This is a genomic window from Gemmatimonadota bacterium, from assembly GCA_016714015.1.
GTDB lineage: Bacteria > Gemmatimonadota > Gemmatimonadetes > Gemmatimonadales > Gemmatimonadaceae > Pseudogemmatithrix.
The window spans coordinates 54,704-112,019 of record JADJNZ010000011.1 but is presented as its reverse complement, the minus strand read 5'-3'; the positions used below and the strand labels follow the sequence as shown (position 1 = coordinate 112,019).

Annotated in this window: 52 protein-coding genes (1 of these 52 only partly in view); 34 read left to right on the top strand and 18 right to left on the bottom strand. The window is 71.5% G+C overall.

The features are described from left to right. Both IPJ78_18790 and IPJ78_18785 read left to right on the top strand, forming a co-directional pair. Positions 1-1,835, top strand: partial view of a response regulator gene (locus tag IPJ78_18790; protein MBK7908583.1) — the 3' portion only. The gene continues 1,171 nt to the left of window position 1, outside the view; only the last 1,835 of its 3,006 coding nucleotides appear in the window; its start codon lies off the left edge, out of view; its stop codon occupies positions 1,833-1,835. 75 nt (positions 1,836-1,910) lie between these two features. Further along, positions 1,911-4,589 carry a PAS domain S-box protein gene (locus tag IPJ78_18785; protein ID MBK7908582.1) on the top strand — a complete coding sequence of 893 codons (2,679 nt, stop codon included), beginning with the start codon at positions 1,911-1,913 and terminating at the stop codon, positions 4,587-4,589. 49 nt (positions 4,590-4,638) lie between these two features. Here the strand turns inward: IPJ78_18785 and IPJ78_18780 are convergent, their stop codons facing one another. From IPJ78_18780 to IPJ78_18770, 3 genes are all read right to left on the bottom strand, one after another. Beyond that, positions 4,639-6,732, bottom strand: a complete 2,094-nt coding sequence (locus tag IPJ78_18780; GenBank protein MBK7908581.1) for a HAMP domain-containing protein — start codon at positions 6,730-6,732, stop codon at positions 4,639-4,641. A 140-nt stretch (positions 6,733-6,872) separates the two neighbouring features. After that, complete coding sequence (locus IPJ78_18775; GenBank protein ID MBK7908580.1) at positions 6,873-10,805, bottom strand: response regulator; 3,933 nt, start codon at positions 10,803-10,805, stop codon at positions 6,873-6,875. Further along, complete coding sequence (locus tag IPJ78_18770) at positions 10,805-12,076, bottom strand: EAL domain-containing response regulator (GenBank protein MBK7908579.1); 1,272 nt, start codon at positions 12,074-12,076, stop codon at positions 10,805-10,807. Before IPJ78_18770 ends, IPJ78_18775 begins: the two co-directional genes overlap by 1 nt. 148 nt (positions 12,077-12,224) lie before the next feature. Between IPJ78_18770 and IPJ78_18765 the strand changes: the two genes are divergently transcribed. Next, positions 12,225-14,537, top strand: a complete 2,313-nt coding sequence (locus tag IPJ78_18765) for a PAS domain S-box protein (GenBank protein MBK7908578.1) — start codon at positions 12,225-12,227, stop codon at positions 14,535-14,537. 1 nt (position 14,538) lies between these two features. Here IPJ78_18765 and IPJ78_18760 read toward each other — a convergent pair whose 3' ends face one another. The 15 genes from IPJ78_18760 to flgL form a co-directional block, all read right to left on the bottom strand. After that, positions 14,539-15,111, bottom strand: coding sequence for a hypothetical protein (locus tag IPJ78_18760; protein ID MBK7908577.1), 573 nt, complete (start codon positions 15,109-15,111; stop codon positions 14,539-14,541). Between the two features lie 11 nt (positions 15,112-15,122). Further along, positions 15,123-16,199 (bottom strand): chemotaxis response regulator protein-glutamate methylesterase, encoded by a 1,077-nt coding sequence (locus tag IPJ78_18755; protein ID MBK7908576.1) that lies wholly within the window; start codon positions 16,197-16,199, stop codon positions 15,123-15,125. 14 nt (positions 16,200-16,213) lie between these two features. Next, positions 16,214-16,744, bottom strand: coding sequence for a chemotaxis protein CheD (locus IPJ78_18750; protein MBK7908575.1), 531 nt, complete (start codon positions 16,742-16,744; stop codon positions 16,214-16,216). Next, positions 16,741-17,598: a protein-glutamate O-methyltransferase CheR gene (locus tag IPJ78_18745; GenBank protein MBK7908574.1), complete on the bottom strand. Its 858-nt coding sequence runs from the start codon at positions 17,596-17,598 to the stop codon at positions 16,741-16,743. The genes IPJ78_18750 and IPJ78_18745 overlap by 4 nt, the downstream gene beginning before the upstream one ends. Positions 17,599-17,653: 55 nt before the next feature. After that, complete coding sequence (locus tag IPJ78_18740) at positions 17,654-18,133, bottom strand: purine-binding chemotaxis protein CheW (protein MBK7908573.1); 480 nt, start codon at positions 18,131-18,133, stop codon at positions 17,654-17,656. 76 nt (positions 18,134-18,209) lie between these two features. Next, positions 18,210-20,333: a chemotaxis protein CheA gene (locus tag IPJ78_18735; GenBank protein MBK7908572.1), complete on the bottom strand. Its 2,124-nt coding sequence runs from the start codon at positions 20,331-20,333 to the stop codon at positions 18,210-18,212. A 10-nt stretch (positions 20,334-20,343) separates the two neighbouring features. Beyond that, positions 20,344-21,033 (bottom strand): hypothetical protein, encoded by a 690-nt coding sequence (locus tag IPJ78_18730; protein ID MBK7908571.1) that lies wholly within the window; start codon positions 21,031-21,033, stop codon positions 20,344-20,346. Between the two features lie 18 nt (positions 21,034-21,051). Beyond that, complete coding sequence (locus IPJ78_18725; protein MBK7908570.1) at positions 21,052-21,429, bottom strand: response regulator; 378 nt, start codon at positions 21,427-21,429, stop codon at positions 21,052-21,054. A 35-nt stretch (positions 21,430-21,464) separates the two neighbouring features. Continuing rightward, complete coding sequence (locus IPJ78_18720; GenBank protein MBK7908569.1) at positions 21,465-21,707, bottom strand: hypothetical protein; 243 nt, start codon at positions 21,705-21,707, stop codon at positions 21,465-21,467. A 132-nt stretch (positions 21,708-21,839) separates the two neighbouring features. Continuing rightward, positions 21,840-22,250, bottom strand: coding sequence for a hypothetical protein (locus IPJ78_18715; GenBank protein MBK7908568.1), 411 nt, complete (start codon positions 22,248-22,250; stop codon positions 21,840-21,842). Then, positions 22,247-22,648, bottom strand: coding sequence for a flagellar export chaperone FliS (gene fliS, locus IPJ78_18710; GenBank protein ID MBK7908567.1), 402 nt, complete (start codon positions 22,646-22,648; stop codon positions 22,247-22,249). The genes IPJ78_18715 and fliS overlap by 4 nt, the downstream gene beginning before the upstream one ends. Before the next feature lie 139 nt (positions 22,649-22,787). Continuing rightward, positions 22,788-25,460, bottom strand: coding sequence for a flagellar filament capping protein FliD (gene fliD / locus IPJ78_18705; GenBank protein MBK7908566.1), 2,673 nt, complete (start codon positions 25,458-25,460; stop codon positions 22,788-22,790). A gap of 120 nt (positions 25,461-25,580) precedes the next feature. Then, the gene (locus tag IPJ78_18700; protein ID MBK7908565.1) at positions 25,581-26,705 is read right to left on the bottom strand and encodes a flagellin; all 1,125 of its coding nucleotides are present in this window, start codon (positions 26,703-26,705) and stop codon (positions 25,581-25,583) included. A 78-nt stretch (positions 26,706-26,783) separates the two neighbouring features. Next, a complete protein-coding gene (fliW, locus tag IPJ78_18695; GenBank protein ID MBK7908564.1) occupies positions 26,784-27,386 on the bottom strand; it encodes a flagellar assembly protein FliW in 603 nt (200 codons plus the stop codon). Then, positions 27,383-28,285, bottom strand: a complete 903-nt coding sequence (gene flgL / locus IPJ78_18690; protein ID MBK7908563.1) for a flagellar hook-associated protein FlgL — start codon at positions 28,283-28,285, stop codon at positions 27,383-27,385. The genes fliW and flgL overlap by 4 nt, the downstream gene beginning before the upstream one ends. A gap of 151 nt (positions 28,286-28,436) precedes the next feature. On the opposite strand from flgL, the gene IPJ78_18685 reads away from it, so the two are divergent. The 31 genes from IPJ78_18685 to IPJ78_18535 all read left to right on the top strand — a co-directional run bounded on the left by IPJ78_18685 (position 28,437) and on the right by IPJ78_18535 (position 57,198). Then, complete coding sequence (locus IPJ78_18685) at positions 28,437-29,867, top strand: sigma-54-dependent Fis family transcriptional regulator (protein MBK7908562.1); 1,431 nt, start codon at positions 28,437-28,439, stop codon at positions 29,865-29,867. 266 nt (positions 29,868-30,133) lie between these two features. Further along, positions 30,134-30,436, top strand: coding sequence for a hypothetical protein (locus IPJ78_18680; GenBank protein MBK7908561.1), 303 nt, complete (start codon positions 30,134-30,136; stop codon positions 30,434-30,436). Positions 30,437-30,537: 101 nt separating this feature from the next. Next, the gene (flgC, locus tag IPJ78_18675; GenBank protein MBK7908560.1) at positions 30,538-30,963 is read left to right on the top strand and encodes a flagellar basal body rod protein FlgC; all 426 of its coding nucleotides are present in this window, start codon (positions 30,538-30,540) and stop codon (positions 30,961-30,963) included. 23 nt (positions 30,964-30,986) lie between these two features. Continuing rightward, entirely contained in the window at positions 30,987-31,334 is a 348-nt protein-coding gene (locus IPJ78_18670; GenBank protein ID MBK7908559.1) for a hypothetical protein, read from the top strand. 7 nt (positions 31,335-31,341) lie between these two features. Further along, complete coding sequence (fliE, locus tag IPJ78_18665; protein MBK7908558.1) at positions 31,342-31,701, top strand: flagellar hook-basal body complex protein FliE; 360 nt, start codon at positions 31,342-31,344, stop codon at positions 31,699-31,701. Between the two features lie 14 nt (positions 31,702-31,715). Beyond that, entirely contained in the window at positions 31,716-33,344 is a 1,629-nt protein-coding gene (gene fliF / locus IPJ78_18660) for a flagellar M-ring protein FliF (protein ID MBK7908557.1), read from the top strand. 44 nt (positions 33,345-33,388) lie between these two features. Continuing rightward, complete coding sequence (gene fliG, locus IPJ78_18655; GenBank protein ID MBK7908556.1) at positions 33,389-34,420, top strand: flagellar motor switch protein FliG; 1,032 nt, start codon at positions 33,389-33,391, stop codon at positions 34,418-34,420. Further along, positions 34,417-35,106, top strand: a complete 690-nt coding sequence (locus tag IPJ78_18650) for a hypothetical protein (protein ID MBK7908555.1) — start codon at positions 34,417-34,419, stop codon at positions 35,104-35,106. Before fliG ends, IPJ78_18650 begins: the two co-directional genes overlap by 4 nt. A gap of 182 nt (positions 35,107-35,288) precedes the next feature. Further along, entirely contained in the window at positions 35,289-36,674 is a 1,386-nt protein-coding gene (locus tag IPJ78_18645) for a FliI/YscN family ATPase (protein ID MBK7908554.1), read from the top strand. Further along, entirely contained in the window at positions 36,671-37,147 is a 477-nt protein-coding gene (fliJ, locus tag IPJ78_18640; protein MBK7908553.1) for a flagellar export protein FliJ, read from the top strand. The genes IPJ78_18645 and fliJ overlap by 4 nt, the downstream gene beginning before the upstream one ends. Beyond that, positions 37,144-37,773, top strand: coding sequence for a hypothetical protein (locus IPJ78_18635; protein ID MBK7908552.1), 630 nt, complete (start codon positions 37,144-37,146; stop codon positions 37,771-37,773). Before fliJ ends, IPJ78_18635 begins: the two co-directional genes overlap by 4 nt. After that, a complete protein-coding gene (locus tag IPJ78_18630; protein ID MBK7908551.1) occupies positions 37,770-39,809 on the top strand; it encodes a flagellar hook-length control protein FliK in 2,040 nt (679 codons plus the stop codon). The genes IPJ78_18635 and IPJ78_18630 overlap by 4 nt, the downstream gene beginning before the upstream one ends. A gap of 23 nt (positions 39,810-39,832) precedes the next feature. Continuing rightward, the gene (locus IPJ78_18625) at positions 39,833-40,096 is read left to right on the top strand and encodes a hypothetical protein (GenBank protein MBK7908550.1); all 264 of its coding nucleotides are present in this window, start codon (positions 39,833-39,835) and stop codon (positions 40,094-40,096) included. 61 nt (positions 40,097-40,157) lie between these two features. Continuing rightward, the gene (locus IPJ78_18620; GenBank protein ID MBK7908549.1) at positions 40,158-41,498 is read left to right on the top strand and encodes a flagellar hook protein FlgE; all 1,341 of its coding nucleotides are present in this window, start codon (positions 40,158-40,160) and stop codon (positions 41,496-41,498) included. A gap of 405 nt (positions 41,499-41,903) precedes the next feature. Beyond that, positions 41,904-42,422 (top strand): flagellar basal body-associated FliL family protein, encoded by a 519-nt coding sequence (locus IPJ78_18615; GenBank protein ID MBK7908548.1) that lies wholly within the window; start codon positions 41,904-41,906, stop codon positions 42,420-42,422. A gap of 7 nt (positions 42,423-42,429) precedes the next feature. Continuing rightward, a complete protein-coding gene (locus IPJ78_18610; GenBank protein ID MBK7908547.1) occupies positions 42,430-43,830 on the top strand; it encodes a FliM/FliN family flagellar motor switch protein in 1,401 nt (466 codons plus the stop codon). Between the two features lie 4 nt (positions 43,831-43,834). Next, positions 43,835-45,187, top strand: a complete 1,353-nt coding sequence (gene fliP, locus IPJ78_18605) for a flagellar type III secretion system pore protein FliP (GenBank protein ID MBK7908546.1) — start codon at positions 43,835-43,837, stop codon at positions 45,185-45,187. Between the two features lie 10 nt (positions 45,188-45,197). Then, the gene (gene fliQ / locus IPJ78_18600; GenBank protein ID MBK7908545.1) at positions 45,198-45,467 is read left to right on the top strand and encodes a flagellar biosynthesis protein FliQ; all 270 of its coding nucleotides are present in this window, start codon (positions 45,198-45,200) and stop codon (positions 45,465-45,467) included. Further along, entirely contained in the window at positions 45,467-46,258 is a 792-nt protein-coding gene (gene fliR / locus IPJ78_18595) for a flagellar biosynthetic protein FliR (GenBank protein ID MBK7908544.1), read from the top strand. Before fliQ ends, fliR begins: the two co-directional genes overlap by 1 nt. Before the next feature lie 5 nt (positions 46,259-46,263). Beyond that, complete coding sequence (locus IPJ78_18590; GenBank protein MBK7908543.1) at positions 46,264-47,355, top strand: EscU/YscU/HrcU family type III secretion system export apparatus switch protein; 1,092 nt, start codon at positions 46,264-46,266, stop codon at positions 47,353-47,355. A 192-nt stretch (positions 47,356-47,547) separates the two neighbouring features. Next, positions 47,548-49,623, top strand: a complete 2,076-nt coding sequence (gene flhA / locus IPJ78_18585; GenBank protein MBK7908542.1) for a flagellar biosynthesis protein FlhA — start codon at positions 47,548-47,550, stop codon at positions 49,621-49,623. Continuing rightward, a complete protein-coding gene (locus IPJ78_18580; GenBank protein MBK7908541.1) occupies positions 49,610-50,308 on the top strand; it encodes a hypothetical protein in 699 nt (232 codons plus the stop codon). The genes flhA and IPJ78_18580 overlap by 14 nt, the downstream gene beginning before the upstream one ends. Next, a complete protein-coding gene (locus IPJ78_18575) occupies positions 50,305-51,201 on the top strand; it encodes a FliA/WhiG family RNA polymerase sigma factor (protein MBK7908540.1) in 897 nt (298 codons plus the stop codon). Before IPJ78_18580 ends, IPJ78_18575 begins: the two co-directional genes overlap by 4 nt. Further along, positions 51,198-51,908, top strand: coding sequence for a flagellar hook basal-body protein (locus IPJ78_18570; GenBank protein MBK7908539.1), 711 nt, complete (start codon positions 51,198-51,200; stop codon positions 51,906-51,908). Before IPJ78_18575 ends, IPJ78_18570 begins: the two co-directional genes overlap by 4 nt. 31 nt (positions 51,909-51,939) lie before the next feature. After that, on the top strand, positions 51,940-52,725 hold the full coding sequence (gene flgG, locus IPJ78_18565; GenBank protein MBK7908538.1) for a flagellar basal-body rod protein FlgG: 786 nt from the start codon (positions 51,940-51,942) through the stop codon (positions 52,723-52,725). After that, positions 52,722-53,351 (top strand): flagellar basal body L-ring protein FlgH, encoded by a 630-nt coding sequence (locus IPJ78_18560; protein ID MBK7908537.1) that lies wholly within the window; start codon positions 52,722-52,724, stop codon positions 53,349-53,351. Before flgG ends, IPJ78_18560 begins: the two co-directional genes overlap by 4 nt. Then, a complete protein-coding gene (locus tag IPJ78_18555; GenBank protein ID MBK7908536.1) occupies positions 53,348-54,460 on the top strand; it encodes a flagellar basal body P-ring protein FlgI in 1,113 nt (370 codons plus the stop codon). Before IPJ78_18560 ends, IPJ78_18555 begins: the two co-directional genes overlap by 4 nt. Next, entirely contained in the window at positions 54,457-54,795 is a 339-nt protein-coding gene (locus IPJ78_18550) for a rod-binding protein (protein MBK7908535.1), read from the top strand. The genes IPJ78_18555 and IPJ78_18550 overlap by 4 nt, the downstream gene beginning before the upstream one ends. Before the next feature lie 39 nt (positions 54,796-54,834). Next, on the top strand, positions 54,835-55,353 hold the full coding sequence (gene flgN / locus IPJ78_18545) for a flagellar export chaperone FlgN (protein ID MBK7908534.1): 519 nt from the start codon (positions 54,835-54,837) through the stop codon (positions 55,351-55,353). Between the two features lie 4 nt (positions 55,354-55,357). Beyond that, entirely contained in the window at positions 55,358-56,791 is a 1,434-nt protein-coding gene (gene flgK, locus IPJ78_18540; protein MBK7908533.1) for a flagellar hook-associated protein FlgK, read from the top strand. A gap of 17 nt (positions 56,792-56,808) precedes the next feature. Beyond that, on the top strand, positions 56,809-57,198 hold the full coding sequence (locus IPJ78_18535; protein ID MBK7908532.1) for a carbon storage regulator: 390 nt from the start codon (positions 56,809-56,811) through the stop codon (positions 57,196-57,198). Positions 57,199-57,316: the final 118 nt, after the last annotated feature.

The window sequence follows — 57,316 nt, the reverse complement described above, 5'->3', positions numbered from 1 at the left end:
TCGATGGCAGCGGTCGCGAGGCGCACGCCCGCCGCGCCGATGGCGACGAGCAGCCGGTGGAGGTGCGGGTGGGGACGGGACACTCGCTCGACGCGCGGATCCACATCGTCGTGCTCATGGACCGGACCGCCCAGCATGGCGCGGACAAGGCGCTGAAGGACGCGAAGACCGAGACGGCCCGCTCGCGCGAGGCGCAGCAGCAGCTGCTCACGGTGATGCACCAGGGCATCCGCACGCCGATGAGCCGCGTGATGGGGATGGCGCACATGCTCAAGGACACCTCCCTTTCGCCGGTGCAGCAGGGGTACGTCGAGTCGATGATGCGGTCCTCGCAGACGATGATGACGTTCGTGACCGACGTGCTCGACCTCGCGAAGATCGAGTCGGGGGCCCTGCAGCTGGTGGAGGCGCCGTTCGACGTGCGCGCGGCGGTCACGGAGGTCGCGGGCCTGAGCGCACCGCAGGCGGACGCCAACGGGACCGCGCTCTCCACGCGCATCCACGAGCGCACGCCCGCCTGGGTGATCGGCGACGCGAGCCGTTTCCGGCAGGTGCTGATCAACCTCCTGGGGAACGCGATCAAGTTCACGCCGGGCGGCCGCGTCGAGATCCGCCTCGAAGGGGAGCGCGACGACGCCGACGTGACGCTCCGCGTGGAAGTGCGCGACAATGGCCCCGGGATGGACGCCGAGACGCAGCGGCGCCTGCTCGCGAAGGACCACACGACGGTGAGCAAGCTCGCGGGCGGCGGTCTGGGGATCAGCATGGCGAAGCACCTCGCCGAGCTGATGCGCGGCAAACTCGAGGTGAAGAGCCTCCAGGGCGAGGGCACGACCTTCAAGTTCACCGTCAAGCTCAAGGTGGCGGACGTCGCCGAGGCGCCCGATGCGGCGCATGTGTCGACGCTGGCCGGGCAACGCGCCCTCGTCGTCGACAGCTCGGCCGCCGACGCGCAGGTGACGCGGGAGGTGCTGCGCGGCTTCGGCATGCGCGTGGAGACCACGACCACGCCGGAGGAGGCGATCGGCCACCTCAAGCGTGCCGCGGCGGACGGCGACCCGGTGGAGGTGGCGCTGATCGACCGGCAGACGGTGGGCGAGCATGGCGACGCCTTCGCTCGTCGGCTCCGCGCCGACCCGGCGATCGCCGGCGTGGGCCTCCTCATCGCCAACAGCGGCCTGGCCGCGGGCGAGGCCGACCGCCTCGGCGCGGCGGGATGCGACGCGGTGCTCGCCAAGCCGTTCGGCGCGCAGTCGCTCTCGCGCACGCTGGCGGCGGTGGTGCAGAAGCCGAAGCCCGAGCGCGGCAAGGGCCCGATCATCCGCGGCGAGACGCTGTCGGTGACGCATCAGCACCGGCCGGCCGGCGAGAAGGTCGATGGGCACATCCCGATCGTCGAGGAGTCGTCGGCGCGCCGGCACCAGGCGCCGGCGCCCGTCATCGACAACCGGATCCGGGTGCTCCTGGCCGAGGACAACCGGGTGAACCAGATCGTCGCGACCAATCTGCTGCAGCGCCTCGGCTGCCGAGTGGAGGTCGTGGGGGACGGGGCCGAAGCGGTCCGGCAGGCGAGCCGGCACGAGTTCGACATCATCTTCATGGACATCCAGATGCCGCAGCTCGACGGGCTCCACGCCACGCAGATGATCCGGTCGCTCCCGGCGCCGCACGGCACGCCGCACATCGTGGCGCTCGGGACGTCCGCGTCGCCGGACGAGCGGGACAAGTACCTCGCGGCGGGGATGAACGACGTGGTGATCAAGCCGATCACCCCCGAGGCGATCCAGGGCGCGCTGGAGCGCCGGCCGGCGGGGATGGAGCGGATCGCGGTCTGAGGACGGACCCTCGCCCGCCGCGACGGGGCGACTCGCGGTAGCGCAATCCGGCGCGCGAGGGCAAGTTCGAGGGGCATGGACGACCTCTCGCGGACCGCGGAGTACGGGCGCTTCTACGACCTGCCGTTCATCGGCATGGCCGTGGCCTCGACGTCCACCCGCCGCTGGTTGCGCGTCAATGACGCGCTCTGCGACCTGCTCGGCTACACGCGGGAGGAGTTGCTCGCGCGCACCTTCACCGAGCTGACGCACCCGGACGATGTCGCCGCCGACTTGGCGGCATTCGACGAGGTCGCGCGCGGCCTGCGGGATGGCTACCGGAAGGACAAGCGCTTCATCGCGAAGGACGGGCGCGTGATCCACGCGATGCTCGACCTCGTGGCCGAGCGGCGACCCGACGGCACGATCGACCGGTGCTACGCGACGATCGCGGACGTGACCCGGCGCACGGTGATGGAGGAACGCCTGCGCGCCGGCTCGGCGCTGCTCACGAACCTCGCGCGCCAGGTGCCCGGCGTGATCTACCAGTACCTGCTGCGTCCCGACGGCAGCAGCTGCTTCCCGTTCGCGAGCGAGGCGATCGCGGAGATCTACGAGGTCACGCCCGCGGAGGTGCGGGAGGATGCGACGCAGGTCTTCACGCGGCTGCATCCCGACGACCTCGCGGAGGTCGCGGCGACCATCCAGGAGTCGGCGCGCGCGTTGTCGCCCTGGAACCACCGATATCGCGTGCAACTCCCCGAGCGCGGCGAGCGCTGGCTCGATGGTCGCGCGCGCCCGGAGCGTCTCGCCGACGGGAGCACGCTCTGGCACGGGTTCATCACCGACGTGACGGAGCAGCAGCGAGCGCAGCAGCGGCTCATCGAGAGCGAGGAGCGTTTCCGCGTGCAGATCGAGACGGCGCCGGAGGCGATCGTGGTCTTCGATGTCGATTCCGGGCACTTCACGGATGCGAACCGCCACGCCCTCACGCTCTTCGGGCTCGACACCACGGCGATCCTCGCGAGCTCCCCGCTCGACGTGAGCCCGCGGCTCCAGCCGGGCGGTGCCCGGTCCGACGAGCTCGCCGGTCGGCACATCGCCGCGGCGCTCGAGGGGGAGACGCCGGTGTTCGAGTGGGTGCACCGCGCGACCGACGGTCGCGAGATCCCCACCGAGGTACGCCTGGTCCGCCTCCCCTCCGCGTCGCATCGCCTGGTCCGCGGGAGCATCACCGACATCAGCGAGCGCAAGCGCGCGCAGGCGGAGCTGCTGCGGCTGAACGCCGCGATCGCGTCCTCGCTCAACGGCATCGCCATCTCCGAGCTCGACGGACGGCTCACGTACGTGAACCAGGCCCTCCTGACGATGTGGGGGTACCGGCACGCCTCCGAGGTGCTCGGCCGCTTCGCGCGTGAGTTCTGGGCCTCGGGGGCGCAGGCGGACGCGGTCCACGCCCGACTGCTGGCGACCGGCGGCGACAGCGGCGAGATGACGGCACCCCGGGTCGGCGGGAGCATCGGGACCTTCCAGTACAGCGCCAACGTGTTCCACGACGCGGACGGGACGCCGGCGGGCCTGCTCGCCTCCTTCGTGGACGTCACGGAGGCCAAGCGGATGCAGTCCCAGCTGCTCCAGTCGCAGAAGATCCAGACCGTGGGGCGGCTGGCCGGCGGCGTCGCCCACGACTTCAACAACCTGCTCACGGTCATGAAGGGCTACCTCGACCTGGTCCGCCTCGAGCTGGGGGCCGGGCACGCGGTCTACCCCGACCTCGCCGAGGTGGACCGGGCCATCGAGTCGGCCACCGGCCTCACGCAGCAACTGCTGGCCTTCTCGCGCAAGCAGATCATCCACCCGCGCGTGCTCGACCTCAACGAGTCGGTCACGCGCATGCACGCGATGCTCTCCCGGCTCCTCGGCGAGGACATCGAGCTCCGGCTGACCACCGCGCCGGACCTCGGCCTGGTGCGGTTCGACCCCACGCAGGCCGAGCAGATCCTCGTGAACCTCGCGGTCAACGCGCGGGATGCGATGCCGAACGGCGGCGTCCTGACCATCGAGACGTCGAACGTCATCCTCGACACGCGGTATCGCGAGCGGCACCCCGAGACGGACCCGGGGGAGCACATCCTCCTTGCGGTGTCGGATACGGGGAGCGGGATGACGGAGGAGGTGCGCTCGCACCTGTTCGAGCCCTTCTTCACCACCAAGGAGCCGGGGCGCGGGACGGGGCTCGGCCTGCCGATGGTCTTCGGCGCCGTCTCGCAGAACAAGGGCCGCATCGAGGTCTACTCGGAGCTCGACCACGGCACGACCTTCAAGATCTACCTGCCACGCGTGAACGCGGACGAGTCGCCGCGCATCTCCCCGTCGACGGGGACGCTGCCGCACGGGACCGAGACGATCGCGGTGGTGGAGGACGAGGATGCGATCCGAGCGCTCGCGGTCCGGGTGCTCTCGGGCCTCGGCTACGAGGTGCTCGCCTATCGCACCGGGGCCGCGGCGCTCAAGGCGCTCGAGCCGATGACCGAGCGGATCGACCTCGTGCTCACCGACGTCGTGATGCCGGAGATGAAGGGGCGCGAGCTCGCCGACCGCCTGCGCGCGATCCGCCCCGACCTCCGGATCCTCTTCGCCTCGGGCTACACCGAGGACGTGATCAGCAAGCACGGCGTGCTCCACGCCGATGCCGATTTCCTGCCCAAGCCCTACTCGCCGGCTATCCTCGCGCGGCGCGTGCGCGCCGCGCTGGACCGCCCGGCGTCGACCTGACCTGTTCCCGCTCCGTCACGCGCCGTGAGCGGCGCGGAGACGGAGGGGATCAGAACCCGCCGAGGACGTCATCCGTCTCGTCGGCCTCGAACGGGATCGCGCGGGCGGCTGCCGTGGCCGACGGGGCAGGACGTGACGCGCGCTTGGCCGGTGCCGAGACGGACCGCGGGAGCGGGCGCGCAGGCGTGGCGGACCGGGCGGCGCCGCGGGGGCGCGCGTTCGCCGGACGCCCGGCCGCGGTCGAGACGCGGAAGTTCTGCGCGAGCACCTGCATCTCGCTCGCCTGCGCCGACAACTCGGCGCTCGCCCCGGCGAACTCCTCGGCGTTGGCCGCGGTGCGCTGCGTCAGCGTGCCGATCTGCGACATCGCCGAGGTGATCTCGGCGAGGTCCTGCGTCTGCTCGACGGTCTTCTGCGCGATGTTCGCCATCATGCCGCTGGCGGCCTCGACACCCTCGCGGATCTCGCCGAGACGGCGCGAGACTCCCTGGTTGAGCGTGACGCCCTGCTCCGCCTTCTGCACCGACTCCTCGATGAGCGTGGCGGTGTTGCGCGCGGCATCGGCGGCGCGGATGGCGAGGGAACGGACCTCGTCGGCGACGACGGCGAACCCGCGGCCGGCGTCACCGGCGCGCGCCGCTTCCACGGCGGCATTGAGCGCGAGCAGGTTCGTCTGGAAGGCGATCTCGTCGATCGACTTGACGATGCGCGCGGTGTCGTCGGCGGACTTCTTGATCTCGGCGACCGCGGCGGCGAGGGCCTGCATGCGCTGCACGCCCTCCTCGGTCACCGTGCGCACACGCTCCATCGTCGCACGGCCCTCGTTGGCGTCCTGCGCGTTGGCCTTGATGCGCTCGTCGACGGCCTGCAGGCGGTGCGTGACCTGGTCGAGTGCGCCGGCCTGGTCGGAGGACGAGCTGGCGAGTTCCGAGCTGCCGGCACCGATCTCGGCCCCGGCCGCGTTGACCTGCGTGATCGTCGCGGACAGCGAGGCGAACGCGCCCTCGATGTGATCGAGCGCCGTGTTGAGCGCCTGCGTCACCGCCGCATGCTCGCCCTGGTATTCGCCCTCGACGCGGACCGTGAGGTCGCGCTCGGCGACGCGCTCGAGGACCTCGCGCGCGGCCCGCACCGGCTCCACCACGGCGTCGAGCATGGCATTGGTCCCGCTGATCAGCTCGCGATACGCTCCTTCGAAGCGAGCGGCATCGCCGCGCACCTGGAGCTTGCCGGCGCGGCCGGCCGCGATGAGTTGCTGCGCCTCACCGATGATCGCGCGCAGCGTGTCGGCGGCACGGTTCATGTTGCGGCTGAGGACATCCTCGGGCGAGCGCGGCGCGACACGCGCCTCGAGGTCGCCGGCGGCGAGGCGATCCGCGGCGTGCGCGATCCCGCCGACGTACTCGATCATGCCCCGGAACGCGTCGGCCAGCTGCCCGATCTCGTCATTGGCGCGGACGGTGACCTGCTGCTCGATGCGGCCCGCGGCGATCTCGCCCGCCACCGTCGAGAGCTCGCGCATGGCGCTCGTGATGCTGCGGACGGTGCCGATGGCGAGCACCGCCAGCGCGACGAACGCGATGACCAGCACGATGGTCGCGGCCCAGAGGGCGCTCGACTGCGCGGCGCGGGCGCTCGCGAACGCCGCGGCGATCCGCTCCTGCTCCATCTGCGTCCGGTCCTTGAGGCGCGTCTTCATCTCGGCCGCGCCGGCGCGCATCGCCTGCATCGCTTCCATGGAGATGTCGCCGCCGATCATCGCGATGGTGGTGCGCTTGGCGAGCGTCGTGTACGAGCGCCACGGGGTCGCGATGGAGTCGAGCGCGGGGGCGGCATTCACCGGCAGGCGCCGGAGCGAGTCGATGCCGGCATCGAAGGTCGAGACGAGGGTGTCCGCCGCCGTGACCGCGGCCACGTCGCTCGCCCCCACCGCGTCCTGGAGGGCGCGCTGGTACGCGTCCAGCACGACCTCGAGCCGCTGGCTGTGCGCCAGCGACGGGGAGTAGCTCGTCTCGACGAGCCGTTGCTGCTGCTGCGCGTGGCGCCCGTAGCCGATGGTGACGGCGAGGGTGACCACGAAGCCAAGTGCCGCGACGCCGGGGAGGGCGAGGATGCGCGTGCGCAGGGCGAGGGAGTTGAACATGGGGGATCGAGGCGATGAGAGGGCACGAGACGTGACCCATCCCGGTCTGGACCTGCGGCCCGGACCGAGGGCGTCACACTGTCACTCTGTGGTATCGGCGCGGGGCGCATCGACTTGAGCCCCGTGACCGGCCCGTTGCCTCAGCCGTTCGCGCCCACCGTCACGCGCTCGAACCAGTCGCGCGTGGTGTGCAGCCACGTGCGCAGGCGTTCCCCCTCCTGCTGCAGGAGCTGCACCGCCTCGGCCCGCTCGGCGGCGTCCTGATCGAGGCCGAACAGCCGCTTCACCCGCTCGGCCGCCCGCGCGTACGGCATGGCACCGAGCATCCGGGCCGCGCCCTCGATGCGATGCGCCGTTCCCACCACCTTCACGCGGTCGTCCGCCTCGACCGCGGTGCACAGCGCCGCCAGGTCCTCCGCGTCGGCCTCGAGGAACTCCCCGAGCGCGGCACGCAACACCTCGGGATCGTCGCCCAGGCTCTCCTTGAGGGCCTTGTGGCTGAGGGGCGCGGGCAGCGTCACCGGCATCGCACTCGACGGGACCGGCTTCTGATCCACCCCCACCGGACGCGAGGAGGGCGGGAGCCAGAAGCGGAGCGTCGCATCGAGTTCCTTCAGCAGCGCCGGCTTCGCGAGGAAGTCATCCATGCCGGCTTCCACGCAGACGACCCGCTGCTCGTCGAACGCGTTGCCGCTCAGGGCGATGATCGGCGTGCGCCCGAGCGACGGGTCACGGTTCTCCTCGGCGCGGATGCGGCGTGCGAGCGTCAGGCCGTCCATCTCCGGCATGTGCAGATCGGTCAGCACGAGGCCGTACCGGCCGGTGCGCCACGCGGTGAGCCCGCTGTGCCCGTTGTTGTGCAGCTCGGCGGTGTAGCCGAGCACACGCAGCTGCTTCTCGATCACGCGCTGCGCGATGGGGTGGTCCTCGCAGACGAGGATCAGACGCCGCTCGGCGACCGCCTCGTCCACGGTAGAGGTCTCCGGCGTGGTGATCGAGCGATGCTCGGTGGTCTGTGTCGGGAGGTCCGGCTCGTCCCGGCCACAGGCGATGGCCACGGCGCGAAGGAAGGTGCTGCGCCGCGCGTGCGGCGCGAGCGTCACGCCGCCGTCGCCGCGCACCTCGGGCCGCAAGCTCGCGCCCTCGAAGAGTCGGACGACCTGCGTGCGACCGGTCGCACCCGGGGCGAGCCGCGCCCGGAGCGCATGCTGCACCTCGCGCGGCACATCGGGCCCGGTGACGACCACGTCCGCCGTGGTCCCCTCGGGCACCACGCCCACCTGCTCGGGCGAGACGACGAGCACCTGCGCCCCGCGCGCCTCGAGCAACGTGGCGAGGAAGCGCGAGTCGACCTCGGTGTCGTGGAGGATCGAGACGCGGAGTCCGGCGAGCGAGATCCGTGCCTCGGAGGTCTCCTCGTGCAGACGCTCGAACGGGACGCGCACCTGCACCGACGTGCCGACGCCGGGGAGACTGCGCAACTCGACCGTGCCTTCCATGAGGTCGACGATGCGCCGCACCAGGGCGAGCCCGAGCCCCGTGCCGCCGACCTGCGTGGTGATCTCGTGCTCGCCGCGCTCGAATGGTGCGAAGAGGCGCGGTTGCACCTCATACGGGATGCCGGCCCCGGTGTCCGTGACCTCGAAGCGCAGCACCCGCTCGGCGTCGGTCACCGACTCCTGCGTCACGGCCAGTCGCACGCTCCCGCGCGCCGTGAACTTCACCGCGTTCGAGAGGAGGTTGCCCAGCACCTGGCGGAGGCGCACGGCATCGCCCATCACGAGTTCGCCGATCCGCGGATCGACGGTCGCACGGAGGCGCACCCCCTTCTCCTCGGCGGCGGCGGCGTACAGGCCGGCGGTGCCCTCGATCACGTCATCGATCGAGATCGGACGCTTCTCGACGGTCATCTTCCCCGCCTCGATGCGCGAGAAGTCGAGGACATCGTCGAGGATGCGCCGGAGCGCGCGCGCCGAGTCGGCGATGGTGCCGAGCTGGCTGCGCTGGTCGGCGTCGAGCACGGTGCGCGAGAGGACCTCGATCATCCCGCTGATGCCGGTCATCGGCGTGCGGATCTCGTGCGACATCGTCGCGAGGAAGACCGACTTGGCGCGCGTCGCCATCTCGGCCTCCTCCTTCGCGCGGCGGAGCTCGCCGGCCTCCTTCCGTTGCTGCGTGACGTCGGTGATGTGCACCGTGAAGGCGGCGATGCAGCCCGCGACCCGATGCGAGACCGCCTCCTCGCGGAGCCAGCGCATCCCCTTCCCCGGGTGCATCACGCGGTACTCGACCGCATAGCCGGTCTCCGTCACCACCGCCTGCTGCCGGGCGCGCCGCACGGCGTCCACATCCTCCGCGAGCTGCACCTGCTCGAAGGCGTGCAGTCCGCCATACAGGTCTGAAGCGCCGACGCCGGCGATCTCGGGCAGGCGGTTGCCGACGAACGCGACCTCCTGGCGACCGTCCGCGGTGATGCGCCACTGGATCACCGCCCCGGGCACGCCGTCGGCGAGCTCGATGAGGCGCCGATGCGCATCGGCGAGCAGCTCGGTGTGCTCTCGGCTCTCGGTGACGTCGCGCCAGGAGCCGACGAGCTCGACACCCGTCGTCAGGCGGCTGGCGCGCGCCTCCACGCGCACCCACCGTTCCTCGTCGCGTCGCCGCACACGGAACTCCTGCTGCCAGGGCGCGCACTCGATACAGGCGCGCTCGCAGGCGGCGCGCACCGCGGCGACCTCCTCGGGGAAGACGGTCTCGTGCACGTTCTCCCAGTCGGCGGAGATCGCCACCGCTGGCACGCCGAGCACGGCGGCCGCGCCGCGACTGACGAAGTCGACGCGCATCCGACCCGAGTCCTCGCGCGTCACCTTGAACACGGCGAGCCCCGGGACGCCGTCGGTGATGTCACGCACGAGCGATTCGGCGGCGGAGATGTCGCGCACCGCCTGCTCGGCGGGCGCGATCACGCGGCGCCGCACGAGCCAGAGGAGGATGCCGAGCGCGAGGGCGACGGCGACGACGAGCAGCAGCTCGGCGGCCGCGCGGCGCAGCGTGGCGAGCACCACGGCGGTCGCCGGGACCGCGATGACCGTGCTGAAGCGCGTGCCCTCGACCGGCAGCCGGAGCGCGAACCAGGTCCCCACGAGCTCGAAGCGCTCATCGAGCGACGGAATCGCCTGCACCACCTCCACCGGCAGGTCGGCGAGCGTCGTTTCGACGACCCGTCCGGACTGCGAGGCCGTCCCGACGACCACTCCGGTGGGGTCGACGAGCGACGCGAGCAGCGGGATCGGCGAGTTCATCGCCGCGAGCTTGCGCAGATAGGCCCGCAGGGGAACGGTGACGATCACCGATGCCCGCGAGCCGGTGCCGCCGAGCCAGGCGGATTGATCGACGCGGAGCACCGCAGTGCCGGTCGCCGGGTCGCGTGCGAGCCACGCTTCGCCGGGACGTTCGGCCGCGTCGGCCGGCACGTCGAGGACCTCAACGCGGAACCACTCGGTCAGTCGCGCGTCGCGCTGCCGCAACCGGATCTGCTCGGCGTTCACGTAGGGCACGCGCGAGACGACGCGGGCATCGGGGACCACGAGATAGACCGCCTCGACCTCTGGCTCCGCCTCGAGCGCGAGCCGCTGCGCGGAGAGCGACCCGACGAGGTTCGTGATGGCATCGGGCTGGCGCGAGGTCCCCTCGATGGCGGAGAGGGCGAGCACGCCGCCCACCGCGAGGCGCGTGGTGACATCGGACGCGACGATCTCCGTCGCATCCGGCCCTGCCTGCCGTTCGGCCCGCAGGTCGCTGCGCGCGGCCGCCGCCGCGCCTCCGCGCGACTGCACGAGCGCCGCGATGCGACGCGCCAGCTCGGACTGCCGCATGGCGAGCGCCGACGCGCTCTGCGCGCGCGTCGCGCGCGCCGTCTCCTCGAGGTTCCCGAGGAACGACACCTGCTCGCGCCAGCCGAGCGCGAGCGCGAGGAGCACCAGGCTGAGCGCGCCGCCGGCGACGAGGCGGCGGACCAGGCGGTCGCGGCCCACCACACCCTGCGCGGCGGCCTGACTCAGCTCCTGCAGCATCAGCCCTCCGCCGGTCCGCGGAGCTGGGCCCATATCAGCAGGTCGTCACCGCTCATCGGCTTCGCGATGACGTAGCCCTGCGCATACGGGCATTCGAGCGCCTCGAGGAGCACGAGGTCCTCCTGCGTCTCCACGCCCTCGGCGACCGCTTCGAGCGAGAGGCCCGAGGCCAGTTCGAGGAGCGAGCCGAGCACGGCGGTGGCCTTGGGATCCTTCGACGCCCCGTGCACGAACCGCCGGTCGACCTTGACCTCGGTCACCGGCATCGTCTTCAGCATCTCCATGGAAGCGTAGCCGGTGCCGTAGTCATCGAGCGACAGCCCGAACCCGGCCATCCGGAGGCGCGCGAGCGTCTCGATGGCGAGCGCGCGCTCGCGGCTCACCGTCGTCTCGGTGACCTCGACGACGAGCGCGGCCGGCTCGACGCCGATCGACCGGACGAGCTTGGTGAGGCGGTCGGCGAGGCTGGGGTCCGCGAGGGCACCGCCCGGGAGGTTGACCGAGACCGTGATCGACAGGCCGACCTTCTCCCACTTCCGCACCCAGGTGAGCGCCTGCGTGAGCATGCTCTGACTCAGCGCATCCATGAGGGGCGTGGTCTCGATCACCGGGATGAACGCCCCCGGCCCGATCATCCCGCGGGTGGGGTGCATCCAGCGGGCGAGCGCCTCGACCCCGGCCAGTCGCCCGGTGGCGACCTCGACCTTGGGCTGGAACCAGGGGATGATCTCCCCACGGCTGATGGCCTCGCCGATCTGTTCCGGCGAGTAGCTGTCCGCGGGGAGGTGCGCACGACCGCCGGAGCGGGCCTTCGCCGCCTCGTGGGTCCGGACCTCATTGAGGAAGCCACGGAGCGCCTCGAGCGAGACCGGCTTCGGGATCGCCCCGAGGACCTGCAAGCCATACATCTTGGCCATCTCGTCCACCGATCGCAGGACGGACGGGTCGTGAGCGCTGGTGAGGACGACACGGGGGGTGACCGCGTCCTGCGACAGCATGCGCAGGAACGTGACACCGTCCATTCCTGGCGTCTCCAGGTCGGCGATGACCAGGTCAGGGGTCGCCCGACGGACGGCCTCGAGGGCTTCGTCGCCGGTCGACGCTTCCACCACCGCGACATGCCCCAACCCGAGCAGCAGCCGGCCCAGCATGCGGCGCTGGAACGGATGATCCTCGAGGATGAGCACGGTGAGGTGCTTGATCTCGCCCTCAGCGTCGCCGCCGGACGTCCGCGACGAGACCGGTCGACCCCGCTCTGCGGCGCGCGACACATCACGCCCTGGGACTGGCGAGTGGAGATCGGGACTGATGGTGATACCGCCTCCCGGACGGTGGAAGCCTACTCTCTCCTCCGAGTATCGGTCGCGCCTACGGGAACTGGAGCTACCGCCGCCCGGTCACTGACGCATATTCCGACACGTGCCGAACGCGCCCATCGCCCCCCTCGCTCCGCAAGCCGCGGCCGGCCCGCACGGCCGGAACGCGCCCACGTTGCCGGAGATGCCGGCGAGCAACCCCACCGCACTGGTGGATGCGCAGGGGCGCGTCCGTGCGGTGAGCACGAGCTTCGCGTCGGCGCTCAGGATCCGGCGCGACGAGCTGTTCGCGCATCCGCTGCCGACACTCGTGCGCCTGGAGGACCGGCCGGCCCTCGCCCACGCCATCGCTGCCGTCGCCTCGGGCGACTGGCCCGGCTGCTCCCTCGAGGTGGGATTCCTCCAGCACCTGCGCGAGGACCGCGCGGTGCGCCTCATGATCGAGGCCGACGAGGCGATGAAGGTCCGCATCCACGCGACCGACCTCACCGCCGAACGCCTCGCGACCCGCGCCCTCCACGAATACCAGGAGAGCCTCCGCGCCCTCACCGCGCACGCGCTCGACATCTGGGCGTTGCTCGACGAGACCGGCACGCTGCGCTCCGTGAGCGAGTCGGTCTCGGTGCATCTCGGCTGGCCGGCGCGCGAACTCGAGGGCAAGCGCCTGCCCGACTTCGTGCACCCGGACGACCTCCCGAGCATCGACATCCTGCTGCACGACCTCAAGCACGACCCGACGCTCGTGCGGAGTGCGGTCGTGCGCGCCCGCCACCAGGACGGCGGCTGGCGCACCCTCGAGACGACGACCTCGGGATTCAACCCCGGGGTGCTCGGCAACAGCGTCTTCGTCGTGAATGCGCGCGACGTGACGGCGCGCGAGCGGACCGAGGCGACCCTCCGCGAGGTGGAGTACCGGTTCAGCCAGCTCGTCGAGCAGGCGCTCACCGGCATCGTCGTCGTGCAGGATGGCGTGCTCGTGTACGCGAACCCGCGCTTCCTGCAGCTCCTCGGCGCCGACGCGGGGCTCATCGCGCGACGCACGCGCGTGCTGTCGCTCATCGACCGGCGCTCCATCCCGCGGCTGCGCGAGGTCCGCACCGCGCTCGCCACCGGCTCGCACCAGAGCACGCGCATCCAGCTCCGCGGCGTGCACGTCCTCGGCCACCCGCTCGAGGTCGAGGTCGCGACCAGTCTCGTGGACTTCGCCGGACGCCCCGCCCTGCTCTGCACCGTGACCGACATGACCGAGTCGCGCGCCCTGCAGCTGCGGATGGCGGAGGCTGAGAAGATCGAGGCCGTCGGCCTCCTCGCGGGCGGCGTCGCCCACGACTTCAACAACATGCTCACGAGCATCCTCGCGTGGGTCGACATCGCCGCCGACGAGGTGGGGCCGTCGAGTCCGGTCCGGCAGGCGCTCGACGAGATCCGCACCTCGGCCGAGCGCGGGGCCGAGCTCACACGCCAGTTGCTCGCCTTCGGGCGCCGGCAGTTCCTCGAGCCGCGCCCGCTCGACCTCGGCGAGGTCGCGGTGCGGCTCAAGCGCTGGATGGATCGCGTGCTCGGCACCGATCATCGGCTCGACGTGCGGGTCCCCGACGCGACCTGGCTCATCGAGGCCGACCGGATGCAGATCGAGCGCGCCCTCACCGCGCTCATCATGAACGCGCGCGACGCGATGCCGAAGGGGGGCACGATCGCCGTGGTCGTCGAGCACGCGGTGCTCGAGGCGGAGGAGGCGGCACGGCTCGGTCCGCTGCAGGCTGGCGAGCACGTCGTGGTGCGCGTGCGCGATGCCGGCCAGGGCATGGACGAGCCGACGCGACGGCGCATCTTCGAGCCGTTCTTCACCACGAAGCCGCAGGGGCACGGGACCGGTCTTGGCCTGCCCGCCGTGCTCGGCACCGTCCTGCAGTCGGGCGGCGCGATCGACGTGCGGAGCGAGCCGGGCATCGGCACCGAGTTCCACTGCTATTTCCCGCGACACGAGGCCCTCGCCGCCGCGGATGCACCGCCGCGGCCGTCGGCGGAACTGCGCGCGCGCCCCGCCCGGCGCGTGCTCGTGGTGGAGGACGACCCGCAGCTCGGCAAGATCCTGCGGCGTCTGCTGCAGGAGGGAGGGCACGCCGTGCGGCTGGCGGCGAATGCCGACGAGGCGGAGGCGCTGGCATCCGCCGAATCGATCGAGGTGCTCGTCTGCGACCAGGAACTCCCCGGCACGCGGGGATCGGCGCTCGCGCAGCGCCTCTGCGGTCGCGGGGCCGCGCGCGGGACGGTGCTCATCTCGGGGCGTCCGATCGACGCGGCCGAGCGCGAGGAGTCGGGACCGCACACCACCGTGCTGCTCAAGCCGTTCCGCCCGCAGCAGCTCCTCGAGGTGATCGAGGAGATCGCGGCGGGGCGCACCGCGGCGCGCTGAGTCAGCGCACCTCGCAGACGTTCGACTCGCGACGCTCGAGGAAGGTGACCGGCCGGATGGTGCGTGGCACGCGCACCACGTCCACGGGCGAGACCACTTCGTTGAGGCAGCCACACCCCGCCCCGCGGTGCCGCTCGCGCACGACCGCGTAGATGCGCCGGTCATCGTCGCGGAAGATGGTGTCGATGTTGATGAGATAGCCCATGCAGGGCTGCTCCCCCATCCCGGCGACGAGGAGCATCTCGCGCGTGAAGTCGACCGCCGGCGGCTCGGCCGCATCGTTCGGGCCGGCGATGCGCGCCCAGACGGTACGCCAGTCGGCGCTGTCCTGCACGGTGAGGCGCACCGAATGCGTCAGGTGGCTCTTCGCGTCGCGGAAGGCGTGATCGACCGACTGGTAGGGCTCGAGGCGCACCGCGGCCGCGCGGGCCCGTGCGTCGCGTTCGGTGATGTCGGGCGCGTTGCCGCGGACGTCCGGCCCCGCCTCGGGACTCGAGCGACGGCAGGAGACGAGCCCCACCGCGGCGACGGTGGCGACGAGCAGGACGGGACGCAGGAAGGTAGAGCGACGCATGGGGACTCCGGTCAACGCATGATGGCGGGGATCGACGGACCCGTGACTCGACGGCCGCGTCCGAGCTGCGCGTTGATCGCGCCGGCGATCCGGTCGAGCGGGAGGATCTCCTCCACCGCGTCGAGCATCACCGCCTCGCGTGGCATGCCGTAGACGACGCAGCTCTCCTCGTCCTGGGCGATGGTCCACGCCCCCACCTCGCGCAATGCCAGCATGCCGCGACCGCCATCGGCGCCCATGCCGGTGAGCAGCGCGGCGACGGTGGTCTCGCCGGCGACCTGCGCGACCGAGTCGAAGAGCACGTCGACGGCGGGACGCTGGTGATGGACCATCGGGCCGTCCTTCACGTGCGTGACGAAGCCGTCGGGCGAACGGCGCACCTGGAGATGGTATCCTCCGGGAGCGATGTAGGCCGTGCCGTCGCGGATCACCTCGCCGTCCACCGCCTCGTGCACGCGCATCGCGCAGAGTCCGTCGAGGCGGTTGGCGAAGGCCTTGGTGAAGTGCGGCGGCATGTGCTGCACGATCACGGTGCCGGGCGTGTCGGCGCCGAGGCCGGCGAGCACGGCCTCGATCGCGGGCGGCCCTCCGGTGGACGCGCCGATGGCGACGAGGCGGCGGGACGGCACCCCCTCGTCGTCAGCGCGGCGCGTGGTGACCGGCGGGATGATCCGCTTGCGCGGGGCCTTGAGGCGCTCGAGCGGGATGCGCGCCGCGGCGCGCACCGACCGGATGAGCAGCCGCTCGACGTCGGGGACCGACATCGACCCTTCGGGCTTGGGCACGACGTCCACCGCGCCGAGGGCCATGGCGCGCACCGCGTTGGCGCTGCTCGCCTGCGCGACCGAGCTCACCACGATCACGCGCATGGGCTTGGACCGCATCAGCTTCTCGAGGAAGGTGAGGCCATCCATGCGCGGCATCTCGATGTCGAGCGTGATCACGTCGGGCTCCAGCGCGACGATCTGGTCGCGGGCCTCGTACGGATCGCGCGCGGTGCCGACGACCTCCACGTCCATGAAGCGTCCGAGCGCGTCCGACAGCACCCGGCGCACGAGCGCCGAGTCGTCGACGATCAGCACGCGCACCGGGTGCTCGGCGGTCACGGGACCAGCTTCTTCGTCGCGCCGTCGGCGCGGATCTCGACCGAGCCGCTCGCGACGGCGAGCGTCATGGTGCGCGCGCAGTTGGTGCCGCCGACATCGGAGGCGACGACCTTCATGCCGGCAGCGAGCATCCAGGCCTCGAAGGCGCGGATGTTCCGCTCGCCGATCTGGAAGTGGTCCTTCCCCGACATGCGCTGCGACGCGCCGCCGGCGACGGCGATGCGCAGCCGCCCCTTGCTGGCGCCGGCCCGCGTCATCTCGTCGAGCAGCGCGGGCACGCCGGTGTCGACGAACATCCCCGGCTGCTTCTGCGCCTTCGCCTTGTCGAGCGTCGAGTCGGGGAGCATGACGTGCACGAGGCCGCCGACCTTCGCGAGCGGGTCGTACATCGTGATCCCGAGGCAGCTGCCCAGGGCATACGTGACGATCTCGTCCCCGGCCGCGCCGGCGACGTGCAACCCCGCGATGCCGACGCACTTGCGCCCGGCGACGGAGAGTTTGTGGATCGCGGTGCCGGCGAGGCTCATGAGGCGCCGCCGGGCTTGCGATAGACGGCGGGCTGGATCGGTTCCAGGCCGTGCGCGATCCCCGAGAGGCTCTCGGCGTGGCCGACGCAGAGGATGCCGCCGGGCGGCAGGAGCGTCGCGAACCGTTGCACGAGCCGCTCCTGCGTCTCGCGGTCGAAGTAGATCATCACGTTGCGGCAGAAGATGACGTCGAACGGCCCCTTCATGGGCCACGACTCCATCAGGTTGAGGCGCGCGAAGCGGACGAGGTCGCGGACCTCCTTGCGCACCGTGTAGGCATCGGGACTCCCGGGCACCTTCTCGAGATGCTTGCGGAGCGTCTCCGGCGGGATCCCCTGGAGTTGGTTGCCCGCGTAGCGCGCGCTGCGCGCCGTCGCGAGGATGCGATGCGAGATGTCCGTCGCGAGGATCCGCGTCCGGCGCAGCGCGTCGGGCGGCAGGTGGTCGCGCACGACCATGCCGAGGGTGTACGGCTCCTCGCCCGACGAGCAGGCCGCGCTCCAGATGCGGATCTCGGCCGGGGACACCGCGAGGCGCGGGAGCACCTCCTCGACCAGGTAGTCGAAGTGGGCCGGCTCGCGGAAGAAGTTCGTCTTGTTGGTCGTGAGGACGTCGATGAAGTGCGGGATCTCGTCCGGGATCGCGCCGTCGAGGACGGCATCGATGTAGGCGCCGAGCGACGGCATCGCCGTCGCACGCACGCGGTGCCCGAGACGCGAGACGACGAGCGCCTCCTTGCCGTCGCGCAGCCGGATCCCGCAGAGGCCGTGCAGGTACTCGGCGACCGCCTCGTAGCGGTCGGCCGAGAGCCGCAGGTCGGGGCCCGAGGCGAGCACGGGGCTGGTCGAGGTCATCGCGTGAATCGCGGTTCGGGACGTGGAGCGCCGGCCCGAGGGGCCGGCGGCGGGGTCAGAGCGCCGACGAGATGGCGTCGATCGAGAGGACCTTGTCCGCGTCCAGCAGCATGCGGACCTTCCCCTCGGAGTTCGCGACGCCGAGCAGGCACGAGACGTCGACGTCCGAGCCGAACGACGGCGGCGGCTCGATCTCGCCCTCGGCGATCATGCGCACCTCGGAGACCGCGTCCACCGCGATCCCGACGAGCAGCCCCTTCACGTTGAGCACGATGATGCACGTCTCCTCGGCATCGGTCGCCGGCATGCTGAAGCGGCGACGGAGGTCGACGATCGGGATCACCTTCCCGCGGAGGTTCACCACGCCGCGGATCACGTGGTGGCTGTGCGGCACGGGCGTCACCGCCATCATCCCGATGATCTCGTGGACGGTGAGGATCTCGAACCCGTACTCCTCGCCCGCGAGGACGAAGGTCAGGTACTTGCCGCCGAGCGAACGGGTCGACGGGGAGAGGTCAGCGACGGGCGCGGTCATGTCGGACTCGGATGCGATGGTGGTGGAGATGGCCTTCGAGAGCAGTATCGGCCGATGCCGCGCTTTCCCGCAGCGTTCAGGCGGCCTGCGTCGCGAAGGCCGGGTCGACGACCGCCTGGCGGCTCGCCACGACGAGTTCATCGACGTCGAGGATGAGCCCCACGCGGCCATCCCCGAGGATCGCGCCGCCGGTCAGCCCGCGCACGCGTCCGATCGCCTCGCCGAGCGGCTTCGCGACCACCTGCTGCTGGCCGAGGAGCTCGTCCACCATGATCGCCACGCGGTTGTTGCCGTCGCCCACGACCATGAGGATCCCCTCGACGACCCGCTCCTGCGCCCCGAGCACGCGGAGCGCGCGGTGGAGCCGGAGCAACGGGAGCACCTCGCCGCCGTGCTGGACCATCTCGCCCTTGCCCTGCACCGTGCTGACGGCGCTCGGCTCGGGCCGGAAGCAGCGACGGATCTGCGCGGTGGGGACGATGAAGCGTTCGGCGCCCACGCGGACGATCATGCCGTCGGTGATGGCGAGCGTGAGCGGCAGCTCGATCGTGAAGACCGATCCCTTGCCCGGGCTCGACTCGATGAGCGTGCGGCCCCGCATGGCCATGAGGTTGCGGCGCACCACGTCCATGCCCACGCCGCGGCCCGAGACCTCGGTCACCGCCTCGGCCGTCGAGAACCCGGGCGCGAAGATCAGGTCGAACACCTCGGAGTCGGACATCCCGTCGCCCGAGGCGATGAGTCCCTTCTCGACGGCCTTCGCGACGATCTTCTCGCGCTGCAGGCCGCGCCCGTCGTCGCGAAGCTTCACGAGCACGCGGTCGCCCGCCTGGCTCGCCTCGAGCCGCACGACGCCCATCGCCGACTTGCCATGCTTGAGCCGCTCCGACGGCGCCTCGATCCCGTGGTCGACCGCGTTGCGCACCATGTGCAGCAGCGGGTCGGCCAGGAGGTCGACGAGCGTGCGGTCGACCTCGGTCTCCTCGCCGGTCACCTCGAACACGATCTGCTTGCCGCTGCGGTTCGCGAGGTCGCGCACGACGCGGGCGAGCTTGGTGATCGCCCCCTTGAGCGGGACCATGCGGAGCCCGAGCGAGAGGTCCTGCAGTTCGCGGACGATCTTGTCGGCGTGCCGGACCTTCTGCGCGAGGTCGTGGTGCGACGCGTCGCGCACGATCCCATCCTGCAGGAGGATGGTGTTCGCGATCACGAGTTCGCCCACCATCTCCACCAGGCGGTCGAGCTTGTCGGTCCGGACCTTCACCATCGGGTCGGTGACCGGGACGCCGGCGGCCGGAGCGGCCGGGTTCGCGGACGCGGTCGTCGCCGCGCGTGCGGCACGCGGCGCGCCCTCGGAGGCGGACGGGGCTTCCGTCTCGTCCTCCTCGACGACCGCGCGCGGCGGGACGACGCCGCCATGCGAGTCCGGATCGCTCAGCGCCTGCTGCAGCGCGCCGTAGTCCGCGGGGAGCGGCGGCGCGCCTCCGGCGAGCGCGGCGGGGATGCTGAGGACGAGCGACTTGAGGATGTCGACGGCGCGGAGCGAGAGCTCCGGCACCTGGCCGGCGAAGGCGAGGTCGGCGCCGCGGACGCGGTCGAGCATGTCCTCGGCGTGATGCGCGAAGCCGGCGATGGCGGCGAGGCCCAGGAAGGACGACGTGCCCTTGATGGTATGGAAGGCGCGGAAGACGTCGTTGATGGCCTCGACGTCATCGGGTGCGGTCTCGAGCCGGAGCAGCGCGGCCTCGGCGTTCTCGAGGTACTCGCGCGCCTCGGCGGCGAAGTCCTCGATCAGAGCGCGGTCGCAGTCGTCGCCGATGGTGAACGTCGCGGGCGCGGCGGGCGCGCCGACGGCGGCCGGGGCCGGGACCACCGGGATGCCCATGGGCGTGACGTCGCGCGGCACGGGGGCCGGCTCCGGCTCGCTCATCGCGCGGTCGCCGTTCTCGTCGTGATCGACGGCGATCTCCAGGTGATTGCGGACCTTCTCGAGGCCGGCGGCCTCGCGGTCGCCCTTGAACTCGGAGGGATCGTCGAGCACCGCGATGGCGTCGGCGAGCGACATGCGCACGGGCGGCGCGAAGCGCTTGTCGGCGACGAGGGACCAGAGGCGCTCGCGCAGGCGGCGGCGGGCGGCCTCGTCCCCGGGCTCGCAGGCGACGAACGCGGCGATCGCGTCGTCGATGGTGAGGAGGGCCATGGCCGTGCGCCTAGCGCGGGCCGAAGAGCTGGTCGGCGAACGCCTGCGAGTCCGACTTGTCCGCCACCGCATTCGGATCGAAGTGCTTGGGCGCCGAGTGCGGCACGCTGCCGCTCACGGCGGTCACGTCGGCCGCGAACGGCTCGAAGATCCCGGTGAGCTGCTCGAGCCGGCGTTCGGTGTCGGAGATCACGGCGGCCGCGTAGCCGAGCTGCTGGCTGGTGATGTCCTGGAACTGGACGTGCGTCATCACCCCGTAGAGCTCCTCGCGGAGCGCCGTGTAGCGGGCGTGCCGGACGAAGTCCTCGGCCTCCTCCGCTTCCTGCTCGAGCTCGGTCACCACCGCGATCGCGCGGTCGAGGCCGTCGAGCATGCCGGTCGCGGCGAGCTCGGTCGCCGAGGTGACGGCGGAGAGCTTCTTGTTCATCTGGTCGAGGCGCGCGTCGGACGCTTCCTGCAGGAGGCCGCGGCTCTGCTTGATGCGGTCGAGCAGCGAGGCCACCTCGGCGTAGGCGCGGAGGAGCGTCGAGGCGAGCGAGAGCAGGCTGCCGCTCTGGTGCGCGCCCTTCTCCGCCATCGGCGCGGCGATGCGCGCGAGGTTGTCGGCCGTGCCGAGGTCACCCAGCGCCTGGTTCACGAGCCGGAGGGCCGTGTCCGTCGCATGGAGGACATCATCGTGGGACTGTACCTGGGTTGCCATCGGACGAACGCCTCCGGTTCAGGCCGCCGCGCGCACGGAGAGGACCGCATCGATCTTCTCCTTGAGCACGGGGGGGGTGAAGGGCTTCAGCACGTAGTTGTTCACGCCGGCCTCGACCGCGGCGAGGATGTCCTCGCGCGCCGATCGGGTGGTGACCATCAGGATCGGGACGTCCGCCCCATCGGGCCGCCCGCGCACGTTGCGCGCGAAGTCCAGGCCGCTCATCTGCGGCATGTTCCAGTCGGTGATGATGAAGCTGATGCCGCCTTCCGCGAACTTGGTGATCGCGGTGGCGCCATCATCCGCTTCGACCACATCGGTGTAGCCGATGCGGTCGAGCGAGTTCACGATGATGCGGCGCATGGTCGCGGAATCGTCGACGACGAGGAAACGCATGGATCGCTCGAGTGGGTAGTAGGCTGCGAAGCGGGTCAGCGGAGGTCGCCGCTCTTGCGCAGCGCGGACGCTACGGCATCGAGCACGACGGGGGTGTCATAGGTGCCATCGAGGATGCGCTGCCGGACCTGGAGCAGGCGCTCCGCCGACAGCGACCCTTCGTCCTCCGAACGGGCCACGAGGGCGCGCGCGGCGGGCGAGAGATCGAGCACGTCGCGCTGGCCGAGGGCCGGCGCATCGGGCTGACGGAGCGCGGTCTCGTCGGAGACACGCGCCACGCTGCTCGGGGTTCGGGCGGGAGCCGCTCCTTCAAGGCGGGGGCGGCTCGGGCCAGTGGGCGGGATCGTCATCGGGTACTCCTCCTTTGGAGTTCAGTATCGACGGTCCTGCCGCCGACTTGACCGGCAAGATCAGCCGGTCGTCCGAAGACTCGAACGGCGTCCGGGGACGGCATAGAAGGCCCGTTCCCCCGGGCGGAACTGCGGCATCGGCTCGGCGAGCGCCCGGGAGGCCTCGCGGCGCGCCCGGAAGAGCTCGGCCTCGAGCGCGGCCTGGGCCACTTGGCTCCGCTCGAGCGCCTGCACCATCAGCCGGATGATCGCGGCGTGTTCGGCGGCCGAGAGCCCGGCCAGTGACAATTCGCCCACCAGGTCCTCGGTCGCCGTCAGCGCCGCTTCGCGCTCCCCCATGCCCTGCAGGAGGGATTCGGTATCCCCCGTGATCACCGCCAGTCGGAGCGACTCGTCGGCGGCGGAGAGCCGCATGGTGATCCCGCTGGCGTAGTCGGCCATCAACTGGCCGCGCGTCTGGACGATGCTCATCGGGCCGCTCCCTGCTGGATGCCCACGAACGCCTCGCGCAGTTCGCGGACCATCGTGGTGATCCGGTCGAGCCGGTCCACCGCCGGGTCCACACCGAGCGTGGTGAGTTCGCGAAGGAAGAACGTGTAGAGGCCGCTCAGCTGGCCGGCGATGGCGCCGCCGCGGGGGCGGTCGAGCGTGGCGAGCAGCTCGGCGACGGAGTCGCGCGCGCGGGAGAGTTCGGTGAGGCGGGCCTCGTGATCACCGGCGGCGATCGCATTGCGCGTGCGCAGGAGGCTGGCGAGCAGGTGGTCGTAGACCATCACGACGAGTTCGCCCGGACTCGCGGTCAGGACGGCGGTCTCGCGATAGCGATCGCCGCGGCGGGTGCTGTGTCGGGCTGAGGTGGCGTAGGACATCGAGGGCTCCAGGGTGACACGCTGGAGTATCGGCACCTCGGTCCAAAAGATGCGTGCATCGCACGCCGCCGTGCACACCACCATCACGTCCTGCGCGTCGATCGCGCGCGCGAGCCGCGCGCGCGATCGACGGACGCGATCAGCCGGCGCGCGCGCCGGCGATCGCGTTCATCGTCGTCACCTGTGACGACAACCATGAGCCTTGCGACTGCAACTGCGAGAGCAGCGTCTCCATGCGCGAGAAGTCGGCGACGAGCGCCGCGCGCCGACGCTCGAGTCGCCCGAGGATGTCGATCTCGCGCTTCTCGAGCGCGGCGATGCGCGTGCGCGCCGAGTCCATCTGCAGCGCGGCCGCGCCGCTCCCCGACGCGAGCACCGACTCGGCGCTCTGGCTCAGCGATCCCGCGAGGCCGCGCGAGTAGCGCACCTCGGACGTCGCGTTGTCGTCGGTGCCGGTGTAGCGCAGCACGAGCCCCTTGAGCGAGGTGAGCAGCTGCCCCGCACCGGTCATCGCCTCGCCGTCAAGCGTGCCGGCGGCGTCGAGCCCGGTGTCGAACGAGCCGGCGGCGAGCCCGAGCTGCGTCCCGGGGGCCTCGGCGCCAGGATCCGTGTACGCGACGGTGAAGCCGCCGAGCGAGCCGTAGTCGGTGCTCGTGAGCCGGAGTGCCCCGCCCTCCACGCTCGCGTTCACCGCGACGTTCTCCTCGTTGAAGGCGGCCTGCAACTTCGCGGCGAGGATCGCCGGGGTGTCTCCGTTGGCGAGCGTGATCGTCGCGCTGCGGCCGGAGCCCTCGGCGGTAACGGTCATCGAGGCTGGCGTCGCGCCCGCGGTGTAGGTCGCGAAGGCCGCACCGAGCGTGGTGCTGCGCGTCGCCGCGCGCGTCACGACCAGGGCCGACACCGACGACGGTGTCACACCGTCCGCGCCGACGTACTGCACGCTGGCATTCGCCGCGGTGCCCGCCGAACGGAACAGCGATTCGACGCCGAGCGGATCGGTGTCGAGCGCCGCCTTGAAGGCGGTCGAGTCGAGCTTCAGGGTGCCGTCCTTCTGCAGGGAGAGCCCCACGCTCCCCGCGCGCAGGTACTGCGCCGAGGCACCGAGGCCCACCTGGTTCGAGAGGAGGATCCCCTTCATCGCGCCAAGCACCGACCGCGCACTGCTGGCGAACGGCAGGCGTCCGTCGGCCTTGGTCTCGGACGCGATGGCGGTGGTGAGGGCGTTGTACGCCTTGGCGAACTCCTCCACCACGCCGACCGAGGTCTCGCGCGTGTTGGTGATCGCCACCTCGAACTCCGCGCCGGCCTCCTCGCCGGTGAGCGTGAGGGTCGCGCCGCCGACGGCGCCGGCGACGGTGTTGGTGCGCGACGTGATGAGCGCGCCATCCACGCGGATAAGCGCGTCCTCGCCGGCGGCGAGTTGACGCACGCGACCGAACGAGGTCGTGGTGGACCCGAAGTCGAGGGTGGCGCCGGACTGCAGGCCCGCCGAGAGCGTGACGGCCAGGCGAGACTCACCACTCACGCTGTCGGTCAGGCGGATCTGGCCGCCCACGATCGACGCGTCGACATCCTGACCGCCCGCGAACGCGGACTCGATCGAGGCGAGCAGGTCATCGACCGTGTCGGTGCCGCTCACCGTATAGGTATGGTTCACCGCCGCGCCGGCACCGTCGGTGCCCGCGAGCGTGATGACGTCACCGGCCTGCAGCCCCGCGACCGAGCCGACGCCGAGGTCGGTCAGCAGCGTGCTGCCGGTCGCCGTCGAGGCGCCGAAGCCCGTGAGGACCGAGTCGAGCGTCACGGCCTGCGTGACACTGCTCGTGCGCCCGCCGACGCGGAGTCCGAGTGCTTCGAGGACGACGTTCGAGGCGTTCGAGCCGTCGCCGGCGACCGACCCGGCGATCGCGAGGCGCGACCAGGTGGTGCCCCCTTCGGTCTCGGACTCGATCGACGCGGCATTCGGGCTCAGCGCGTTGATGCGCGCCACGACCTGCGCGAGCGAGTCGTTCTCGAGGTCCACGGTCAGGGTGCGCCCGTTGACCATGATCGTCGCCGGGGACGGCGAGACGCTGATGCCGAGCGCCGCCGCTGTGGCGAGCGTGGTGGACGAGACGCGGATGGAGCGCGCCTTGCCGTCGGCGCCGGTGTTGATGGACCGCGTGGCGTCGATGAAGCCGAGCGCCTCGAGGGTGCTCGTGCCGCCCGCACCGCTGCGGTCGTCGGCGAGCTCGAGGCCACGCGCGCCGGTGGTCTCGGAGGTGAGAACGAGCCGGCTCGCGCCGTTCGCGGTCACGATCGTGGCCGCAGCCCGCGTCGGCGCGCCGCCGGTGTTGGCGGCGTTGATCTTGTCCCGCACGCGCGACAGCGTGTCGGTCGTCTCGATCGTGATCGAGGTGCCATTGAGCGAGAAGCGTCCGCTCAGACCCAGCGCCTCGGCGGGATCCGCGACGGCGAGCCCGGTGAGCTTCTCCGAGCGTGCCAGATTCTCGACCGCGACGGCGTAGCGGCCCGGTGCCGCGTTGGCGATGGAGCCGACCGTGGCCAGCGCGCGCCCCGATGCGGTCGTGCCGACGGTGGCCGACTTGGTGCGGAAGGCACTGCCGTCCTTGAGCGCGGCGAGCGCGTCCCGCGCGCGGGTCACGGCCGCGGAGATCGCGGTCCAACCTTCGATGCGCCGCTGTTCGGCGCCGAGCGAACCGCTCACGGGTTGGAGTGCGCGCGCCGTCTCGACCTCGATGATCTGGTCGACGAGGTCGCGCCACTGGATGCCGCTCGCGAGGCCTTGGAACGAACCGATGGGTGTCGTCACGGGAACTCCTGGATGGCCGTCGGCCCGCATCGCCGAGCGGACTCGGCGATGCGGGCGACGGGTCAGACCATGGCCGGGGCGGTGGCGGCGGGATCGCCGCCCCCGTCCGGTCCAAGTGGATCAACCACGAAGCAGCTGCAGGATGCCCTGCGCCGACTGGTTCGCCTGCGCCAGCATCGCCGTGCCGGCCTGCGAGAGGATCTGGTTCTTCGAGAACTTCGTCATCTCCTCGGCCATGTCGACGTCACGGATGACCGACTCGGCGGCCGTGAAGTTCGAGATCTGCGCCTTGACGTTCTCGAGCGCGTAGCCGATGCGGTTCTGCGCCGCGCCGACGTCGCCCAGCGAGCCGTTGACGACCTCGATCGCGTCGTCGATGTTGCTCAGCGCCGTCTGCGCGCCGGTGGAGGTCGCCAGCGTGTCGGTGTCGATGCCGAGCGTCGCGACGGTCACGTCGACGTTGTCGAGCGTGATGAGGTCGTCGGAGGTGTAGGCGCCCGACGAGCGGACCATGAACGCGCCACCCGCGGCGCCCGCGTCCACCTGGATCGTCGTGCCATCCGCCGAACCCGTGGCGGTGGTCTCATCGAAGTTCGCGTCGAGCTCGAGGGTGAGGCCGAACTGGTCGAACGTGACCGTCTGACGGCCGGCCACGAGGCCAGTGACGGTCTGCGTGACGCCCGAGCCGTTCGTGATGGTCATCGAGCCGTTCGCGGTCTGCGTGATGTCGTAGTCGTCCGCGGCGGTGCCGTTGATCGTCGCCGAGAAGACGCCGGTGCCGGCGGCGAGGGCCGTCGAGGCCGCGCCGGTGTCGACCGCGTTGCCGAAGCCGCCGTCGAGCAGCGTCTTGCCCTGGAACTTCGTGGTCGTCACGATCTTGCTGATCTCGGTGCGCAGCGCGGTGAACTCCGCCTGGATCGCCGTGCGGCCGTCCGCATCGGTGTTGTCCGAGGCCGACTGCGTGGCGAGCTCCTTCATGCGCTCGAGGATCTTGCCGACGGTCTGGAGGCCGCCTTCCGCGACGGAGAGCAGCGAGTTGGCCTGCTCGGCGTTCTTCGCGGCCTGCGAGAGGGCGCGGGTGTCGGCGCGGAGCTTGTTCGCGATGCCGAGGCCGGCGGCGTCATCGCCCGCCTTGTTGATGCGGAAGCCCGACGACAGCTTCGCCATCGAGCCCGCGACGTCAGCATTCACGCGCGAGAGGTTGCGCGAGGCATCGTTCGCGGAGACGTTCGTGTTGATACGCATTGCTGGTGTTCCTCCCTTGGAACGTTGAGTGGAGCGTCCGTGCTCCCTTTCGTGACGGGCGAACACCCGTCTTCGACTTCACGCTTCAGTGTCGTCGGCTTCGCGCAGGACTTGAGCGAGCGGTGTCGCCGTCGCACCGTGTGACACCGTCAAGGGCGCGCGCGCGGCGAAACGCGCATCGCCCAGCACGAGCTGCCGGCCGCGCCGCGACGAGGCGGCGATCGCCACCGGACCCTGCAGGTTCGCCGTCATCGCCTCGCCCGCCGCGCGCGGCAGCGTGACGATCGCGAAGACGCCCACCTGCGTCGCGCTGGAGACGCCGAGCGCCGCGAGGTCCTGCGGCGTGAGCGTCACCGCGAACTCCGGATACGCATCGAACGGATCGACGAGCAGGAACGCGAGCGCCGGATGATCCATCGCGTGCAGCCAGCACCATCCCGGCTTCCCCGCGCCCACGAGCACCCAGCGCTTGCAGCTCGCGAAGCCGAACAGCCCGTCGGGGAACTCGAGGATCGCATCCTCGTCCACGATGAGCTCGCCCAGCAGCTGCGACCGCAGCTTCGTGCGCCGCATCTTGTGCATCGTCGGCCGCTCGATCGCGCGCTCGTTCGCACGATCGCTCGCGCGGCGCGACGGGGTGCCGGAGGAACGGTCCATCAGGTCGGGCGCGGTCGCCGTCATCGCAGGTAGTCCGAGAGGTTGAGGCCAAGCACCTTGCTGCTCGCGAGCAGGGCCGACTGGTAGGCGTTCTGGCGCGAGATGAGCTCGACGGCCGCAGCCTCGAAGTCCACCTCGGAGATCTGGGATCGGAAGGCCTGCAGGCTCCCCTCGAACGCATCGAGGTTGGCGCCCACCAGGTCCATGGTGCTCGCGCGTGCGCCGAGCGCCCCCACGCGTTCCTGCACGGCGTCGAACGAGGCAGTGAGCGTCTGCCCGACGGCGCGCAACGCGGTGTTGCCGGCGCTCGCCGGACCCGCGAGTTCCACCGCGAGGTCGCGCACCGCATCGAGCACGCCCGTGTCGAGGAAGAGCGTCGCCCCGTCATCGGTCGGGATGATCGTCCGGCCCGCATCGACCTCGATCGGCCGGTCGCCGGCCGCGCCGGTGGTCGTGTACGTCATCGTGGCGCCGGTGCCCGTCACCTCGAACGGCCGCTCCGTCACGCGGTGCCCGCCGAAGAGGTACTCGCCCTCGACCGAGGTGTTCGCGAGCGCGACGAGCTCGTTGAACATCCCCTCGACCTCCTTCTGGATCGTCGCACGCGAGTTGGCGTCGATCGTGTCGGTGGCCGCGGCGACGGTCAGTTCCTGCGCGCGGGTCAGGAGGGAGGTGACCTGCGTCATCACCTGGTCCTGCAGCGCCAACCGGCCCTTGGCCGTGTCGAGGCCGCGCCGGTACTGCGTGATCGCCCGGAGGCGACCGTCGGCCGCCATCACGTCACGGCTGCCGACCGGGTCATCCGACCCTGCCATCATCCGCTTGCCGGACGTGACCTGCGCCTGCGCCCGGACCATCGCCTGGGCAGAGGATTGCAGGGCCGTCAGTTGGTCTCGCACGAGGAGGTTGCTCGTGACGCGCATGGGGCCACCCGGGATGCCGAGGGAGAGAGCTTGGGGCTACCTTATGAACGGGCACGCGCCCCGCGGTCACCTTGCCGCGTGGCTACACGTCCATGCTGTGAGTGTCGGCCCGCTCGCCCCGCACTTGAGCCCTGCAACCCCGCATCTCCCGATGGCGCACATCCTGTTCGTCGACGACGATCCCACGGTCGGCGCGATCCTCCACGACACGCTCTTCCGGATGGGACACACGCCGTACGGCGCGTCCAACATCCCGGAAGCGCTCGGCGTGCTGCAGCGGGAGTCGCTCGACCTCATCATCCTCGACCACCGGATGCCCGGCATGACCGGGCTCGAGTTCCTGGAGTACCTGCGGGAGGAAGGGAGCGACGTCCCGGTCATCATGCTCACCGGGCACGGTTCCATCGAGCACGCGGTCGCGGCCATCAAGGCCGGGGCAGTGGACTACATCACCAAGCCGGTGCGGGCCGACCAGCTCGAAGTGGCCGTCAGTGCCGCGCTCGAACTCTCACGCCTCCGCCGGGAGAACGAGTCGCTCCGCCGCGAGGTGATGGCACTTCGCCACGAGCGCCAGATCATCGGCGATTCGCCGCAGATCCGGCAGATGCTGAACGTGATCGCGACCGCCGCCCCCACCCGCGCGACCGTCCTCCTGCAGGGCGAGTCGGGCACTGGCAAGGAGTTGGCCGCTCGTGCGCTGCACGAGCAGAGCCCGCGCCGCGACCGCCCCTTCATCCAGCTCAACTGCGCGGCGATCCCCGAGAACCTCGTCGAGTCCGCCCTCTTCGGGCACGAGAAGGGCGCCTTCACCGGGGCGCTCAAGCGGGTGGAGGGCGCCTTCGAGCGCGCCGACGGCGGCACCCTGCTCCTGGACGAGATCTCGGAGATGCGCCTCGATCTCCAAGCCAAGCTGCTGCGCGTCCTGCAGGAGCAGCGCTTCGAGCGGGTGGGCGGCACGAGCCCCATCACCGTCGACGTGCGCATCGTCGCCACCACCAATCGGGACCTCGCGCTGGAGTCCGCCGAAGGGCGGTTCCGCCAGGACCTCTTCTATAGACTGTCGGTCATCCCCATCCGGATCCCGCCGCTCCGCGAGCGCCGGGACGACATCGCCGTCCTCGCCTATCGCTTCGCGCTCAAGACGGCGAAGGAGAGCGGGCATCCGTTCGATGGGATCAGCCCGGCGGCGATCCAGCTCCTGCAGGACTACGCGTGGCCGGGCAACGTGCGCGAGCTCCAGCACACCATCGAGCGGGCGGTGATCCTCTCTCCCGACGCGATCCTCCAGCCGCACCACTTCGACTCGGCGCGCCTCGGACTCGTCGTCGGCGGTGGGCCGACGCCCATGAAGGGAACGCCGATCATTCGGCCGGTCGCGGCCCCCATCCCCGGCGCGACACCCGTGCCGACCGACCCGAACGGCTTCTGGCTGCCGTCGCTCGACGTCGTCGTCGCGGAGGAACTGCTCATCGACGAGGCGCTTCAACGGGCGGGCGGCAACCGCACCAAGGCGGCCACGCTGCTCAACATGAGCGTCCGCACGTTGCGGCATAAGCTGAACGCGGCCGGCAAGGAAGAGTAGGGTTCGTCCGCGTTCGTCGTCCGCCGGACGCGCGGACGGCAATCTCCGCACTCCCGGCAAGAACTGCCGAGCATCGTACCCCGCCGCCGTGAGCTGTCCGGCGCGCGCTGAGCGTGCGACAAGTCGTTGTCCAATAACAACTTGAAAGAGCACATCCGAGGCGACGCCGCCCGTTGGGGAGTTTGGCCCGCGCCCTGCCTTATGCATCACCGAGGAGTGGTGCGTTCCGGCAATCCCGCCTGACCGACCTGCTCCGCGGAGGCCAGATGCTCTTCGGATTCGTCGATCGCACCACGACCGCATCGCCGCTCAAGCGCGCCCTGGATGTGAATCAGGAACGCGTGCGCGGGATCCAGTCGCGCGTCGCGCGCGCCTCGCTCAACGGCGACGGCTTCGCGCTGTCGTCGGCGGCACAGGGCCCGCAGCTGCCGGGCGACGGCGTCACCGAGCCGGTCGATGTGGAGGCCGAGATGGTCGCGCTCGCCGATGAGCAACTCCGCTTCGAAGCCACCGCCAAGCTCCTCGAGAAGGCGTATGCCTCGCTCAAGAGCGCGATCCGCGACCGCTGATTCCCCCCTGAGGATCGACTGACATGACCTCCATCCGCCCCACCGGCCCCGCGCTCGAGCTGCCCGACATCAAGCGCTCGTCGCTGCGCCCCGACCCGGCGATGTTCCGCGGCCTCGCGATCTCGAGCAGCGGCCTCTCCGCGCAGCGCCTCCGCATGGAGGTCGCGTCCGCGAACCTCGCGAACGCCGAGACCACGCGCACCGCCAGCGGCGGGCCCTACCAACGGAGGATCGTGACGATGGAACCCTCGATCACGGGAGGCCCGATCGCCCAGTCGATGGGAGAGGACCTTTCCGTCAATGGTGGCGTGCGGGTCACCGGCATCGCCGCAGACACGACCAACGCATTCGAGAAGGTCTACGAGCCGGGACACCCCCACGCGGATGCGGAGGGCTACGTCCTCTACCCGAACGTCGACCCCACGCAGGAACTGGTCACGCTGATGGAAGCGCGCCGCCTGTATGACGCGAACGCGACCGCGTTCTCCTCGATGAAGGCGATGCTCCGTCGCGCGATCGACATCTGACTCCCTCCTTGGACACCCCTCCGATGCAGACCAACGGACTCGGCGCTCCCCTTCCCCGCCCCGTCAGCTCGCGTTCCCCGTACGGCCTCGACACCGGCGCCGCCGGCGCGACGCCCGGGGTCCGTCCGACCTTCCCCACGCGCACGACGCCGGCGCCGGTGGAGCGGACGCCGCAGCCCCCGGCCGCGGACGAGTCGTCCGCGCTCCGTCCGCCCAAGGGCACCGACCCCGAGCTCTGGAAGGTCCTCACCGCCGACGAGCGCGCCTTCTTCGCGCGCGAGGATGCGATGGGCCCGCTGAGCTACGGCCACCGCATCGCCACCACGCCGTCGCTTCCCGCGCGCGGCGGCCGTCTCAACCTCCGCGGCTGAGCCCGTCATGACGTCGCCCATCGGTTCACTCTCCTCGAGCTTCTCGCAGGTCACGCCGCGCATCCAGGACGGACCGCGGCAGATCGTCGTCCCGGTGCTCCCGGGTTCGGGTGGCGCGGGTGCGAGCGGTGGTGCAGCCGACGTCGGTCCCAGCTTCAAGGACACCTTCACCCGGGCCCTCAGCGAGGTCTCGGATACGCGCGAGCGCGGCGCCGAGCTCGCGGAGCGCTTCGCGGCCGGCGAACAGGTCGATCTCCATTCCGTGATGGCGGCGAGCGAGGAAGCGGGCCTGGCCCTCGACCTCGCGATCGAGATGCGGAACAAGGTGGTCGAAGCCTATCGCTCCCTCATCAACATGCAGAGCTGAGCTGAGTCCCCCTGATGCCTCCCGCCCTGCTCGCCCTCTTCGACCGCGTCGGCGGCCCGCGCCGCGCCGCGATCCTCGTCATCGGCCTCGCCGCCGCAGCCGGCGTGTTCGGCCTCGCGCGCTGGGCCAGTGCGCCCACCTGGGTCCCCGCCTTCGGCAGCGTGCCGATCGGCGACGTGGGCACCCTCACCGACCGCCTGACCGCCGCGGGAATCGAGTTCAAGCTCGGCGCCGGCGGCAGCACGGTGCTCGTGAAGGCGGACGAAGTACCGAAGGCACGCGTCGCGCTCGCGCGCGCCGGGGTGCTGCCGAACGACGGGCGGCCGGGCATGGAGATCTTCGAGACCTCGGTGTTCGGCGAGACCGATCGGGAGAAGCAGATCAAGGTGCAACGCGCCCTCGAAGGCGAGCTCGAGCGGTCGATCGGTGGGCTGCGGGGCATCGCGCGCGCGCGCGTGCATCTCGTGCTGGGGGAGTCCGACACCTACGGCGTCGCACCGCCGCCCGCCGAAGCGAGCATCATCCTCGAGCCCAACGGCTCCGACGGCATCAGTCCGGAGGTCGTGCGCGGGATCGCACGGACGGTCGCCAACGCCGTCCCGGGCCTGACGAGCGATCATGTCAACATCTCCGACGACGCCGGACGCACGCTGAACGAGGGGGACGAGGAAGGCAGCATCTCGTCGCTCACCAGCCGCCAGCTCACCGTCCAGCAGGAGGTCGAGAAGAACCTCCGCGACAAGGCGGAACGCCTGCTCGCGCCGATCCTCGGGGCGGGCAACTCGCGGGTGCAGGTGAACGCGTCCCTCACCTTCGATCGCATCGAACGCCAGTCGCGGACCTTCGACCCCAATCGGGCCGCGGTCACCATGGAGACGAAGTCCGAGGTGATCCCGGGCACCGACGGCGGGGCGGCGGAGGTGAAGACCGGGGCCGAATACGACAACACCGTCTCCACCGAGAACGTGAGCTCCGCGGTCGGCACGATCGAACGGCTCTCCGTGGCCGTCCTGCTCGCCGCGCCGGTGCCGCCGGTCGCGGATACGGCCACGGCGACCGCCGGCATCGCCCTGGCCGCGCCCGTCGACTCCGCTGCGCTTCGCGGCCAGGTCGAGACACTCGTGAAGAGCGCCGTCGGCTACGACGAAGCCCGCGGCGACGTCGTGACCGTCACCATGCTGCCCTTCACGCCCAAGCCGGTGCTTCCCGTGGCGCCGCCGCTGACGACGCTCGAGCAGATCCGCACCGTGCAGCGCCCGGCGCTCAGCGCGCTCGGCATCCTGCTCGCGTTCATCATCGCGATGATGACCCTTCGCGCCGCGAGCCGCCCCGCCGACTCCACGGCACAGCTCGCCGACGGGGCGATGGCCGGATACCTGCCGCCCGATCCGCAGGCGAACCCGGCCGCGTACGCCGCCTATCAGCAGCAGTTCCAGCAGCAGATGCAGCAGCAACTGCAGCCGCCGCACGCCGGTGGCGCCCACGCGCCCGGCCAGCCACACGCGGTGATGCCGGCGGCGCCGCGCATGGCGCCGCAGATCATCGTGCCGAACAACCCCATGCGCGAGCAGGTCCTCGCCTCGGTCGAGCAGCAGCCCGAGGTCGCCGCCAAGCTCATGCGCGCCTGGCTGCGCGACGGCTGATCCGATACGGTCCCGCCCCCACCGCCTTCCCTGCCTGACCTGCCATGAGCCAAGCCACCGCGCATCGCCCGCACAAGATCACGGATCTCTCCGGCCGCCAGAAGGCGGCGATCCTGTGCATGGTGCTGGGCGCCGACCCCGCCGCGAAGCTGCAGCAGAAGCTGAGCCCCGAGGAGTCCGAGGCGATCGGCGTCGAGATCGCGCGCCTCACCGCCGTGGAATCCTCGCTCGCCGAGGAAGTGCTCAAGGAATGGCTCGACCTCCTCACCGTCGCCGACTCCATCGCGCACGGCGGCCTCGAGTACGCCCAGCGCGTGCTCGAGCGCGCCTACGGCGCACCGCAGGCGGCCTCGATCCTCAAGCGCATCCAGACGCAGCTCGCCGACACGGCGGGGCTGCACCGCCTGCGCAGCGCGGATCCCTCGCAGCTCACGACGATGCTCCGAAACGAGCATCCGCAGACCATCGCGCTGATCCTCGCGCACCTCAATCCGGGCCAGACGGCGACCGTGCTGAAGGACCTGACCCCGGAGCTCGGCTCCGAGGTCGTCTATCGCATGGCGACGATGGCGAAGGTCTCGCCCGACATGCTGCAGCTCATCGAGCGATCCATCTGGACCGAGGACATGGAGACCCAGCAGGGCCTCTCGACCTCGGGTGGTCCGCAGGCGGTCGCGGCGATCCTCGCCCTCGTCCCGAGCTCGAACGAGAAGTCGCTGCTCGAAGGCGTCGGCACGCGCGATGCGGCGCTCGCCCAGCAGATCCGCGACCTCATGTTCGTCTTCGAGGACATCTCGACGCTCGACGACAAGTCGGTGCAGCGCCTGCTGCGCGAGATCGAGATCAAGACGCTGGCCCTCGCCCTCAAGGGCGCGAGCGAGCAGCTCACGAAGAAGATCATGGGCGGCATGTCCTCCCGCGCGGTCTCGTCGCTCCAAGAGGAGATCGAGAACCTCGGGCCGCAGAAGAAGCGCGACATCGAGAAGGCCCAGGCGACGATCGTCACCGCCATCCGCACCCTCGAGGAGAGCGGCGAGCTCGTGCTCTCCTCCGGCACCGACGACATCGTCTCATGAGCGCGCCGCGGCGACTCACCCCCCCGTCGGCGCAGGCCGGTCCGCGGCCGCGCACACCGATGTCGACGCTGCCGTGGAACCTCGCCGAGTTCAACGGCCCGGTCTCGTCGCCCGACGCGGCGGGCCCCGGCCGCGCCGGCGGGTGCACCGCCAGCGAGCTCACCGCGCTGCGCGAGCAGATGCAGGAGCAGAATGTCCGCGCCATCGCCGAGGCGCGGAAGGCCGCGTTCGAGGAGGGCCGAGCCGCCGGACGCGCCGAGGCCCAGCAGTCGGCGGACCGACGCGTCGCGGATGCCGTTGCCGCCGTGCACACCGCGGCAGCGACCATCAAGCATCACGAGGAGCACTACGCCGGCATGCTCGAGGAGAACCTCGTGGCGCTCGCGTGCGGCGTCGCTCGCCACATCATCGAGCGCGAGGTGCAGGTCGATCCCTCCCGCATCCGCTCGCTCGTGCAGGAGGCGATCAGCGCCTTCCCGCACGAGACGATGTTGCGCGTGCGGCTCAACCCGACCGACCACACGCTCCTCAACGCCGACCCGAGCTTCCCCGAGGTCACCTGGGTCGCCGATCCGCGGATCGTGCGCGGCGGCTGCGTGGTCGAGGGACGCGAGCGCATCATCGACGGCCGCGTGGACCTCGCGCTCGAGCAGGTCTTCCGTCGGCTCACGGGCGCCGACGCCTGAACGGCCCGGCCGCGATTGCCGCTCGGCACACCTTGCCGAGCGCAGCGGCCCACTGATCGCGAGTGCATCGACACTCGCAACCTCATACAAAACAATCGGTTACGCCGTCTCCGCCGCCCGGCACCGCACGGCATGCGAGTTGCTTTTTCACTTGGCGAACCCTTGTCCCTTCTTGCCTCCCCATGGTCGCCTCCACCTTCGCTGCACTCCAGGATCGGGTCTCCGAGATCCCGCGTCTCCGCCCCCTCGGGCGGATCACGCGGATCGTCGGGCTCGTCATGGAAGCGACGGGACTCGAGCTCGGAATGGGCGCCCTCTGCCGCGTGACCAGCCTGAGCGACGAGCGGTCGGTGCTCGCCGAGGTCGTTGGCTTCCATGAGCGCGGCGCGCTCCTCATGCCGCTCGGCGATATCGAAGGGCTGCACCCGGGCGCCACCGTCTCCGACCTCGGTCGCAATCTCGGCGTGCGCGTCGGCAACGGGCTCCTCGGGCGTGTGGTGAACGCGCTCGGCGCGCCGATCGACGGCCTCGGCAAGATCGACTTCGAGAAGCGCGTGCCGCTCTCCGCCGATCCGCCGAACCCGCTCGAGCGCGAGCGCATCGAGACGCCGTTCGTCACCGGCGTGCGGGCGATCGACGGCCTGCTCACCGTGGGGCGCGGCCAGCGCGTCGGCATCTTCGCCGGATCGGGCGTGGGCAAGTCCGTCCTCCTCGGCATGATCGCCCGCAAGGCGGAGAGCGAGGTGAACGTCATCGCGCTGCTCGGCGAGCGCGGACGCGAGGTGCGCGAGTTCGTCGAGAACTCGCTCGGCCCCGAGGGACTCGCCCGCTCGGTCGTGATCGTCGCGACGGGCGACGAGTCGGCGCTGCTCCGCGCGCGCGGCGCGCTCGTCGCGACGGCGATCGCCGAGTGGTTCCGCGACCAGGGGAAGCAGGTCCTCCTCATGGTGGACTCGGTCACCCGCGTCGCGATGGCGTGGCGCGAGATCGGCCTCGCGGTCGGCGAGCCGCCGACGACGAAAGGGTATCCGCCCTCGGTGTTCGCGTACCTCCCGCGCCTGCTCGAGCGCGCCGGCAACGGTGCGCATGGCGGCATCACGGGCCTCTATACGGTGCTCGTGGACGGCGACGACTTCTCCGAGCCGGTCGCCGACGCGAGCCGGTCCATCCTCGATGGCCACATCGTGCTCACGCGGCGCCTCGCGAGCGCGGGACACTACCCGGCGATCGACATCCTCGACAGCAAGAGCCGCGTGCGCGACCACGTGATCACGCGCGCCCAGCGCGACCATGCGGGCATGCTCCAGCGTCTCGAGGCCGCGTACCGCGAGAAGGAGGACCTGATCCTCGTCGGCGCGTACCAGCGCGGCTCCAACCCGCTCGTCGACGCGGCGATCGACCTCCGCGGCCCGATCCTCGACCTGCTCCAGCAGACGCCCGAGGAGCACACGCCGCTCGACCGGACCATCGCCCAGCTCGCCGAGATCGGCATCCGCGGCGCCGCCGCGGTGCCGCGCCCGGGCGCCGCACCGCGCCAGCAGATGAACACCCAGAGGATGACCGCGTGACCGTGCCCTCGAGCCGCTTCTCCTTCCGCCTCCAGCGGGTGCTCGACCTGCGCCAGCAGCACGAGCAGGCCGTCGCCGGCAAGCTCGGCGCCGCCTCCGAGGCGGCCGCCGATGCGCGCGCCGCGATGGATGCGCTCGCCGCCGTCCGCCAGGCGAGCGGCTCCGACCTCGCCCGCGCGCACGGCGCCGCGACGCCGGTGGGGGCGCTGCACCAAAAGGAACGCCTCAACGCCTCGCTCGACGCCCACCTCGATGTCGCCGAGGCGGACCTCGCCGCGCGCGAGGCCGAGGTGAACGTCGTGCGCGACGAACTGAACGCCGCGATGCAGGCCCGCCGCATCATCTCGCGCCTGCGGGAGAAGCGCGAGGACGAATGGCGCCTCTCGCGCACGCGTGCCGACCGCACCGCGATGGATGCGCTCGCGATCGAGCGGCACTCCCGACAGGCTGACGCCCTGGAGACCGAAGAATGAAGGCCCTCATGATCCCGATCGTCGCGTTCCTCGTCTGCTTCGCCCTCGCGGGCGGCGCCGGCGCCTACGCGACGCGTCCCGCGGCGGTCGCCGACTCGACGCACGCCGACTCCACCCACGCCGACACGACGCACGCCGCGGCCGGCGAGCATGCGCCGACGAGCACGCTGGTGCCCAACCAGGTCGAGCCCGACAGCGCCATGCTCGCCAACGACCCGCACGCGGCCGATCCGTCGCATGCCCCCGCGACCACGCCGACCGCCCCGGCGCCGGCCCCCGCGCCGACGACGCCTCCCGCCACCGCGCCGGCCGGCCCCGCCTCGATCGCCTCGCTCGTGCGCGCGCAGACCGGCGCGACGGTGTCGATGCGGCCGGACGGGACGATCGGCCCCGAGCGTCCGTCCGCCGGCCCCGACTACCAGCGCATGGCGAGCCTCCTCTCGAAGATGGGCGCGCGCGAAGCGGCGCGGACCCTCGAGCAGCTCGCGCCAAACGAGGCCGCGCGCGCGCTCGCCGCGATGAGCGACAAGCAGGCCGCCCTCGTCCTCGCGCAGCTCGCACCCGAGAAGGCCGCCGCCCTGTTGCAGGCCGCACTCGCCCTCGTCCCGAGGACCACCACCCCATGATCACCGCGATGCTCGCCGCGGCCGTGCCGCTCGCGACGCCGCTCGCCCAGACGGGAGGCGCGGCGAACACGAATGGCGTCGCCGCCACCGCGCATGCCAAGAGCGACGACGCCGCCGCGCGCGAGTTCGCCGCGCTGCTCGGCTCCATGCTCCCGGCGCCGGTCACCCCGCTCGCCCCTGCGCCCGTGCGCGTCGAGCTCGAGTCGCTCGCCGATGCGGGGATCGACGCCGAGTCCGACGACGCCACGACCGACGAGCTCGGTCGCGCGGACGGCGGGATGCTCGAGGAGTCCGGCGAGTCGCTGCACCGACACGGTGTCGCCTCCATGCCGATCCTCATCGACGACGCGCCGCCCGAGGACTCGGTCCCGCTGAAGCGCGCCACGGGGATCGAGCGCCCGGAGGTGCCGCGCCCGCTGCGTCCCGCCGAGACGGTCGCCGAGCGTCGCCGCGCGATCGCCGCGGCCAATGCCACCGCCCGCGAACTGATGGCCGGCGCGACCGAAGGGACGCGCGCGCTCATGACCAGCGGCGCGGCGCCGGCCGGCACCGTGGTCGCCTCGACCGACACGCTCGACGCCGACTTCTCCGCGCGTCTCGATCGCGTGATCGATCGCATGCGCCTCGCCGGCCACGACGTGCAGGTGCGCGAGACGCTCCGGAGCCCGGAGCGTCAGCAGGCGCTCTACGCGCAGGGACGCACCGCGACGGGGCCGGTCGTCACCTGGACCCTCGATTCACGCCATCTCGAAGGCAAGGCCGCCGACGTGCTCGTGGACGGCCGCAGCTCCGGGAAGGCCTATGACCTCCTGCACGCCATCGCGGCCGAGGAGGGGCTCCGCACGTTGGGATCGCGCGACCCCGGTCACCTCGAGCTGCCGCGGACGACAGTGGATGCCAGGGAAGGCGCCGCTGCTCGTCGCGGGCTGATGTTCGCCCAGCGGAACGGCACGCAGGACGCAGGGTTGCCCACGATGGTCGTACGCCCTGGCGGGATCGCCCAGGTCGCGCGCGTCGCGCAGGTCGCACAGGTCGCCCAGGTGGCGACACCGGGCCTGATGACGAACACGACGGCGCGGACGCTGGGCGGCGCCTCCGAGCGCGCACAGCAGGTCGCCGCCACGCGCGCCCGTGCCGTCAAGCTCGGCGCGCTCCCCGTCCCGGACGCGAGCGTCGTCTCGGCCGCTGCCCCCGACGCCACGGCGACACTCCGCGGTCCCGACGCCGCGCTCCGCGCGCGCATCGACGGCGAGACCGTCGAGGCGACGGTGCCGAGCGAGTCCGCCGACGCCTCCGCGAAGCGGCCTGCCAACAGCGACGCCAGTACCGGCCGCGGCGCCCGCGGTCGCGACGGCGCCTCGACCGAGGCTGAACGTGACGGCGCGGCGCGCGATGCGGAGATCACCCGTTCCACCCGGCAGTCGCGCGGACGCACGGGGAGCACCGCCACGCTCGACCATGCGCCGCGTGCGCAGACGGAAACGATGCGCGAAGCGATCGGCACCAGCGGCACGCGGCACACCGCGCCCATCACGCCGGCCGGCAGCCTCGCCGCCGAACGCGTCGCGGACCTGCTCGCTGCCCGCGATGCGCAGCCCACCGGCCCGCTCGGCGAACTCCGCCTCGCGCTGGATCCCGCGACCGACGGCGTGAGCGAGGTACGGCTCGCGCTGCAGAACGGCTCGCTCGATGCGACGCTCCGCACCTCCGATGCGGGGATCGCACGCGGACTCGCCGCCGAGGTCTCGACGCTCACCCGCTCGCTGGAGCGCCAGGGATTCGAGTCGGCCCGTGTGTCCGTCCAGCTCGACGCAGCGCAGCAGGCTCGTGCGGTCGCGCTCGACACCGTCGCCGCCGCCGAAGCGACCGCACGCGAGCGCGCGCTCCGCGGCGACAGCGACGCCTCCCGCGAGGGACGCGAGCAGGCCACCGCCCGCGATGCGCAGCGCGACGCCCACCGCGACCAGCAGTTCGACCAACAGCGCGACCAACAGCACACCCGGCAGTTCGGCTCCCGCCGCGCGCGTCCGTTCTGACCCTTCACCCCACAGGCCACCCCATGATCACGCTCAATCCGAACATCGCGAACGCCGTCGGCGACGGGTCCCCCACGACCGCGACGGAGCGCAACAAGGCGCAGCAGACGAAGGACATGTTCCTCAAGCTCCTCGTCGCGCAGATGAAGAACCAGGATCCCAGCAATCCCGCGTCGCCCGACCAGCTCGCCGCGCAGCTCGCGCAGTTCTCGAGCCTCGAGCAGCTGGTGAGCATGAACGAGAAGCTCGACAACATGGGGCTCGTCCCGATCACGCCGATCGGCTGACCCGCCCCCACCGCACCCGCCTTCCGCCTTCCTCCTTCCGCCTTCTTCAGAGGTTCCACCCATGCTTCGCTCACTGTTCAGCGGCGTCACCGGCCTGCGCAATCACCAGCTGCGCCTCGACGTCATCGGCAACAACGTCGCCAACGTCAACACCATCGCGTTCAAGTCGGGTCGCGTCGCCTTCAAGGAAGGCTTCGCGCAGCTCGTCTCCGGCGCCACGCGCCCGCCGGGCGACCAGGGCGGCGTGAACCCGGTGCAGGTCGGCCTCGGCTCGCAGGTCGCGTCGGTCGACACCCTCTTCTCGCAGGGCAACGTCGAGACCACCGGCCTCAGCACCGACCTCGCGATCCAGGGCGACTCGTTCTTCGTCGTCGCGAAGGGCAACCAGTTCTTCTACACGCGCTCGGGCAACTTCCAGCTCGACGCGGACGGCCGCCTCGTGTCGCCGGCCAACGGCTTCGTCGTGCAGGGCCGCACCGCGATCAACGGCGTCTTCCAGGATGGCATCGGCGACATCACGCTGCCGTTCGGCCAGAAGACCGCCGCCCTCGCGACGAGCGAGGTCACGCTCGCCGGCAACCTCGACGCCGCCGCGCAGGTGTTCGACCAGGGCACCGCGGCGACGCTCGACCCGCTCGACCCGGCCCAGCGCAGCGTCACCGGCAACGAGCGCTCGTACAAGGACGTCTCCATCACCGTGTTCGACTCGCTCGGCGAGGAGCACGAGCTGAAGGTCTGCCTCTACAAGACCGGCCCGAGCGAGTGGAGCTGGCAGATCGACAACGCCGGCATGGACATCGACGCCACCTTCGGCACGAACGGCATCCAGGTCGACGCGGGCACCAACCCCTTCGTGTTCCTCAACGACGGCACGCTCGACATCAATCCGGCGACCTTCATCCCGCCGACTATCACCTTCCGCCCGAACTCGGGTGCGGACGACGTGACGATCACGATCGACCCGCGCGGCACCGGCGTGAACGGCCTCACGCAGTTCGCCGGCACGCACAACTCCGTGCTCCGCGACCAGAACGGCTACACCTCCGGCACGCTGCAGGATTTCTCGATCGACCGCACCGGCACCATCGTGGGCGCCTTCACCAACGGCACCACCTCGCCGCTCGGCCAGATCGTCCTCTCGGACTTCAACAACCCGGGCGGCCTCATGCGCATCGGCGACAACATGTACTCGACCTCGGGCAACTCGGGCTCGCCGGTGTACGGCTTCGCCCTCGAAGGCTCGCAGTCGGTCATGGTCTCCGGCGCGCTCGAGATGTCGAACGTCGACCTGGCGCAGGAGTTCACCAGCATGATCGTCGCGGAGCGTGGCTACCAGGCGAACAGCCGCGTGATCACGACCTCGGACCGGTTGCTCGAGGAGCTGGTGTCGCTCAAGCGATAGGGCGATGAAGGCTGAAGGATGAAGGGCACAGGAGCGGCGCTCCGTCGCCCGAGCGGGTCCGAAGGCAGTCCTCCGTCCATCCGGGCGGCGGGCTGCCTTCTCCATTCCTGCCGTTCACGGCTGGCACCCTTCGGCTCTCGTCGGCCCGCGCGCGCTGCTCGCCCACGGCAACCCCGGCCGTCCTGTGCACGGCAATATCTGCCGCTGCTCCAACGCCCGCACTCGCTTTTGCCGAGTCCTGCCGGACCGCCACCGTGCGGCAACATCGCGGTAACGCGTTGCAGGATAACATTTTCCATTCATCCTTCCGCCTTCGTCCTAGCGTGGCCCCATCCCTGCCTTAGTCCCTACCGAGAGAACACGTCCGTTCCGTCCTGATCACCTCCCCTCTGCCGCCTCGGTCCGATGGCCACCCAAGCCGCTCCCGCCCCAGCCGCCGCCGACGCCCCGCCAGCCAAGGGCGGGTCGAAGCTGATCATCATCGGTGCCGTCGCAGGACTCGTCCTCGGCGGCGCCGTCGGCGCCTTCGTCCTCGGCCCCAAGATGAGCCCCGCGGCCCCTGCCGCGGCCGCCGAGCATGCGCCGGCCGGCGGCGGTGAGCATGGCGAGGGCGGCGCCAGCGCCGTCTCGGTCCACGCGATCGAGAACCTCGTGGTGAACCCGGCCAACACCAACGGCTCGCGCTTCCTGCTCATCACCACCGCCATCATCGTGAAGGATGAGGCCGCCCTCGAGGAGGTCTCCGGGCGCGACGCCGAGGTGCGCGACCGGATCGTCGACCTGCTCGGCGGCAAGTCCATCGAGGAGCTCGGCGATCCGGGCCGCCGCGAAGGCCTCAAGGCCGACCTCGCCGCCGCCGTCGGTGCGCTCTTCCCGGAAGGCACGGTGAAGCGCGTCCTCCTCCCGCAGTTCGTCATCCAGTAGGCCGCGCATGAGTTCGCAAGCTGCGGCCTCGTTCTCGCAGGACGACATCGACCGCCTCCTCCAGGGAGGCGGGGGCGCCGCCGCGGTCGCCACCGGACCGCGCGATTCGGACATCCAGCTCTACGATTTCCGTCGCCCGGCGCGCGTCTCGCGCGACCGCATGCGCACCCTCGAGGCGATGTACGAGCGCCTCGTGCGCTCGCTCGAGGGCTGGCTCGTCTCCCGCCTGCGCGACTCCATCGACCTCCGGCTCCAGTCGGTCGAGCAGATCTCGTACGCCGAGTTCCTGCTCTCGCTCAACACGCCGAGCGCGAGCTTCCTCGTGCGCATCGAGGACGCCGGCTCGCAGCAGGGCGTGGTCGACTTCAATCCCTCGCTCTCCTACTTCCTGATCGACCGGCTCTTCGGCGGCGCGAGCGCGCCGACGATCCTCGATCGCACGCTCTCGCCCATCGAGCGCATGGCGCTCGACAACGTCGCCGACCGCGTGGTGAGCGACCTCACCGAGGTCTGGTGGGACCACGCCAAGCTTCAGCTCGCGGTCTTCGGCTTCGAGTCGATTCCCGAGATCATGCAGGCCGTCGAGCGTGAGGTCCCCTGCCTGGTCGCGACCGTGAACGCCAAGTTCGCCGGCGGCAGCGGACTCCTCTCCATCTGCCTCCCGCTCAACGTCGTCGAGCAGTTCTTCACGCGCTCCACCGACCGGCGCCTCAGCGACCCGGTGGGCACCGAGGCCGAGCGCAAGCAGTCGCGCGAGCAGACCGAGGCCTCGCTCCGCATGACCACCGTGCCGACGGTCGCACGGCTCCCCGAGTTCCGCATCCCCATGCGCGACCTCATGCGGCTCCAGGCCGGCTCGACGATCTCCACCGGCATCCCGGTGGGCACGCCGCTCGAGCTGATGATCGGCGACCAGCCGCGGTTCCGCGTGCAGGCGGGCAAGGTCAAGCAGCTGCGCGCCGTGAGCGTGCTCGAAGTGCTCAGTGGCAACTCCATCGATTCTCTCGTCCCCACCACGCGCGGGCGCACCGCGCCCGAGGTCCGACACATGACCGCTCCGTCCACCGACAACGACACCGCCGGCTCCGCCGGAGAAGCACAGGCCCCGGAGTTCGCCGATCTCGGCGCCGCGCTCCTCGCCGGCGGTGAGGTGCCCTTCGCGGCCCTCATCGACATCACGCTCCCCGTCCGCATCGAGGTCGGCCGCTCGACGGTGACCGTCGGCGAGCTCCTCCGCCTCGGACGCGGGTCGGTGCTCCAGCTCGACCGCCTCGCGGGCGACCCGATGGACCTGTACGTCAGCGACCTCCGCCTCGCCGAGGGCGAGGTGGTCGTGGTGAACGAGCACTACGGGTTCCGCCTGCGTCGCATCGTCGCGCAGCTCCCCGCCCAGACCCTCGAGCCGTAATCCGGTGCTCCTCACCTACGTCGGTGTCCTGCTGGCCCTCGCGGCGATCCTGATGCTCGTCGCCATGATGGGACGCGCGTTCAAGCGCTTCGGCCTGGGTGGCGTGCGCAGCGCGACCGCGCCGCTCGAGGTGCTGCAGCGCACCGCGCTCGGTCCCCGCCAAGGGGTCGCGCTCGTCCGCGTCGGCACCAAGGTGATGCTCATCTCGGTCGGCGACGGCGGCGTCCATCGGCTGATGCAGGTGGAGGACGAGGAGGCGAGCGCCATGCTGGCGGCGAGCGCCCCCTCCCGCACGGTGGCTGCGACCACGGTCATCGAGCACTCCTCGGCCGGCACCTACACGCCCGTGGTGACGGCACCGGCCGGAGGCGCGGAGATCTTCAAGCGCGCCTTCGCGCAGGCGGTGGGGCTCAAGCGCGCGTCCGCGCTGGTGCTGCCCCTGCTACTCGGGGCCGGCTCGCTCGCGGCGCAGGCGGCGCCGCAGGGCACGCCGCAGGGCGCTCCGCGGACCGCGGCGCCGATCACCGCCGCGACTCCCGCGGGCACGACGGCGCCGGCCGCACCGGCCGCGACGGCGAGGACCACCGCGACCACCGCGACCACCGCGACCACGGCGGCCACGACCGCCACCACGGCGCGGACCGCGCCGGCGGCGACCGCCGCGCAGGTCGTCGACCGACTCGCGCCGCGCATGGACCTGCGGGTCGGTGGCGAGAACGGCGACGAAGGGCTTCGCATGAACGGCACCGTCGGCGTGGTCGTGATGATGGGGCTCCTCAGCCTCCTCCCCACGCTCGTGCTGATGACGACGGGCTTCACGCGCATCCTCGTCGTCCTCTACTTCCTGCGTCAGGCACTCGGCACGCAGACCTCGCCGCCCGCCCCGCTCATCGCCGGGCTCGCGCTCATCCTCACCGGCTTCGTGATGGCCCCGACCATGACGCGCGTGAACCAGGAGGCGATCACCCCCTGGCTCGACGGCCGCATGGAACAGGTCGAGATGCTCGAGAAGGGCGCCGTCCCGATGCGCGAGTTCATGCTCCGCCAGACACGCCCCTCCGATGTCCGCCGCATGGTGCGCCTCTCTCGCCAGCCGGTCGTCGTCGGCGAACCGGTGCCGTTCATCACCTTGACCGCCGCGTTCGTCATCAGCGAGCTGCGCACCGCGTTCGCCATCGGCTTCGCGCTCTTCCTGCCGTTCATCATCATCGACGTCGTCGTCGCCTCGGTGCTCATGTCGCTCGGCATGTTCATGCTCCCGCCGACGATGATCGCCCTGCCGTTCAAGCTGCTGCTCTTCGTCCTCGTCGACGGCTGGGGGCTCATCACGCAGAGCCTCGTCGCCGGCTTCCGCTGAGGCGCGCGTCATGACCGACCAATTCGTCCTCGACCTCACGCGTCAGGCGCTCATGGTGGCGCTCCAGCTGGCCGCCCCCTTCCTCATCGCCGCGCTCATCATCGGCCTCATCGTCGGCCTCATCCAGTCGCTGACGCAGATCCAGGAACAGACACTCGCGTTCGTCCCCAAGCTCGTCATCATCGGGCTCATCTTCGTGCTGTCGCTCCCGTGGATGCTGCAGACGATCGTCGGCTACACGCGGGGGATCCTCATCGGCCTGGCGGACATGCCGCGATGATGGCCGCGAGTCCCTGGGACCTGCTCGCGCCGGGCTCCGCCGAGGCCACGCTCCTCTCGGCCTGCCGACTCGGCGGCTTGGTCCTCGTGGCCCCCATGTTCTCGTCGAAGATGGTCCCGATGCCGGTGCGGACCGCATTGCTCGTCGTGCTCACGGTCGTGATGCAGCCCGCGGTGCAGGCCACGGCCCTCGCCGGCACTTCGCTCACGCCTGGGACATTCCTCACCGAGACGATGATCGGCTTCTCGCTCGGGTTCGGCGCGGCGCTCCTCGTCGCGGCCGCGGAGCTCGCCGCCGACCTCATGTCGCAGGCGATCGGCCTCTCCGGCGCCGCGGTGCTCGACCCGCTCGGCGGGCACCAGACCTCGGTCATCGGCCAGGCCTTCGGGCTGCTCGCCGCGACGCTGCTCCTCGCGACCGACGCGCACCACATCATGCTCGACGCCGTCGCGCAGAGCTTCACCCGCGTACCGGTCGGCGCCGCGCTCAACGTGCCCAATGGACTGCGCGTGCTCTCGCAGCATGGGGGCATCATGTTCGCCCTCGGACTGCAGATCGCCGCGCCGGTGATCGCCGCGGCGCTCATCACCAACGTCGGGCTCGGCATCATGAGTCGCGCCGTCCCGCAGCTCAACCTCATGAACCTCGCCTTCCCCGTGCAGATCGCGGTGGGGCTCTTCACGCTCGCCGCCTCGCTTCCCTTCCTCGGCACGCTCGCCGCGGGATGGGGGGACCAGTCGCGCGCGATGGGGAGCGAGGTCATCTCCGCCCTCCTCCGCGTCCCGCGCTGATCGCCATGGCCGAGGACGACGCGGGCGAACGCACAGAGGAAGCGACACCGAAACGGCAACAGGAAGCGGCCGACGAAGGACGCGTCGCGCGAAGCCAGGAGGCGAGCATCGCGGCCGCGATCCTCTCCGCGGCCGCCGGCGTGAAGATGCTCGCCGACGACTCGGGCACCGTGCTCGGACAGTATCTCGCCCAGATGCTCCAGAGCGCAGGCCAGGTCTCCCTCGACGAGGGGTCCGCTGTCCTCATGCTCCAGGAGACGGTGACGCGCTTCGCCGGCGCCGCGGCGGGACTCATCCTCATCATCTCGGGCGGCACCTTCGCGATGGCCGCGCTCCAATCCGGCGGGCGCATCGCCCCCAAGGCGCTCAAGCTGCACTGGGAACGCGTCGACCCCACGAAGAACCTCGCCCGCCTCGTCTCGCCCACCCAGTTCGTCGAGACGGGCAAGGCGCTGCTCAAGATGGTCGTGGTCGGCATCCTCGTCTGGAAGGCGCTGGCCGCGTCGATCCCCTCGACGATGGTCCTCTCGCAGGCCGGCCCGATGGCCCTCGGCCCGTGGATCGGCTTCCACGTGGGTCGCCTGCTCCTCACCATCGGCCTCGCGTACGCCGCGGTCGGTGGCGCCGACTACTTCTGGCAGCGCTTCCAGCTCGAGAAGAGCCTGCGCATGACGAAGGAAGAGGTGAAGCGCGAGGCGAAGGAGGAGCAGGGCGACCCGTTCATCCGCTCGGCCCGTCGCCGCTTCGCGCGCGAGGTGGCCTTCGGGCAGATGCTCAAGGACGTGAAGAAGGCGAGCGTGGTGATCACGAACCCGACGCACATCGCGGTGGCGATCCAGTACGACGACGAGGACGCGCCGGTGCCGGTGGTGGTGGCGATGGGGCAGGACAAGGTCGCGGAACGCATCAAGGAGATCGCGGCCGAGGCAGGCGTGCCACTGGTGGAGAACGTCCCGGTGGCGCGGGCGCTGTTCAAGAGCGCCAAGGTTGGCAGCGTGATCCCGATCGAGCTGTACATGGCGGTCGCCGAGATCCTCGCCTACGTGTACCGCACGCGCCTGCAGCGCGGCGCCTGGCGCGGCAGCGCGCGCGCGTAGGTCGCGGCCCGGCACACCGCCGGGCCGCCCCGGTCGGACTCGCCGAGCACCCTCGGCAATTCGTGCCGCCATCACCATTCCCGTGCAGTGCTAGGCGATTTCTTCCGCCCGGCCATAAGCGACCTAAGCACCTACACAGCAACAACTTAAGCGCATAAGTGAGGTGGCACGCCGAGTGCATTAGGAGCGGCCATGAGCCCCGCGCCCACCATGAAGTCGCATCGCTACACCGAAGCCTGGACCGCCCTCGGCGTCCTCTTCGTCCTGGCGCTGCTCATCGTGCCTCTCCCCGGCATCATGGTGGACCTGTTCCTCGCGGCCTCGCTCGGCGCCTCGATCATCGTCCTCCTGGTCGCGCTCCAGAGCACCAAGCCGCTCGACTTCTCGTCCTTCCCCACCGTCCTGCTGCTGCTGACGCTCTTTCGCCTCGCGATGAACGTCAGCTCCACCCGCCTGATCCTCTCCGGGGGTCACGCCGGCGACATCATCCCGGCGTTCGGCGAATTCGTCATCGGAGGCAACTATGTTGTGGGTCTAGTCCTCTTCCTGATCCTGATCGCGATCAACTTCATCGTGATCACCAAGGGCGCGGGGCGCGTGGCCGAGGTCTCGGCCCGCTTCACCCTCGATGCCCTGCCCGGGAAGCAGATGGCGATCGACGGCGAGCTCGCGCACGGCGCGATCGACGCCACCGAGGCCCGGATCCGCCGCGACGCGGTCGGTCGCGAGGCCGACTTCTTCGGCGCCATGGACGGCGCCTCGCGCTTCGTGAAGGGCGACGCTATCGCCGCGCTGCTCATCACCGCGGTGAACATCGTCGGCGGCATCGTCATCGGCGTGGCGCAACAGGGCCTCTCGCTTTTCGATGCCGCCGCAAAGTTCACCATCCTCACCGTCGGTGAGGGCCTGGTCTCGCAGATCCCGGCCCTCATCATCTCCACCGCCGCCGGCATCATGGTGACCCACGCCTCCGAAGGCGTGCAGGTCGGCACGGTGCTCTCCAACCAGATCTCGGCCAACCCCAAGGCGCTCAAGCTCGCCGCCTGGGTGATCGCCGCGTTCGGGCTCGTCCCGGGGCTGCCGAAGATGCCGTTCATCGGCATCGCGATCGGCCTCGCCATGCTCGCGCGCGGTGCCGATGCCCAGCAGTCGAAGGCGCGCGCCGATGCGGCGCTGCCGCCGGCCCCCGTCTCCGCGCCGGCCCCCGCCAGCGCCGACCCGCTCGACGACCTCCTCCAGATCGAGCCGATCGAGCTCGAGGTCGGCTACCTGCTCATCCCGCTCGCCGACTCGACGCAGGGCGGCGACCTCCTCAAGCGCATCGGCCTCCTCCGCCAGCAGTGCGCGCAGGACCCCGGCATCCTCGTGCCGCCGGTCCGCATCCTCGACAACCTCGGCCTCCCGGGCGGCACCTACGTCGTGAAGGTCCGCGGCACCGAGAAGGCGCGCGGCGACGTGATGCCGCAGTTCCTCCTCGCGCTCGACACCGGGCGCGTGAGCGGTCCCGTCGAGGGCATCGATACCATCGATCCCTCCTTCGGCATGCGCGCCCGCTGGGTCGCCAACTCGCGGCGCGCCGATGCGCTCGCCGCCGGCTACGACGTCGTCGAACCCTCGACCGTCATCGCCACGCACCTCATCGAGACGGTCAAGCGCTCCGCCGCCGAGCTCCTCGGCCGCCAGGACGTGCAGCAGATGCTCGACGCGCTCAAGAAGACGCATCCCGCCGTCGTCGAGGAAGTGGTCCCGGGCAAGCTCTCGCTCGGCACCGTGCACCGCGTGCTGCAGCGCCTGCTCCGCGAGCGCGTGCCGATCCGCGACCTCGTCACCATCCTCGAGGCGCTCGGCGATGCCGCCGACAGCACGAAGGATCCGGTGATGCTCACCGAGCACGTGCGGCGCGCCCTCTCCGACGCGATCGCGCGCGGCCACCTCGACGAGCAGGGGCTCCTGCCCGCGATCACCCTCGGCCCCCGCCTCGAGCAGTCGCTCAGCGCGCTCCTCACGCCGCGGCAGGGACAGCCCGCGCCGGGCCTCACGCCCGACATGGTCTCCCAGCTCATCCGCGACCTCGAGAACACGGCCAACGCCCGCGCCATCGACGGACGCCTCCCGCCCCTCGTCGTGCCGAGCGCGCTGCGCCTCGGCATCCGCAACGTGCTCGAGCCGGTCCTCCCGAACCAGCCGGTGCTCTCGCTCGCCGAACTGCCGGCGAACGTCCAGCTCTCGGCGATCGCCACCTGGGAGGTGCCGCGTGCAGCCGCGTGAGTCGTTCGCGTCGCGCCGCGCGCCGCGCGGGCCCCGGGGTGTCCTCGTCGCCGCCGGCGAGAACGGAGTGGGGACGACGGTGACGGCCGCCCTCCTCGCGCGCGCCGCGCAGGCCTCCGGGGCCCGCGTGCTGCTGGTCGGACCGGCCGCGCGCGCGCAGCGCGTGGCCGCGCTCTTCGGCGTCGCCACCCCGGTGGCCGAGGCCGCGCCGGTGCGCGTCGACCGCGACATCCACGTCAGCAGCAGCATGCCGCAGTTCTTCTCCGCCGACGTGATCATCAGCATCCCGTCGCCGCGCGCGCAGGTCCTGCTCGATTCGATCGACGAGCTCGCCGCGCACACCTCGCCGACGCAGGCGGTGGTGCTGGCGCCGGCCGGCGCGGCCTCGCATGCCGCGGCCTTCGCGGTGCTCAAGCTCATCCTCGGACGCCGCCCGCAATGCGCGGCGTCCGTCTCCGCCTGCGGCGACGCCGATGTCGCCGCGTTGTCCGATGCCGCCGAGCGCTGGCTCGGGCATCCGTTGCACGTCGCACCCCCGATTCCGCTCGACCCCACGCTGCCCATCGCGCTGGGGGCCGGGATCCCACTCGCCGAGGCCGTCGCCGATACGGCCCTCACCACGGCCGCCGGCGCCCTCTGGTCCGCCCTCGCCCCCACGTCCGATTCAACCGGAGCCCTCGCATGACCCCGTCAACCAGCCTCTGGACCGCGCTCGCCGCCGGTGATCTCTCCGCCCGCGATGCCCTCATCCGCGAGCACCTGAGCCTCGTCCACCACGTGGCGCAGCAGCTCGCGCGCTCCCTCTCCACGGAGATGGACATCGACGAGCTCGTGAGCGCGGGCACGCTGGGCCTCATCCAGGCGATCGAGACCTTCGACCCGTCGCGCGGCCTCGCGTTCAGCACGCTCGCGGTGCCCCGCATCCGCGGCTCGATCCTCGACGAGCTCCGTCGCCTCGACAACGTCCCGCGCTCCATCCGGCGCCGGGCCCGCGACATCGCCGCGGCGCGCGATGCGCTGCACGCGAAGCTCGGCCGCCAGCCGGATGACACCGAACTCTCCGAGCAGCTCGGCATCGACAAGCTCACGCTCTGGCGCTGGGAGGCCGACCTGGAGACCGGCGTCCGCGTCCCGCTCGAACGCTCCGCGAAGGACGACTCCGACGCGCCGTACACCGAATGGGAGTCGTCGTTGCACGACGACGCCCCCACCATCGAGGACGTCCTCACCGCCGAGGCCGAGCAGGACAAGCTCCGCAGCGCGCTCGGGCAGCTCAAGGAGCAGGAGCGCACCGTGCTCGCGCTCTACTACTACGAGGAGCTCAAGATGCACCAGATCGCCTCGGTGCTCGGGCTCACGGAGTCGCGCGTCTCGCAGATCCGGTCGCGCGCCATCTCGCGCCTCCGCACGGTGATGTCGCCGTTGCGCGAGACGATGCCGAAGGCGACGCCGACCTCGACCGAGGCCGTCTCCGGCCCGGACACGCTCACGATCGGCGGCGCCAAGTCCGCCGCACGCGCCTCCGGCGCCCGGCGCGTGATGACCCCCGCCAACGGCTATCGCCAGGTCGCCCCGTGACCGCCCCGGTCTCCGGCCTCGGCATCGCCAGCTCGGCGCTCCGCTCCGCGGAACGCCGCCTGCAGGTGGTCGCGAACAACCTCGCCAACGTCTCCACCGACGGCTTCAAGGCGGAACGCTCCTTCGCGCATCTCCTCGATGCGACGCAGGGCGCGCCGACCATCGCCACGCGGACCGACGTGCGCCAGGGCGTGCTGCGCGAGACGGAGGCCCCGCTCGACCTCGCCTTCTCCGGCGAGGGCTTCCTCGTCGTCGACACGCCGCGCAACGAGCGCTGGGTGCGCGGCGGCAGCCTCACCGTCGATCCGGGCAACCGGCTCACCCTGGGCGGCGCGCCGCTCCTCGGCGAGCGCGGCCCCATCACGCTCCCCGCGGCCTACCAGAAGCTCTCCATCCAGCAGAACGGCCTCGTCATCGTCGACGACATCGCGGTCGACCGGCTCCGCGTCGAACGCCCCGGCACCGGGGCGAGCGGGCTCGAGCGCGAGCCGCAGGGCACGTTCGTCCCCACGCGTGATCGCGCGACGGTGCAGCTCGCCGACCGCACGCTGCGCCAGGGGGCGGTGGAGGAGAGCAACGTGAATCCGGTCTCCACCATGGTCGACATGCTCGACATCCAGCGGCACCACGCGCTGCTCGAGCGCGCCATCCGCGTGCTCGACGAATCGCGCGAGACCGCCGCGAGCCAGCTCGGCAAGCCCGTCTGATCCCTTCGAACCGTCCCCAGCCCACACTGCCATGATCCCCGCCCTTCGTATCGCCGCCACCGGGATGGCCGCCCAGCAGACGCGCACCGAGGTGATCGCCAACAACCTCGCCAACGTCAACACCACCGCCTTCAAGCGGAGCCGCGCCTCGTTCGAGGACCTGCTCTATCAGTCGATGCGCGAGGTGCAGGTCGTCGGCACCTCCGGCGCCGACACCCTCGGCGCGATCCAGGTCGGACGCGGTGTGCGCCTCGCCGCCGTCAACCGCGCCAATGCGCAGGGCACGCTCGAGAACACGCAGCGCGAGCTCGACGTCGCCGTCGAGGGCGAAGGCTTGTTCGCCGTGCGCCTCCCGAGCGGCGGCCGCGCCTACACGCGCGACGGCGGGTTCGACGTCTCCGACCAGGGCACGCTCGTCACCAAGGCCGGCCTCGCCATCGAACCGGGCATCTCCATCCCCGCCGGTGCCGGCCAGATCAGCATCAGCCGCACCGGCATCGTGAGCGCCCTCCGCGGCAACGGCGAGCTCGTGCAGCTCGGCCAGATCTCGCTCCATCGCTTCCCCAATCCCTCCGGCCTCATGGCCCTCGGCGAGAACCTCTACACCGAGACGCCGGCGAGCGGCGTGCCCCTCGAGGGCATGCCGGAGGACGAGGGCTTCGGCCGCATCGTGCAGGGCTACCTCGAGTCCAGCAACGTCGAGATCGTCACCGAGATGGTCGAGATGATCGCGGCGCAGCGCGCCTACGAGATCAACTCCAAGTCGGTCAAGGCCGCGGACGAGATGTCCGAGGTCGCGACCCAACTCATCCGATGATCACTCCCCTTCGCCTCCATGGCAGCGCCGTCGCGCTGCTGCTCATCGCGCTCGCCGCGTCCGGCGAGGCGCAAGCCCCCGCCCCGGCCGCGACGACCGCGGCCGCCCCGGCACCGCGGGCCGCCCCGACGAGCTGGCTCGCCGACTCGCGCACCCTCGCGGTGGGCGACGTGATCACGCTCTACGTCGACGAGGCCGTCCTCGCCTCGGCGCGTCGAACGCAGACCGGGCGCGACAACACCCAGCGCGACATGGGCGTGGCACTCGCCCCGCCGGGCGGCGCCGCGCCGATCTCCGGCAGCTTCGGCGACAGCCGGCGCGCCAGCTCCGACCAGACCGGTGACATGAGCCGCGCCTCGGCGCTCCGCACGACCGTGGCGGTCCGCGTCGTCGCGCGCCAGCCCGACGGTACCTACACCGTGAAGGGCACGCGCTCCGTCAACGTGGACAAGAACCAGCAGGAGGTCACCGTCGAAGGCGTCCTCCGGGCGCAGGATGTCACGATCGACAACCAGGCGGATGGCGATCGTCTCGCCGACGCCAAGATCACCGTCAAGCAGAAGGGGCGGCTCGGGAAGACGCGCGGTGGCATCATCGGGCGCATCCTCGGGCTGGTCTGGCCATGAGGACCCGCGGCGGCACCGTGCTCTGGCACGCCCTCCTCCTCGCGACGCTCGTCGCGACCACGGGCGGGTCGCTCCGCGCGCAGGAGCCGCGCATCGCCGACCTCACCATCGAGGGTTCGGCGGTCCCGCAGCGCCTCGTCGGCTACGGCCTCGTCGTCGGGCTCGATGGCACCGGCGACCGCTCGATGACCACGCGCGATGGCGGCATGACCGTCCAGGCGGTGGTGAACCTCCTGCGGCGCTTCGACCTCACCGTCCCGCCGGAGATGCTGCGCACGGCGAACGTCGCGGCGGTGCTCGTCACCGCCGAGGTCTCGCCCTACCTCCGTCCGGGCGGCCGCTTCATCACGCACGTCGCCGCGCTCGGGGACGCGCGCTCGCTCCGCGGCGGCGTGCTCTGGGTGACGCCGCTCGTCGCCGGCCCCGGCGGGCCGGCCTACGCGACGGCGCAGGGCTCCCTCGTGATCGACGATGCCTCGGCCGCCGATGGCGCCGTGAACGTCCGGTGGCGCGCCCGCTCCGCCTCGCCCGTGAACCATGCCGCGATCCCCGACGGCGGTGTCCTCGAGCAGGACCTCCCGCGGCCCACCGTCGAACTCGCGAGCAAGCTCTGGCTCAAGGAGCCCGACCTCTCCACCGCGCAGCGCATCGCCACGGCGATCAACGCGGCGCTCGGTGAAGGCAAGGCGAAGGTCGAGGATCCGGGCGCGATCGCGCTCACGCTCACCGGCACCACCGACGAGAAGGCCGAGGCGATCGGCAAGGTGCTCGACCTCCGTGTCCGTCCGTCGCAACGGAACGCCGTCTTCCTCGACGCGCGCAGCGGCCTCGTCGTCGCCGGCGGCGACGCCGCCGTGGGCGCCGCCGTCGTGCGCCAGGGCCGCGTCCTCCTCTCCATCACCGGGCCGAGCGCGACCCCCGCCGCCCCGCGCGACTCGTCCGCCGCGCTCGCCGACGGTGGCATCTCGCTCCGCCTCCCGGTCGGCACCTCGGTCCTCGAGGTCACCGCCGCCCTCCGCGCCGTCGACGCACAACCCAGCGACGTCGCGGCCATCCTCCTCGCGCTCCGGCAGGTCGGCGCGCTCCCCGTCGAGGTCGTGGTCCGATGAACTTCCCCACCATCCGTCCTGACGCCACCGCGCGCGCCACCAACGCGTCCGTCGGGGCCCAGACGCGCCGCGACCGGGACGAAGCGGCCCTGAAGAAGTCCGCCGAGGCGCTCGAGGGCCTCTTCGTCCAGCAGCTCTTCCAGGCGATGCGCGCCTCCGTCCCCACGGACGGGTTCCTCGAGCGCGGCCCCGGGGAGGACCTCTTCGGCTCCATGCTCGACCAGCGGATCGCCGAGCAGGTGGCCGTGCAGGACGGCGGGCCCCGCGATCTCTCCGTGTCACTCTTCGACGCCCTTCGTGAACGTCTCGGCCCATCGGCCGATACTGACCGATAGCCCTTCTCGCGCCCAGCCATGTCCTCCTCCACCGTTCAGATGCCCTTGCCCGCCGGATCCGCCGCGGCCCTCTCCCCCGGGCATCTGCTGCGCGCGCTGCGCGATGAGCACGCCGTGCTCGAGGACCTCGTCGCGACCCTCGAGCGCCAGCGCGGCGCGGTCTCGCGTGACGACATCGAGGCGGTCAACGACTCGGTCTTCGCCGCGCACCGGCTGCTCGGGGCGTACCGCGAGGCGCGTAGCCAGCGCCGGAGCGTCGTGATCGTCGCCTGCGGCGGCGGCGACGGGCGGCTCGAGGACCTCGAGAACGCTTGGGGGGAGATGCTGTCCGAGGCGGAGCGGTCCGCGAGTGCCGACCTCCGCGCCTCGGCCAAGCGGCTCGTCGCGGCGGTCGACCAGAACCGGCGGCTGCTCCAGGCGGCGATGTCGTCGGGCGATGCCTTCTTCCGGATCCTCACCGGCGCGCAGGCGACCGCACCGCAGTCCTACCCGGCCCCCAGCCGCGCCGCGATGGCGGCCGGCGGTGGTGGCGGTCGTCTCATGGACCTGAGGGGGTGATCCCATGTCATTGAGCTCGATCCTCAACACCGCCCGATCCGGTCTCCTCACCGCGCAGCGCGCGGTCGAGGTGACCTCGAACAACGTCGCCAACGCGCAGACCGAGGGCTACTCGCGGCAGCGCGTCGATACGGCCGCCGAGCTCCCGACCCGCTTCGTGCAGGGCGAGTTCGGCGCCGGCGTGCGCATCACCGGCACGTCGCGCGCGCGCGACCAGTTCCTCGACGCGAGCTTCCGCCGCGCCTCCGCGGATGCCTCGGGCGGACGCGTCCGCTCCGAGGCGCTCGCGCGCATGGAGACGATCATCGGCGAGCCGAGCGACACGGGCCTGAGCGCCGCGCTCGACGCGTTCTATGGCGCGTGGAGCGACTTCGCGGCCCGGCCGTCGGCGAGCGGCGTGCAGGGCGCGGTGCAGGAGTCGGGCGCGAAGGTCGCGCAGCAGCTGAATCGCTCCGCGCAGCGGCTCGACGAGCTGCAGGTCGAGACGCGGCAGCGCCTCGAGTCCGCGGTGGACGAGGTCAACGAGATCGCGACCGCGATCGCCGACCTCAACCAGGAGATCGTCGCCGCGGAATCGGGTGGCCAGAGCGCCAACACGCTCCGGGACCAGCGCGACCTCAAGCTCGATCGGCTCGTGCAGCTCACCGGTGCGGAGGTGCTGGAGTCTGCGGACGGCTCGGTCGGCGTCCTCCTCAACGGCCTCTCGCTGGTGGACGGGTCGCAGGTCCGGCCGCTCACCACGAGCACGGTCAACGGCATCACCGAGGTGACGCGCGCGAGCCTGCCCACGCGGCCGGTGCAGATCGGCGGCGAACTCGGCGCGCTGCGCCAGCTGTCCGTCATCGACATCCCGGCGCTCACCTCCGAACTCGACACGCTCACCCGCGGCATCGTCGACGGGGTGAACGCGCTCCACCGCACCGGTGTCACCTGGTCGGGGACCCCGCCGGTCGCGACCCCCGCGGGCGACTTCTTCGCCAGCGATCCGATGGCCACGTCCGAGACCGATCCGTTGCGCACGGCGCGCGGCATCCGGCTCGACAGCGCCATCGCCGCGTCGTCCAGCGCCATCGCCGCCTCCGCCGCGACGGCCACGGGCCCCGGCGACGGCAGTGTCGCGCTCGGCATCTCGGGCCTCCGCACGGCGACCATCGGCTTCACCAATCCGGACGGGTCTCCGCGCGTCACCGAGTCGGCCGGGACCTTCCTCCAGCGCATCGCCACCGGCATCGCCTTCTCGACGCGCAGCGTGACCGACCGCGCCGAGGTCGATGACGCGATCGCGACGCAGTCCGACACGCGACGGCAGTCGGTGTCCGGCGTCTCGGTCGACGAGGAACTCGTGCGGCTCATCAAGTTCCAGCAGACCTATGCGGCGGCCGCCAAGCTGATCTCCACGGCGGACCGGATGTCGCAGACGCTGCTCGAGCTGCGGTAGCCGGCCGAGAGGCCCCCGTGCTCATCCTCTCTCGACGCGCCGGCGAGGCCATCCTGCTCGCGGGCGGGATCCGCGTCATCGTCATCGCGACGGAGCGCGGACAGGTGCGCCTCGGCATCGAGGCGCCGCCGGAGGTCACCATCCTGCGTCAGGAGATCGTCGACCAGGTCACCGCCGGGACCGTCGCCGCCGTCGCCACCCCCGAGGCGCTCGCGCGCCTCGGGTTCGGCCCGCTTCAGCCCGCGCGCCCGTCGCGCTCGCGGCGGCGCGCGGCCGCGAGTGTCGGCGCCGACCAGAACGTCACGCCGTCGGACGCGACGGCGATCACCGAGTCACCCTCGGCACGGAAGCTGAAGCGGAAGGCGCTCGCGGCGCCGGCCGCCGCATCGACCGCCGCCAACAGCTGACGCCGGGCCTTCCACGGGACGTCGAGGATCGGCGGCACGGGGTCGTCGTCCACCGTCACCGCGAGCTTGCGTTCGTTGTGCCAGGCGAGGAGCCGTGCGACCTCGGCCGCGACCGCGC

Excerpts from the sequence above, each read along its gene's own strand:
- IPJ78_18635 (MBK7908552.1), top strand. The coding sequence starts at position 37,144 with ATGAAGGCCCTCATGATCCCGATCGTCGCGTTCCTCGTCTGCTTCGCC.
- IPJ78_18700 (MBK7908565.1), bottom strand. The coding sequence starts at position 26,705 with ATGCGTATCAACACGAACGTCTCCGCGAACGATGCCTCGCGCAACCTC.
- flgG (MBK7908538.1), top strand. The coding sequence starts at position 51,940 with ATGATCCCCGCCCTTCGTATCGCCGCCACCGGGATGGCCGCCCAGCAG.
- IPJ78_18735 (MBK7908572.1), bottom strand. The coding sequence starts at position 20,333 with ATGGCCCTCCTCACCATCGACGACGCGATCGCCGCGTTCGTCGCCTGC.
- flgL (MBK7908563.1), bottom strand. The coding sequence starts at position 28,285 with ATGCGCGTCACGAGCAACCTCCTCGTGCGAGACCAACTGACGGCCCTG.
- fliW (MBK7908564.1), bottom strand. The coding sequence starts at position 27,386 with ATGACGGCGACCGCGCCCGACCTGATGGACCGTTCCTCCGGCACCCCG.
- IPJ78_18730 (MBK7908571.1), bottom strand. The coding sequence starts at position 21,033 with ATGGCAACCCAGGTACAGTCCCACGATGATGTCCTCCATGCGACGGAC.
- IPJ78_18550 (MBK7908535.1), top strand. The coding sequence starts at position 54,457 with ATGAACTTCCCCACCATCCGTCCTGACGCCACCGCGCGCGCCACCAAC.
- fliG (MBK7908556.1), top strand. The coding sequence starts at position 33,389 with ATGAGCCAAGCCACCGCGCATCGCCCGCACAAGATCACGGATCTCTCC.
- IPJ78_18630 (MBK7908551.1), top strand. The coding sequence starts at position 37,770 with ATGATCACCGCGATGCTCGCCGCGGCCGTGCCGCTCGCGACGCCGCTC.
- IPJ78_18685 (MBK7908562.1), top strand. The coding sequence starts at position 28,437 with ATGGCGCACATCCTGTTCGTCGACGACGATCCCACGGTCGGCGCGATC.
- IPJ78_18625 (MBK7908550.1), top strand. The coding sequence starts at position 39,833 with ATGATCACGCTCAATCCGAACATCGCGAACGCCGTCGGCGACGGGTCC.
- fliF (MBK7908557.1), top strand. The coding sequence starts at position 31,716 with ATGCCTCCCGCCCTGCTCGCCCTCTTCGACCGCGTCGGCGGCCCGCGC.
- fliQ (MBK7908545.1), top strand. The coding sequence starts at position 45,198 with ATGACCGACCAATTCGTCCTCGACCTCACGCGTCAGGCGCTCATGGTG.
- fliS (MBK7908567.1), bottom strand. The coding sequence starts at position 22,648 with ATGTCCTACGCCACCTCAGCCCGACACAGCACCCGCCGCGGCGATCGC.
- IPJ78_18590 (MBK7908543.1), top strand. The coding sequence starts at position 46,264 with ATGGCCGAGGACGACGCGGGCGAACGCACAGAGGAAGCGACACCGAAA.
- IPJ78_18785 (MBK7908582.1), top strand. The coding sequence starts at position 1,911 with ATGGACGACCTCTCGCGGACCGCGGAGTACGGGCGCTTCTACGACCTG.
- IPJ78_18620 (MBK7908549.1), top strand. The coding sequence starts at position 40,158 with ATGCTTCGCTCACTGTTCAGCGGCGTCACCGGCCTGCGCAATCACCAG.
- flgK (MBK7908533.1), top strand. The coding sequence starts at position 55,358 with ATGTCATTGAGCTCGATCCTCAACACCGCCCGATCCGGTCTCCTCACC.
- IPJ78_18615 (MBK7908548.1), top strand. The coding sequence starts at position 41,904 with ATGGCCACCCAAGCCGCTCCCGCCCCAGCCGCCGCCGACGCCCCGCCA.
- IPJ78_18750 (MBK7908575.1), bottom strand. The coding sequence starts at position 16,744 with ATGAGCCTCGCCGGCACCGCGATCCACAAACTCTCCGTCGCCGGGCGC.
- IPJ78_18670 (MBK7908559.1), top strand. The coding sequence starts at position 30,987 with ATGCAGACCAACGGACTCGGCGCTCCCCTTCCCCGCCCCGTCAGCTCG.
- IPJ78_18555 (MBK7908536.1), top strand. The coding sequence starts at position 53,348 with ATGAGGACCCGCGGCGGCACCGTGCTCTGGCACGCCCTCCTCCTCGCG.
- IPJ78_18575 (MBK7908540.1), top strand. The coding sequence starts at position 50,305 with ATGACCCCGTCAACCAGCCTCTGGACCGCGCTCGCCGCCGGTGATCTC.
- IPJ78_18610 (MBK7908547.1), top strand. The coding sequence starts at position 42,430 with ATGAGTTCGCAAGCTGCGGCCTCGTTCTCGCAGGACGACATCGACCGC.
- IPJ78_18645 (MBK7908554.1), top strand. The coding sequence starts at position 35,289 with ATGGTCGCCTCCACCTTCGCTGCACTCCAGGATCGGGTCTCCGAGATC.
- flgC (MBK7908560.1), top strand. The coding sequence starts at position 30,538 with ATGTTCCGCGGCCTCGCGATCTCGAGCAGCGGCCTCTCCGCGCAGCGC.
- fliE (MBK7908558.1), top strand. The coding sequence starts at position 31,342 with ATGACGTCGCCCATCGGTTCACTCTCCTCGAGCTTCTCGCAGGTCACG.
- flgN (MBK7908534.1), top strand. The coding sequence starts at position 54,835 with ATGCCCTTGCCCGCCGGATCCGCCGCGGCCCTCTCCCCCGGGCATCTG.
- IPJ78_18715 (MBK7908568.1), bottom strand. The coding sequence starts at position 22,250 with ATGAGCATCGTCCAGACGCGCGGCCAGTTGATGGCCGACTACGCCAGC.
- IPJ78_18775 (MBK7908580.1), bottom strand. The coding sequence starts at position 10,805 with ATGCTGCAGGAGCTGAGTCAGGCCGCCGCGCAGGGTGTGGTGGGCCGC.
- flhA (MBK7908542.1), top strand. The coding sequence starts at position 47,548 with ATGAGCCCCGCGCCCACCATGAAGTCGCATCGCTACACCGAAGCCTGG.
- IPJ78_18745 (MBK7908574.1), bottom strand. The coding sequence starts at position 17,598 with ATGACCTCGACCAGCCCCGTGCTCGCCTCGGGCCCCGACCTGCGGCTC.
- fliR (MBK7908544.1), top strand. The coding sequence starts at position 45,467 with ATGGCCGCGAGTCCCTGGGACCTGCTCGCGCCGGGCTCCGCCGAGGCC.
- IPJ78_18650 (MBK7908555.1), top strand. The coding sequence starts at position 34,417 with ATGAGCGCGCCGCGGCGACTCACCCCCCCGTCGGCGCAGGCCGGTCCG.
- IPJ78_18680 (MBK7908561.1), top strand. The coding sequence starts at position 30,134 with ATGCTCTTCGGATTCGTCGATCGCACCACGACCGCATCGCCGCTCAAG.
- IPJ78_18760 (MBK7908577.1), bottom strand. The coding sequence starts at position 15,111 with ATGCGTCGCTCTACCTTCCTGCGTCCCGTCCTGCTCGTCGCCACCGTC.
- IPJ78_18740 (MBK7908573.1), bottom strand. The coding sequence starts at position 18,133 with ATGACCGCGCCCGTCGCTGACCTCTCCCCGTCGACCCGTTCGCTCGGC.
- IPJ78_18780 (MBK7908581.1), bottom strand. The coding sequence starts at position 6,732 with ATGTTCAACTCCCTCGCCCTGCGCACGCGCATCCTCGCCCTCCCCGGC.
- IPJ78_18560 (MBK7908537.1), top strand. The coding sequence starts at position 52,722 with ATGATCACTCCCCTTCGCCTCCATGGCAGCGCCGTCGCGCTGCTGCTC.
- IPJ78_18725 (MBK7908570.1), bottom strand. The coding sequence starts at position 21,429 with ATGCGTTTCCTCGTCGTCGACGATTCCGCGACCATGCGCCGCATCATC.